Source organism: uncultured Catenibacterium sp. (assembly GCF_900540665.1).
Classification (GTDB): domain Bacteria; phylum Bacillota_I; class Bacilli_A; order Erysipelotrichales; family Coprobacillaceae; genus Catenibacterium.
The window spans coordinates 1-57,671 of record NZ_UQGV01000002.1; the positions used below are offsets into that span (position 1 = coordinate 1).

Annotated in this window: 52 protein-coding genes, 1 pseudogene and 1 other annotated feature (1 of these 54 running past the window's edge); of the genes and pseudogenes, 3 read left to right on the forward strand and 50 right to left on the reverse strand. The window is 34.9% G+C overall.

All coding sequences use genetic code 11. The features are described from left to right. Positions 1 to 38 precede the first annotated feature (38 nt). The 41 genes from QZQ55_RS00540 to QZQ55_RS00740 all read right to left on the reverse strand — a co-directional run bounded on the left by QZQ55_RS00540 (position 39) and on the right by QZQ55_RS00740 (position 43,492). On the reverse strand, positions 39 to 743 hold the full coding sequence (locus QZQ55_RS00540) for an SDR family oxidoreductase (RefSeq protein ID WP_295088571.1): 705 nt from the start codon (positions 741 to 743) through the stop codon (positions 39 to 41). A 57-nt stretch (positions 744 to 800) separates the two neighbouring features. After that, positions 801 to 4,514, reverse strand: coding sequence for a DNA-directed RNA polymerase subunit beta' (rpoC, locus tag QZQ55_RS00545; RefSeq protein WP_295088574.1), 3,714 nt, complete (start codon positions 4,512 to 4,514; stop codon positions 801 to 803). Continuing rightward, positions 4,514 to 8,305 carry a DNA-directed RNA polymerase subunit beta gene (gene rpoB / locus QZQ55_RS00550; RefSeq protein WP_363128264.1) on the reverse strand — a complete coding sequence of 1,264 codons (3,792 nt, stop codon included), beginning with the start codon at positions 8,303 to 8,305 and terminating at the stop codon, positions 4,514 to 4,516. The genes rpoC and rpoB overlap by 1 nt, the downstream gene beginning before the upstream one ends. Before the next feature lie 142 nt (positions 8,306 to 8,447). Beyond that, entirely contained in the window at positions 8,448 to 9,035 is a 588-nt protein-coding gene (locus QZQ55_RS00555; protein WP_040389880.1) for a class I SAM-dependent methyltransferase, read from the reverse strand. Between the two features lie 61 nt (positions 9,036 to 9,096). After that, positions 9,097 to 9,462: a 50S ribosomal protein L7/L12 gene (gene rplL, locus QZQ55_RS00560; RefSeq protein ID WP_129981862.1), complete on the reverse strand. Its 366-nt coding sequence runs from the start codon at positions 9,460 to 9,462 to the stop codon at positions 9,097 to 9,099. Positions 9,463 to 9,487: 25 nt separating this feature from the next. After that, complete coding sequence (rplJ, locus tag QZQ55_RS00565; protein ID WP_006505727.1) at positions 9,488 to 10,030, reverse strand: 50S ribosomal protein L10; 543 nt, start codon at positions 10,028 to 10,030, stop codon at positions 9,488 to 9,490. Between the two features lie 37 nt (positions 10,031 to 10,067). Continuing rightward, positions 10,068 to 10,187 (reverse strand) — a sequence feature (ribosomal protein L10 leader region). 5 nt (positions 10,188 to 10,192) lie between these two features. Continuing rightward, positions 10,193 to 10,873, reverse strand: a complete 681-nt coding sequence (gene rplA, locus QZQ55_RS00570; protein WP_295088580.1) for a 50S ribosomal protein L1 — start codon at positions 10,871 to 10,873, stop codon at positions 10,193 to 10,195. A gap of 81 nt (positions 10,874 to 10,954) precedes the next feature. Then, entirely contained in the window at positions 10,955 to 11,398 is a 444-nt protein-coding gene (gene rplK / locus QZQ55_RS00575) for a 50S ribosomal protein L11 (RefSeq protein WP_055234449.1), read from the reverse strand. A gap of 127 nt (positions 11,399 to 11,525) precedes the next feature. After that, positions 11,526 to 14,492: an FtsX-like permease family protein gene (locus QZQ55_RS00580; RefSeq protein ID WP_295088583.1), complete on the reverse strand. Its 2,967-nt coding sequence runs from the start codon at positions 14,490 to 14,492 to the stop codon at positions 11,526 to 11,528. Positions 14,493 to 14,563: 71 nt separating this feature from the next. After that, positions 14,564 to 15,268 (reverse strand): ABC transporter ATP-binding protein, encoded by a 705-nt coding sequence (locus tag QZQ55_RS00585; protein WP_215657495.1) that lies wholly within the window; start codon positions 15,266 to 15,268, stop codon positions 14,564 to 14,566. Positions 15,269 to 15,333: 65 nt separating this feature from the next. After that, positions 15,334 to 15,945, reverse strand: a complete 612-nt coding sequence (nusG, locus tag QZQ55_RS00590) for a transcription termination/antitermination protein NusG (RefSeq protein WP_295088586.1) — start codon at positions 15,943 to 15,945, stop codon at positions 15,334 to 15,336. Position 15,946: 1 nt separating this feature from the next. Then, positions 15,947 to 16,246, reverse strand: a complete 300-nt coding sequence (secE, locus tag QZQ55_RS00595; RefSeq protein WP_295088589.1) for a preprotein translocase subunit SecE — start codon at positions 16,244 to 16,246, stop codon at positions 15,947 to 15,949. Positions 16,247 to 16,259: 13 nt separating this feature from the next. Then, the gene (rpmG, locus tag QZQ55_RS00600; RefSeq protein ID WP_006505734.1) at positions 16,260 to 16,409 is read right to left on the reverse strand and encodes a 50S ribosomal protein L33; all 150 of its coding nucleotides are present in this window, start codon (positions 16,407 to 16,409) and stop codon (positions 16,260 to 16,262) included. Between the two features lie 48 nt (positions 16,410 to 16,457). Continuing rightward, the gene (locus QZQ55_RS00605) at positions 16,458 to 17,084 is read right to left on the reverse strand and encodes a sigma-70 family RNA polymerase sigma factor (RefSeq protein ID WP_295088592.1); all 627 of its coding nucleotides are present in this window, start codon (positions 17,082 to 17,084) and stop codon (positions 16,458 to 16,460) included. A 14-nt stretch (positions 17,085 to 17,098) separates the two neighbouring features. Then, entirely contained in the window at positions 17,099 to 17,824 is a 726-nt protein-coding gene (gene rlmB, locus QZQ55_RS00610) for a 23S rRNA (guanosine(2251)-2'-O)-methyltransferase RlmB (protein ID WP_129981649.1), read from the reverse strand. Further along, positions 17,821 to 18,219: a Mini-ribonuclease 3 gene (locus tag QZQ55_RS00615; RefSeq protein ID WP_295088595.1), complete on the reverse strand. Its 399-nt coding sequence runs from the start codon at positions 18,217 to 18,219 to the stop codon at positions 17,821 to 17,823. Before QZQ55_RS00615 ends, rlmB begins: the two co-directional genes overlap by 4 nt. After that, a complete protein-coding gene (gene cysS, locus QZQ55_RS00620) occupies positions 18,219 to 19,562 on the reverse strand; it encodes a cysteine--tRNA ligase (RefSeq protein WP_295088598.1) in 1,344 nt (447 codons plus the stop codon). Before cysS ends, QZQ55_RS00615 begins: the two co-directional genes overlap by 1 nt. A gap of 243 nt (positions 19,563 to 19,805) precedes the next feature. Next, positions 19,806 to 20,126 (reverse strand): hypothetical protein, encoded by a 321-nt coding sequence (locus tag QZQ55_RS00625; protein WP_295088601.1) that lies wholly within the window; start codon positions 20,124 to 20,126, stop codon positions 19,806 to 19,808. 49 nt (positions 20,127 to 20,175) lie between these two features. Continuing rightward, positions 20,176 to 21,606, reverse strand: a complete 1,431-nt coding sequence (glgA, locus tag QZQ55_RS00630; protein WP_295088604.1) for a glycogen synthase GlgA — start codon at positions 21,604 to 21,606, stop codon at positions 20,176 to 20,178. Beyond that, positions 21,606 to 22,715, reverse strand: a complete 1,110-nt coding sequence (gene glgD / locus QZQ55_RS00635; RefSeq protein WP_295088607.1) for a glucose-1-phosphate adenylyltransferase subunit GlgD — start codon at positions 22,713 to 22,715, stop codon at positions 21,606 to 21,608. The genes glgA and glgD overlap by 1 nt, the downstream gene beginning before the upstream one ends. A gap of 14 nt (positions 22,716 to 22,729) precedes the next feature. Next, the gene (locus QZQ55_RS00640) at positions 22,730 to 23,857 is read right to left on the reverse strand and encodes a glucose-1-phosphate adenylyltransferase (RefSeq protein ID WP_295088609.1); all 1,128 of its coding nucleotides are present in this window, start codon (positions 23,855 to 23,857) and stop codon (positions 22,730 to 22,732) included. Between the two features lie 175 nt (positions 23,858 to 24,032). Then, complete coding sequence (locus QZQ55_RS00645; RefSeq protein WP_295088612.1) at positions 24,033 to 25,238, reverse strand: folylpolyglutamate synthase/dihydrofolate synthase family protein; 1,206 nt, start codon at positions 25,236 to 25,238, stop codon at positions 24,033 to 24,035. Further along, positions 25,238 to 25,894 carry a uracil-DNA glycosylase gene (locus QZQ55_RS00650; protein WP_295088614.1) on the reverse strand — a complete coding sequence of 219 codons (657 nt, stop codon included), beginning with the start codon at positions 25,892 to 25,894 and terminating at the stop codon, positions 25,238 to 25,240. Before QZQ55_RS00650 ends, QZQ55_RS00645 begins: the two co-directional genes overlap by 1 nt. Beyond that, on the reverse strand, positions 25,881 to 26,711 hold the full coding sequence (locus QZQ55_RS00655) for a Cof-type HAD-IIB family hydrolase (protein ID WP_295088616.1): 831 nt from the start codon (positions 26,709 to 26,711) through the stop codon (positions 25,881 to 25,883). Before QZQ55_RS00655 ends, QZQ55_RS00650 begins: the two co-directional genes overlap by 14 nt. Positions 26,712 to 26,714: 3 nt before the next feature. Then, positions 26,715 to 27,536 (reverse strand): HAD family hydrolase, encoded by an 822-nt coding sequence (locus tag QZQ55_RS00660; RefSeq protein WP_295088620.1) that lies wholly within the window; start codon positions 27,534 to 27,536, stop codon positions 26,715 to 26,717. 2 nt (positions 27,537 to 27,538) lie between these two features. Continuing rightward, positions 27,539 to 28,303, reverse strand: coding sequence for an alpha/beta hydrolase (locus QZQ55_RS00665; RefSeq protein WP_295088622.1), 765 nt, complete (start codon positions 28,301 to 28,303; stop codon positions 27,539 to 27,541). Positions 28,304 to 28,337: 34 nt separating this feature from the next. Next, positions 28,338 to 28,625, reverse strand: coding sequence for a septum formation initiator family protein (locus tag QZQ55_RS00670; RefSeq protein WP_295088625.1), 288 nt, complete (start codon positions 28,623 to 28,625; stop codon positions 28,338 to 28,340). Between the two features lie 71 nt (positions 28,626 to 28,696). Beyond that, complete coding sequence (locus QZQ55_RS00675) at positions 28,697 to 28,969, reverse strand: RNA-binding S4 domain-containing protein (protein WP_295088627.1); 273 nt, start codon at positions 28,967 to 28,969, stop codon at positions 28,697 to 28,699. After that, positions 28,969 to 29,661 carry a glycerophosphodiester phosphodiesterase family protein gene (locus tag QZQ55_RS00680; RefSeq protein WP_295088629.1) on the reverse strand — a complete coding sequence of 231 codons (693 nt, stop codon included), beginning with the start codon at positions 29,659 to 29,661 and terminating at the stop codon, positions 28,969 to 28,971. Before QZQ55_RS00680 ends, QZQ55_RS00675 begins: the two co-directional genes overlap by 1 nt. A gap of 174 nt (positions 29,662 to 29,835) precedes the next feature. Then, positions 29,836 to 30,198: a hypothetical protein gene (locus tag QZQ55_RS00685; protein ID WP_288687147.1), complete on the reverse strand. Its 363-nt coding sequence runs from the start codon at positions 30,196 to 30,198 to the stop codon at positions 29,836 to 29,838. Further along, positions 30,198 to 31,517 carry a M18 family aminopeptidase gene (locus QZQ55_RS00690; RefSeq protein WP_295088631.1) on the reverse strand — a complete coding sequence of 440 codons (1,320 nt, stop codon included), beginning with the start codon at positions 31,515 to 31,517 and terminating at the stop codon, positions 30,198 to 30,200. Before QZQ55_RS00690 ends, QZQ55_RS00685 begins: the two co-directional genes overlap by 1 nt. 68 nt (positions 31,518 to 31,585) lie before the next feature. Continuing rightward, positions 31,586 to 33,016, reverse strand: a complete 1,431-nt coding sequence (locus QZQ55_RS00695; RefSeq protein ID WP_295088633.1) for an amino acid permease — start codon at positions 33,014 to 33,016, stop codon at positions 31,586 to 31,588. A 300-nt stretch (positions 33,017 to 33,316) separates the two neighbouring features. Further along, positions 33,317 to 34,957: a putative manganese-dependent inorganic diphosphatase gene (locus tag QZQ55_RS00700; RefSeq protein WP_006504484.1), complete on the reverse strand. Its 1,641-nt coding sequence runs from the start codon at positions 34,955 to 34,957 to the stop codon at positions 33,317 to 33,319. A gap of 10 nt (positions 34,958 to 34,967) precedes the next feature. Further along, positions 34,968 to 35,627 (reverse strand): transcriptional regulator, encoded by a 660-nt coding sequence (locus tag QZQ55_RS00705; RefSeq protein WP_295088636.1) that lies wholly within the window; start codon positions 35,625 to 35,627, stop codon positions 34,968 to 34,970. Between the two features lie 352 nt (positions 35,628 to 35,979). After that, a complete protein-coding gene (locus QZQ55_RS00710) occupies positions 35,980 to 37,248 on the reverse strand; it encodes a glycoside hydrolase family 1 protein (RefSeq protein WP_295088639.1) in 1,269 nt (422 codons plus the stop codon). Further along, a complete protein-coding gene (locus tag QZQ55_RS00715) occupies positions 37,241 to 38,542 on the reverse strand; it encodes a PTS sugar transporter subunit IIC (protein WP_295088642.1) in 1,302 nt (433 codons plus the stop codon). Before QZQ55_RS00715 ends, QZQ55_RS00710 begins: the two co-directional genes overlap by 8 nt. Positions 38,543 to 38,544: 2 nt before the next feature. Further along, positions 38,545 to 39,933, reverse strand: a complete 1,389-nt coding sequence (locus QZQ55_RS00720) for a glycoside hydrolase family 1 protein (protein WP_295088645.1) — start codon at positions 39,931 to 39,933, stop codon at positions 38,545 to 38,547. Positions 39,934 to 40,042: 109 nt separating this feature from the next. Beyond that, on the reverse strand, positions 40,043 to 40,840 hold the full coding sequence (locus tag QZQ55_RS00725; protein WP_295088648.1) for a MurR/RpiR family transcriptional regulator: 798 nt from the start codon (positions 40,838 to 40,840) through the stop codon (positions 40,043 to 40,045). Between the two features lie 68 nt (positions 40,841 to 40,908). After that, entirely contained in the window at positions 40,909 to 41,253 is a 345-nt protein-coding gene (locus QZQ55_RS00730; protein ID WP_295088651.1) for a zinc-ribbon domain-containing protein, read from the reverse strand. Continuing rightward, positions 41,254 to 42,642 carry an NADPH-dependent glutamate synthase gene (gltA, locus tag QZQ55_RS00735; protein ID WP_295088653.1) on the reverse strand — a complete coding sequence of 463 codons (1,389 nt, stop codon included), beginning with the start codon at positions 42,640 to 42,642 and terminating at the stop codon, positions 41,254 to 41,256. 1 nt (position 42,643) lies between these two features. Then, positions 42,644 to 43,492, reverse strand: coding sequence for a sulfide/dihydroorotate dehydrogenase-like FAD/NAD-binding protein (locus QZQ55_RS00740; RefSeq protein ID WP_295088656.1), 849 nt, complete (start codon positions 43,490 to 43,492; stop codon positions 42,644 to 42,646). Positions 43,493 to 43,659: 167 nt separating this feature from the next. On the opposite strand from QZQ55_RS00740, the gene QZQ55_RS00745 reads away from it, so the two are divergent. Next, complete coding sequence (locus QZQ55_RS00745; protein ID WP_295088658.1) at positions 43,660 to 44,448, forward strand: Cof-type HAD-IIB family hydrolase; 789 nt, start codon at positions 43,660 to 43,662, stop codon at positions 44,446 to 44,448. 21 nt (positions 44,449 to 44,469) lie between these two features. Here QZQ55_RS00745 and QZQ55_RS00750 read toward each other — a convergent pair whose 3' ends face one another. From QZQ55_RS00750 to QZQ55_RS00755, 3 genes are all read right to left on the reverse strand, one after another. Beyond that, the gene (locus QZQ55_RS00750; RefSeq protein WP_295088661.1) at positions 44,470 to 44,700 is read right to left on the reverse strand and encodes a hypothetical protein; all 231 of its coding nucleotides are present in this window, start codon (positions 44,698 to 44,700) and stop codon (positions 44,470 to 44,472) included. A gap of 370 nt (positions 44,701 to 45,070) precedes the next feature. Then, positions 45,071 to 45,529: a VanZ family protein gene (locus tag QZQ55_RS10835; protein WP_363128265.1), complete on the reverse strand. Its 459-nt coding sequence runs from the start codon at positions 45,527 to 45,529 to the stop codon at positions 45,071 to 45,073. Between the two features lie 121 nt (positions 45,530 to 45,650). Continuing rightward, entirely contained in the window at positions 45,651 to 46,790 is a 1,140-nt protein-coding gene (locus QZQ55_RS00755; protein WP_295088664.1) for a transposase, read from the reverse strand. A gap of 131 nt (positions 46,791 to 46,921) precedes the next feature. On the opposite strand from QZQ55_RS00755, the pseudogene tnpA reads away from it, so the two are divergent. Then, positions 46,922 to 47,272: pseudogene (gene tnpA, locus QZQ55_RS00760) on the forward strand (IS200/IS605 family transposase). A 106-nt stretch (positions 47,273 to 47,378) separates the two neighbouring features. On the opposite strand, the gene adhE reads toward tnpA, so the two are convergent. Together adhE and QZQ55_RS00770 are read right to left on the reverse strand one after the other, a co-directional pair. Further along, the gene (gene adhE / locus QZQ55_RS00765; protein ID WP_295088667.1) at positions 47,379 to 50,030 is read right to left on the reverse strand and encodes a bifunctional acetaldehyde-CoA/alcohol dehydrogenase; all 2,652 of its coding nucleotides are present in this window, start codon (positions 50,028 to 50,030) and stop codon (positions 47,379 to 47,381) included. Between the two features lie 246 nt (positions 50,031 to 50,276). Then, positions 50,277 to 53,627 (reverse strand): DEAD/DEAH box helicase family protein, encoded by a 3,351-nt coding sequence (locus QZQ55_RS00770; protein ID WP_295088670.1) that lies wholly within the window; start codon positions 53,625 to 53,627, stop codon positions 50,277 to 50,279. Between the two features lie 117 nt (positions 53,628 to 53,744). Here QZQ55_RS00770 and QZQ55_RS00775 point away from each other — a divergent pair, with 117 nt between their 5' ends. Then, a complete protein-coding gene (locus tag QZQ55_RS00775; RefSeq protein WP_288687406.1) occupies positions 53,745 to 53,876 on the forward strand; it encodes a hypothetical protein in 132 nt (43 codons plus the stop codon). 40 nt (positions 53,877 to 53,916) lie between these two features. On the opposite strand, the gene QZQ55_RS00780 is transcribed toward QZQ55_RS00775, so the two are convergent. The 4 genes from QZQ55_RS00780 to QZQ55_RS00795 all read right to left on the reverse strand — a co-directional run. Then, positions 53,917 to 54,477: a hypothetical protein gene (locus tag QZQ55_RS00780; protein ID WP_295088673.1), complete on the reverse strand. Its 561-nt coding sequence runs from the start codon at positions 54,475 to 54,477 to the stop codon at positions 53,917 to 53,919. Positions 54,478 to 54,649: 172 nt separating this feature from the next. Next, on the reverse strand, positions 54,650 to 55,714 hold the full coding sequence (locus QZQ55_RS00785) for a restriction endonuclease subunit S (RefSeq protein WP_295088676.1): 1,065 nt from the start codon (positions 55,712 to 55,714) through the stop codon (positions 54,650 to 54,652). Positions 55,715 to 55,793: 79 nt separating this feature from the next. Continuing rightward, positions 55,794 to 56,789: a site-specific tyrosine recombinase/integron integrase gene (gene xerA / locus QZQ55_RS00790; RefSeq protein ID WP_040390233.1), complete on the reverse strand. Its 996-nt coding sequence runs from the start codon at positions 56,787 to 56,789 to the stop codon at positions 55,794 to 55,796. Positions 56,790 to 56,849: 60 nt separating this feature from the next. After that, positions 56,850 to 57,671, reverse strand: the 3' portion of a protein-coding gene (locus QZQ55_RS00795) for a restriction endonuclease subunit S (protein WP_295088679.1). It continues 366 nt past the right edge of the window; the window shows 822 of its 1,188 coding nt (coding positions 367–1,188); its start codon lies off the right edge, out of view — the gene reads right to left on this strand; the stop codon is at positions 56,850 to 56,852.

Genomic DNA, 57,671 nt, shown 5'->3' on the forward strand with positions numbered 1-57,671 from the left:
CTCGTCAACAACTTTTTTTGATTTTTTCTTTAAATTATCTACTTATCGTCTAAATACCAGCCATAATCCTGATGATAGATCATCTGTTTAGTCATTCCACCATCAATACAGATATTCTCACCGTTGACAAATGAAGCTTTGGATGAACATAAAAATAAGACCATAGACGATATATCTTGGGGATTTCTTACTCTTCCAGATGGCTGTTGATATGCATCAGGACCAGTATATGTATGACCATGAGTGTCAATCCATCCTGGTGAAATAGAATTGACTCTTACACGACCTCTTAGACTCATCATGAGAGCGTGTGTAAGGGCCGCTATGCCTCCTTTTGCTGCAGTATAGCTTTCTGTATTGGCTTGACTCATACGGTCTCTAGAAGACGAAATATTGATAATTACAGCATCCTTATTAAATGAATCCTTGAATAACTTTGTGAGATAGAACGGTGCAGTAACTCCTACAGATAAAGCATATTGAAATTCTTCATTACTGCATTCATCAATACCCTTCATCATCGGTAAAGTAATGAGATAATCAATATGTCCATGTTTTTCTAATACATAAGATACAAATGATTCTAGAATTTCTTTACTCGCAATATCTCCTACATAGTGATTTCCTTGTGCTTTATCGATTACTTCTACTAAAGCACCTTGTTTTCTAAAATCTTCTACTATTGCTTTTCCTATTCCATGTGCCCCACCAGTGACAACAACAACTTTATCCTTAAACTCCATATTTCCTCCTTATATACGAAAACACTATGGACTTATGTCCATAGTGTTTCTTATAAATTAAGCATCATGATGAGAAGTTACAAATTCTTCTTCTTCATCAAACATTGCAGAGTCAGGAGTGAAGTTTTCAGCTTCTTCTCTTGATTTTTCAAGTTCAGCCTGCTGAAGAGCTTCTTCTTCCTCTCTCTTGATTGTTTCTTCAGACTTTAAAGGTCCTCTTAAGCCAGTACCTGCTGGTAATAGCTTACCGATAATAACGTTTTCCTTTAGACCCTTAAGATTATCTACTTTACCTCTGATGGCAGCATCAGTAAGAATTCTAGTAGTTTCCTGGAATGATGCAGCTGATAACCATGAATCTGTTTCTAATGAAGCCTTAGTGATACCAAGTAAGATTGGTCTACCAACAGCTGGATGCTTACCTTCCTTAAGAACCTGTCTATTTAATTCAGTGAAGTTCTTAACTGAAACATGTGATCCAGGTAATGCAGTTGTATCGCCACCTTCTACGATCTTCATTCTTCTCATCATCTGCTGAATGATGATTTCGATATGCTTATCAGAAATTTCGATACCCTGTAATCTATATACCTGCTGTACTTCTTTTAAGATATACTTTTCTACTGCTTCTGCAGATGCAACAGATAATAATTCTTTTGGAGAGATAGAACCTTCTGTGATCTTATCACCTGGTTCAACAATATCTCCTTCTGAAACTGCTACTTTTGCACCAATTGGTGTTAAGTAAGTCTTAGTTTCAAGATCATTTGCGACAGTAACTTCTGAACGCTGGTTGTTGTGGTCACCCTGAGTTGTAATTGATGAAACATGTCCATTGATTTCAGAAATAATTGATTTAGCCTTTGGAACACGTGCTTCAAACAATTCCTGGATACGAGGAAGACCCTGAGTGATATCGGCGTCACCGGCAACACCACCCATGTGGAATGTACGCATTGTAAGCTGAGTACCTGGTTCACCGATTGACTGTGCAGCCATGATACCGATTGTTTCACCAAGTAATACTTCCTGACCAGTTGCTAGGTTTAGACCATAACACTTACGGCAGATACCTGTCTTAGATTTACATCCGAAGATGTTTCTAATTTCAACTGTCTTAATACCAGCATCCGCAACAGCTTTTGCTGATTTTTCAGTCATTAATTCATTTGCATGGACAATGATTTCACCAGTTGCTGGATCACAGATGTCCTTTAATGAAGTACGACCAACAAGTCTATCTACTAACGGTACGATTACGTTACCATCAGCTGTATTAATTAATTCAGATACTTCGAATCCCTTATCAGTATGACAATCGTCTTCTGTGATAATAACTTCCTGTGCTACATCGACAAGACGTCTTGTTAAGTAACCTGAATCGGCAGTCTTTAAGGCTGTATCTGTAGAACCTTTACGAGCACCATGTGTAGAAATGAAGAATTCTGATGCAGTTAAACCTTCACGAAGGGCAGACTTGATAGGAAGTTCGATAGTTTCACCCTTAGGGTTACTCATCAATCCACGCATACCTACAAGCTGAGTGAAGTTAGAGATGTTACCACGGGCACCTGAATCTGACATGATGAAGATTGGGTTATCACGATCAGCTTCGAACTCTTCTTTAACGATACCAGTAACTTCTTCTTTAACGTCATTCCATAATTTGATTACGGCAGTATAACGTTCATGTTCTGTTAATTTACCTTTGTTGTATAACTTCTTAATGACTTCAAGATGTTCATCAGCATCATCGAATAAATGATATTTATCCTGAGGAATCTGAATATCATAAGCAGATACTGTAATACCAGCGATAGTTGAGTAATAGAATCCCTGGTTCTTTAATCTATCAAGCATGACATGGATTTCATCAATTGGACAAATCTTGAAGTATTCATCAATGATTGCTCCAAGAGTCTTCTTAGTGAACTGCTTGATTAAAGGCTGAGCTTTGATGTGAGCCTTGATATCTGTACCATAAGGTAAGAAGTACTTCATTGGAGTAGCCTTTAAACTTGCCTTATCTGGATCATTTAAGTATGGGAATTCACCTTCAAAGATCTGGTTGAAGATGATCTTACCAACTGTAGTGACTAAGTACATGTTGTTCTGTTCTTCAGTGAATGTCTTATTCTTTAAAGCAGCAGCACGAATCGCAATTCTTGTATGTAAGTTAACAGTCTTATTGTAATAAGCCATTAATACTTCGTTTACATCAGCGAATACTGTACCTTCACCAATCTGATCTGCTTTTTCTGTTGTTAAGTAATAGTTACCAAGCACCATGTCCTGTGATGGAGTAACGATAGGTTTACCATCTTTTGGACCAAGGATATTTCTAGAACCAAGCATTAACTGTCTTGCTTCCTGGATTGCTTCTTCACCTAATGGTGCATGGATGGCCATCTGGTCACCATCGAAGTCGGCATTGAATGCTGGACAAGCTAATGGGTGAAGACGGATTGCACGACCTTCTACTAGTTTAGGTTCGAAAGCCTGGATACCTAATCTATGTAATGTAGGGGCACGGTTAAGTAATACTGGATGATGTTTGATAACATCTTCAACGATTGGCCAGATCTTATCATCCATCTTATCAATCATACGTTCAGCAGCTTTGATATTAGTTGCTAATTCGTTTCTTACTAATCCAGAGATAACAAATGGCTTAAATAAGTTAACAGCCATTTCTCTTGGAATACCACACTGGTACATCTTTAATGTAGGTCCTACAGCGATAACTGAACGTCCAGAGTAGTCTACACGCTTACCAAGTAAGTTCTGTCTGAAACGTCCCTGCTTACCTTTAAGTGTATGTGAAAGAGATTTTAATGCTCTTCCTCCAGCACCTGTAATAGGTTTAGAACGTCTACCATTATCGATTAAAGCATCTACAGATTCCTGAAGCATACGCTTTTCGTTCTGTACGATGATGCTAGGTGTACCTAATTCTAATAATTTCTTTAAACGGTTGTTACGAGTGATAACACGTCTATATAAGTCGTTTAAGTCACTTGTCGCAAAACGACCACCGTCAAGCTGAAGCATTGGTCTTAAATCAGGTGGAATAACTGGAAGAACATCCATGATCATCCATTCTGGCTGGTTATTAGAGCTTCTGAATGCATCGATTGCTTCAAGTCTCTTTAATAACTTCTGTCTCTTCTGACCCTGAGCTTCTTTTAACTGATTTTCTACATCTTCAAGTTCAGCATCTAAGTCAACCTTCTGTAATAATACTTTGATGGCTTCTGCACCGATCTTAGCCTGGAACTGACCACCGAACTTTTCAACACAGTTACGATAATCTCTTTCAGATAATACCTGCTTGTATTCAAGTGGTGTAGAACCTTTATCAGTAACAACATAAGATACGAAGTAGATGATTTCTTCTAACTGTTTAGGAGACATATCAAGGATGAGTCCCATACGAGATGGAACTCCCTTTAAATACCAGATATGTGCAACTGGAGTTGCTAATTCGATATGACCCATTCTTTCTCTTCTTACTGAAGAACGAGTTACTTCAACACCACAACGGTCGCAGACAACACCTTTATATCTTACTTTCTTATATTTACCACAAGCACATTCCCAGTCCTTTGTTGGACCAAAGATTCTTTCACAAAATAAACCATCTTTTTCAGGCTTCTGTGAACGATAGTTGATTGTTTCAGGTTTTTTGACTTCGCCATATGACCATTCACGAATCTTCTCAGGAGAGGCTAAACCGATCTGAATTGCTGAAAAATTATTATTCTCTGCCATTATTCTTCCTCCTCACCGCTTTTTCCAAATAATCCTTCGATAATATCATCGACTGATTCTGGAGCTTCATCATCATCGAAGCTGTCTTCTACGATATCATCTTCACCTTCGGCAACGAATTCTTCGTGAGTGTCAACTTCTTCATCTTCTTTTTCTTCTTTATCATCATTTTCTTCATCTTCTTTTGGCTTCTTAGGCGCATCGAATGAACGAGGGAAACGACGATCTTCATCTTCGATATTACCTACATTGATTTCATTACCGTCATCATCTAATAGACGAATATCTAATGCCAATGCCTGTAATTCTTTCTTTAATACTCTGAATGATTCAGGTAATCCTGGTTCAGGTAACTTCTGTCCCTTAACAATTGCTTCATAAGTCTTAACACGTCCTACAACGTCATCTGACTTAACTGTTAAGATTTCACGTAATGTATATGCTGCACCATAAGCTTCAAGTGCCCATACTTCCATTTCCCCGAATCTCTGACCACCGTTCTGAGCTTTACCACCAAGTGGCTGCTGAGTAACAAGTGAGTAAGGACCAACTGATCTTGCATGTAACTTATCATCAACCATGTGACATAACTTGATCATGTACATGATACCAACTGATACTTCGTTATCGAAATATTCACCAGTTTTACCAGAAATAACTTTCTGTTTACCATTTTCTGGCATACCAGCTTCCTTCATGATATTTTCTAAGTCCTTAGAATTGATACCATCAAAGGCTGGAGTTGCGAAATACTGACCACCTAACTGTCTAGCGGCATAACCTAAGTGTAATTCTAATACCTGACCGATGTTCATACGAGATGGTACACCTAATGGGTTAAGCATGATATCAAGTGGAGTACCGTCCTGTAAGTGAGGCATATCTTCTGTTGGTAAGATCTTAGAGATGACACCCTTGTTACCGTGTCTACCTGACATCTTATCCCCTTCAGAAATCTTACGCTTCTGAACGATATATACTTTGATAACTTTATTTACACCTGGCTGTAAATCGTCTCTTTCAACTTCCTTATAAGCAAGTGAGTTTGCTTCACCATACTGATTTTCAGTTTTTCTATCTTTACCTCTACGAGTAAATACTCTGATACGATGAACGATACCAGAACCACCATGTGGTACTCTTAATGAGTTATCTTTAACTTCTCTAGATTTTTCACCAAAGATAGCTAATAATAGTTTTTCTTCTGCAGATAATTCTGCCTGTCCCTTAGGAGTGACTTTACCAACTAAGATATCGCCTTCCTTAACTTCAGCACCAACGCGGATAATACCGTTTTCGTCTAAGTTAGAACGTGCATCTTCACCTACGTTAGGAATATCTCTAGTAATTTCTTCAGGGCCTAACTTTGTATCACGACATTCAATTGTATATTCCTGAATGTGGATAGAAGTATAGTAGTCTTCTTTTACAAGCTTTTCATTCATGATGACAGCATCTTCGTAGTTATAACCATTCCATGTCATGAAACCTACAAGAACGTTCTGTCCTAATGCTAATTCACCCTGTTCCATAGCTGGTCCATCAGCAAGAACCTGACCCTTAAGAACATGATCACCAGCCATAACAATTGGACGATGGTTGATACATGTACCAGCGTTAGATACAGTGAACTTTAATAACTTATATGTCTTTTCGCCGCTTTCACCTTCAACAATGATCTTCTTAGCGTCAACATATTTAACAGTTCCTTCTTCTTTCGCAACAATTGCAGCACCAGAGTCTCTTGCAGCCTGGAACTCCATACCTGTTCCTACATAAGGAGCATGTGGATTTAATAGAGGTACAGCCTGTCTCTGCATGTTACATCCCATAAGGGCACGAGTCGCATCATCGTTTTCCAAGAATGGGATACATGAAGATGCTACTGATACGATCTGTTTAGGTGAGATATCGATATAGTCGATTTCTTCTGGCTTAGCCATAATGTTTTCACCTAAATGACGTGAGATAACCTGTTCATCAATGATACGGTCATTTTCATCAGTCTTAACTTTTGCCTGGGCAATAATATAGTTCTTTTCTTCATCTGCTGTTAAATAACGAATATCATCTTCGTCAATAACACAGTTATTTACTTTACGATATGGAGTTTCAATAAATCCATATTCATTTACTTTTGCATAAGATGCAAGTGTAGAAATCAACCCGATGTTAGGACCTTCTGGTGTTTCGATTGGACAGATTCTACCATAGTGTGATGGATGGACGTCTCGTACTTCATAACCTGCACGGTCTCTTGATAAACCACCAGGACCTAAGGCAGAAAGACGTCTCTTGTTTGTTAATTCGGCAAGTGGGTTGATCTGGTCCATGAACTGAGATAACTGTGAACTTGCAAAGAATTCTTTGATTGCAGCAGTTAATGGACGAATGTTTGTTAATGACTGTGGAGTCATAGAATCATCTTCAGCTAAAGACATTCTTTCCTTAACTACTCTTTCCATACGTGATAAACCGATACGGAACTGGTTCTGAACTAATTCCCCAACAGTTCTAACACGTCTGTTACCTAAATGATCGATATCATCTAATAAACCAATACGGCTCATTAAAGACACTCTGTCTTCAGCTGCTAAGTCCTGAGAATCATAGATATCAACAAGGTTAAGCATATATGAATATGCAGCAATAAAGTCTGAAATAGTGACAAACTTACTATCTAATGAAAGATCAGTACCGATTACTCTCATCTTGATAGATTTTGATTCATCTGTATATACATCTAAAACCTGAATAGTATGGTTAGAATGCATATTTTCATTTGTTTTAATTTCTCTTGTATGTGCACCTGCTTCAAATACTGGCTTTAAGATTTCTAGTTTATCTTTAGTAATCTTAGTACCTTCTGTCATTACAACATTACCATCAACGTCAACAACATCTTCGGCAAGAACACGATCAGCAATACGATCTAATAAGCTTAACTTCTTACGTAGCTTAAAACGACCTGCTTTTGCTAAATCATAACGTTTTGGATCGAAGAAACGCGCAAATAGTAAAGAGTTAGCACCATCTAAAGTAGCTGGTTCACCTGGTCTCAATTTACTATAAATTTCCATCAACGCATCATCAGTGTTATGTGTTGGATCCTTTTCAAATGTATTGTAGAGGAACTGGTGTTCTCCGAAAACTTCAATAATATCTTCATTTGAAGAAAGTCCTAGAGCACGTAAAAGAATAGTACCTGGAATCTTCTTCTGACGGTCAATACGAACATTTAGAACATCCTTGGCATCATTTTCAAATTCAAGCCAAGTACCACGAGATGGGATAACCTGTCCATTGAAGACAGTCTTACCAATCTTGTCTGTTCCATTACCAAAATAAGCTCCTGGAGAACGAACTAACTGTGAAACGATAACACGTTCTGCACCATTAACAACAAATGTACCTGAATCTGTCATTAATGGGAAATCACCCATAAATACTTCACTTGTCTTGATTTCTCCAGTTTTCTTGTTTACAAGACGTAAAGTAGCACGCAAAGGAGCTGCATAGACTGCATCTCTTTCTTTACTTTCATCTGCATCATACTTAGGCTCATCAAAACGACAATCAACAAACTCCAATGATAATGTGTCGTTAAAATTTGTGATAGGATAAATATCCTCAAATACTTCTCTTATACCTTTTTCCTGAAACCACTTAAATGAATCTGTCTGAATTTCGACAAGGTTAGGTAGTTTCAAAGAACCACTAATACGAGAATAATTGCGTCGCTTAATGCGGCTTTCTGCAGTTCTTACATTCTTTTCCAAAATCCGTTCCACTCCTTTTTTAATCTCTATCTGCAAGCTAAAAAGGGTCAAAATGACCTGCTTTTATACATGAGTAGGCATTTTAGTATACTAGCATAAGGGTACATTTGTGTCAACCCAAAAAGGGAAATTTATACAATTTCCCTAATTATCATTATTTAATTGATTGAATTATATAATAGCCTTTGTTTCGCTTCAATATTTCCGCATTTCCAAAAACTTCTTCCATGCATTTCTTAGCGCTTGGTGCACCCTGCTTCTTTTGAATTACAATCACAAGGCGGCCATTCTTATTTAAATGTGAATAACTTTCTTTAAGAATAGTCGTCACAACATTCTTGCCTGCACGAATTGGCGGATTAGAGATGATCATATCAAATGTCTTCTCTACTTGATCATATGCATTACTTTCATAAACATGCATATCTTCAAGATGATAATCTTCAATTGTGCGTTTAGCAAGATCCATTGCACGTCTGTTGACATCTACCATATCAAATGTAACATCTGGATAAACCATCTTCAGGCTGATGCTTAATGCACCATATCCACACCCAACATCCAATACTGATTTTACACCTTCTAGATTAACGGTGTCAAGTAGAGTTCTTGAGCCGAAATCTACACTATCCTTAGAGAAAACACCACGGTCACTATGAAAGTCAATAGAATGTCCTTGAAAATCAAAATGAATCATTGAAGGTCTGCTTTCTATTTCATCATTTGTATAATAGTGTGACATTCTCATTCCTCATAAGAAAAAAGCCCTAAGATAGGGCTTTTAAAATTGTGTTTGTATTAAATTACTTTAATTCAACAACAGCACCAGCAGCTTCTAAAGTTTCCTTTAACTTAGCACCTTCTTCAGCTGGTACGTCTTTCTTGATTTCAGATGGAACCTTGTCAACTAAGCCCTTAGCTTCAACTAGTCCTAAACCAGTGATTTCTCTAACAGCCTTGATAACTTTAACCTTTGTAGGTCCAACTTCCTTAAGGATTACTGTTACGTTAGCAGCAGGTCCTTCTTCTTCAGCAGCAGCAGCAACTGCAACTGGAGCAGCAGCTGTAACGTCGAATTTTTCTTCGATTGCTTTTACTAATTCATTTAATTCTAAGATTGTAGCTTCTTCTAAGTAAGCTAAGATTTCATCAGTTGTTAACTTTGCCATTTTAATATTCTCCTTTATTTCGATATTAAGCAGCTGCTTCTGCTTCTGCAGGAGCTGCTTCTTCTGCAGATCCTTCTGCTTCTTTGTCAGCTACAGCCTTAACAGCTCTAGCAACTTTTGATACTGGTGCCTTTAAGCAAGCCAATAACATTGATAACATACCTTCTTTGTTTGGTAACTTTGAAAGTTCCATAACTTCTTCTTTGCTCAATAATTTGCCTTCAACGATTGCAGTCTTGATTACAAGAGCTTCGTGATCCTTAGCAAATTTTGCTAGTACTCTAGCTGGAGCAACAGCGTCATCATGACCAAATGCAATAGCGTTTGGACCAGTTAAGAATTCATCTAATTCCTGTTTACCACAAGCTTCTGTAGCACGAAGAGCTAATTTGTTCTTATAAACTTTAAGTTCAACGTTTTCAGCTCTTAAAGCACGACGAAGTTCAGTAACTTCATCAACAGTTAAGCCACGGTATTCAGCAACTACTACTGACTGAGCGTTTGTTAACTTATCAGCGATTTCGTCGATGACTGCCTGTTTAGCGACTAATACTTTTTCGTTAGCCATTGTTACACCTCCATAAAAATTTTATTGCAACAATATACTCGTTATATAAAAACTCCTAGATTACCTAGGAGTTTGTCATTTGATACATGACAATATCCCTCGGTAACAAATTGAGACTTGCGTCAGTTACTGTCTACGGTATATTGATTGCGGCATTAATAATTAAGCAGCAATTTTTACTGCTGGACCCATTGTAGATGAAACTACGCAGTTCTTAACGTAAGTTCCCTTAACTACTGAAGGTCTGATTCTTAATAATAAAGCATGGATAGCTTCATAGTTTTCAACTAGCTTAGCGCTGTCGAATGATACACGACCGATTGGAAGATGTACGTTACCATCTTTATCAGTTCTATAATTAACTTTACCGCCCTTAGATTCATTAACTGCTTTAGCAACATCCATAGTTACTGTACCAGTCTTAGGGTTTGGCATTAATCCCTTAGGACCTAAAACACGTCCTAATTTACCAAGCTTAGGCATCTGATCAGGAGTAGCGATCATAACATCGAACTCTAACCATCCCTTAGCGATTTCATCTAAGATTTCCTGGCCGCCAACTACGTCAGCACCAGCATTTTTAGCTTCTTCAGCCTTTGGACCTTCAGCGATAACACAAACTCTCTTTGTTTTACCAGTTCCGTTAGGAAGCACGATAGCTCCACGTAACTGCTGATCTGCATGTCTAGTATCAAGGTTTAACTTGAATACAACATCAACACTTGCATCGAATTTAGCAGTATTAGTCTTCTTAACTAATTCGATTGCTTCTTCGATTGAGTATAGCTTGCCAGCTTCAATCTGCTTAGCAGCTTCTACATATTTCTTTCCTTTTTTTGACATTTTCTTTCCTCCTTAAGTGGTCTTAACGGATAGACCTCCCACTGTAATGACGGAATTCAACTCCATCAGATTGCTAATTAATTAAGCGTCTAAGCCTTCTACTTTGACACCCATGTTACGTGCTGTTCCAGCAACGATCTTCATTGCTGCTTCTAAATCATTAGCGTTAAGGTCTGGCATTTTGTATTCTGCGATTTCCTTTAACTTGTCAGCACTTAGAGTAGCAACAGTCTGCTTTGAATCACTTGCAGCTTTCTTGATACCACAAGCCTTCTTGATCATTTCAGCAGCTGGAGCTGTCTTTAATACGAAATCAAAGCTCTTGTCTTCATAAACAGTCAAAACTACTGGTACAGTTTCACCATGACGATCTTTAGTCTGATCGTTGAATGCTGTACAGAATTTTGGCATCTGAATTCCTGCACCTGCTAGAGCTGGTCCTGGTTTAGCACCACCTGCTGGGAACTGGATCTTCATAATTCTTACTACTTTTTTACCATTTTTTGCCACGGTACACACCTCCATTAAAATATTGTCCGTGCTGTGGTTCGTTTGGGCAAAAGCCCTCCCACGCATTTGACGCCATGCGTCGATTACCAATTATACATAATACAAAGCAAAAATCAATGCTTTTTTAATTTTTTTGACTTTTTTATTCAATGGATTTTAAAGACTCAACCATATCAACCTGATCGAGGATATGACGCATAGCTAAATTGATGATAATCGTAAAGCCGACTGTCATACCAAATGCAATTAAATAGATATAAAGCGGCATTGTACGGATAAATAACATATTATCCATTTCTACCGTTAATACTACAAAACGATGAAGGAAATAGCCAAAGAACATACCAAACGATGCTCCAATAAGAGAAAGAATGATATTTTCTCTAAAGATATAGTCACAATATTCTTTTCGACGGAAACCTAATACCTTGATTGTCGCAATTTCACCTTTACGTTCACCAATGTTGATATTAGTTAAGTTATAAAGAACGATGAAACATAACAATGCAGCACATCCTGATAATATTGCAACAATAATATTAAGCGAAGACATTCTCTGCTGGAATTCATCAAGTGTGGCTGTAAGTCGCTCCATACTGCCTATATCATGATGATCCAGGTAATTCTTTAATGTCTTGATATTGGACTTCTTCGTATTCATATCAACATAAAGAATAGAAGCAGATGATTTCATACCAGTTAGATTTTCATAGAATGTCTTACTCATGTATACCTGATGATTGACATAATGTTCAACAATATTGGACACCTTCACTGTATATTTTGTATTGTCATAAGAGAAAGTCATATTCTCCCCTTTTTTCACGCCAAGCTTTTCCGCAAGCTTTTGTGAAATAACAACACCATCATCACTCAAGATGATTTTCTTTTTTGTCTTATAATCCTTGAAGTTAATAAAGCTTTTAATCTCATCCGCATTATCATAGACAATCATCGTACTATAGTAATCTTCACTATTACCAAGTACTGTAACGTTCTGACGATAAGCACCTGTCAAATTATGCACACCTTCAATACGCTTGATCTTGTTTTCTACTTTCTTTATGTCTTCTATATTACTGTTCAATTTAATCAATGCATCATACTTATATACTTCGACATATTGTGAAGGAATGATCTTTGAACAGCTGTTTTTAACACCAAACCCTAGCATAATAAGTGCTGTACATCCTGCAATACCAATCACAGACATCCAGAAACGCTTCTTATAACGGAATAAGTTTCTCATTGTCACCTTCTGATTGAAGTTCAGACGTTTCCAGATAAAAGGTATACGTTCCATTAAAATTCTCTTACCTGCTTTAGGTGCTTTAGGACGCATCAAGACAGATGGTGTAGAGACAAGTTCCTGAAGACAGACACTTAATGTTGCAAGTAGTGTGACACCTACAGAAATAAGAACAGTCACAAGCGAGATAGACCATTTCTGGACAAGAACAGTTGATTGATTCATTCCATACATTAAGTACTTGAACAAGAAATAGATAATACGAGGGAATACCTGATTTCCTGCAAGAATACCTAAAATGCAGGCAAAAAATGTTGCTAAGAATGCATAAACAATATATTGCATAATGACATCCTGCTTGCTATAGCCAAGTGCTCTTAATGTACCACAATAGCTTCTCTGTTCTTCTATCATACGTGTCATAGTAGTCAATGATACTAAAGCGGCAACTAGGAAGAAGATCAATGGGAATACTTCAGCAATTGAGGCAATCGCCTGCTTATAAGATTCATAAGAGGCAATACCCACATTTTCATTTTTAGTGAGTGAATAAAGAACACCTTTTGGAATCTGATTTAATTGCTGCTGTGCCTGGTCAATCTGTGCTTTTGCCCCATCTAATTGCTCCTTAGCAGCATCAAGCTGTACTTTCGCATTATTTTCTGTCACTTCAAGCTTGCTTTGCTGGATATTAAGTTCTGCTTCCGCTTCATCTAACTTCGATTGTGCTTTTTCTAACTGAATTCGTCCTTCTAATAACTGACCTACACCTTGAAGCTTATTATTGAAGTTATTCAAGTTTTCATTCAAGTCATTCAAGATCTTTGTGAAAGCATCCTGAGCAGAATCCTTATCCTTTATATTTCCTAAAGTATCTTTAATAGAATCATGAAGTGCCTTGATTTCCTGATCTATTTTTTTAGTTTCATTATAAGCCTGCTGTGTCGCATTGCTGACCTGAGCTGCTTTCTTTAAATAAATCTTCTTTTGTTCATAAAACTGAATACGTGCTTCGGCTAACTTGATCTTGCCTTGAGAAATCTGACTATTAAAAGAATCAAGATTGCGTTTATATTCTTGATATCCTTCTTCATACTGTCTCTTTGCATCATCTAGCTGCGACTGCATATTACCTGTTAATTGATCATATTGATCACTCATTTCTTCAGATAACGTACTCTTAACACGTGTATTCACTGTTTCAATGAGATTATCATAATCAGATGTAAACATATTGTACTTCTCTGTACCTTCTACATCTACAAGTAATGAAGTATAAAGATGATCATTATTTCTTAACTCAGCCACTTTCTTATTTAAACCAAGTTCTCTTGCACCTTCATTTAATACTTCTACAAACCCACTGTTGGTACCATCACCTAGTGTATTAGTTCCACGGTCAACATTACTAATATAACGAGGATCGTTCACAATACCTACAATCTTATATGTCTTTGTACCATTATCATTAGAAAGTTCAATTGTATGTCCCATCTTGTAATTATATTTACCAAGATTGACATCAATGATACATTCATTCTCTTTTTTAGGATAACGTCCCTTTAATAGTTCAGGACGATCCAGCATCGACTTTTCATATTTTTCCTGTGAGTACACAGTAACGCCTGATTTACCATCTTTATGCGCAAATAAAGCATCAAACTGGTAACATGGCACTACTTTCTTTACACCCTTAAGTTTTCTTACCTTTGTGACATCTTCATCAGAAAAGCCAAGTGTCGCAATATAAGTGAGATCGGCATAGTTGTGACTATTTAAATAAGCGTCAGCACTTGCAGCCATTGTATAAGGGGTATTTCTAAGTCCTGAAAAGACAGTTGCCCCTAAGAATATAATCATAAAGATGGAGAAAAAACGTCCTTTTGACTGACTGATGTTCTTAAAGACGGTTTTCCAATAGAATCTCTTTTTTACCATTCAATATTATCGATGGATTCAGGATGTTCATTATATTCCTGTTTTTCCACTTTTCCATTCTTAAGATGAATGACCTGATCAGCCATTGGGGCAAGAGCCGAGTTATGTGTAATAACGATTACAGTCATTCCATAGTTATCACACATGCTTCTTAACAAGCCAAGAATTGATTTACCTGTCTGATAATCAAGTGCACCTGTTGGTTCATCACAGAGTAATAATTTAGGATTCTTAGCGATAGCACGAGCAATGGCCACACGCTGCTGTTCACCACCTGATAACTGTGCTGGGAAGTTATCTTTACGTCCTCCAAGTCCTACACGTTCTAGAATATCTAATGAATTGAGTGGATCCTTAGAAATCTGAGAAGCAAGTTCTACATTTTCTAATGCTGTTAAGTTCTGGACAAGATTATAGAACTGGAATACAAATCCAATATCATCTCTTCTATAATCCGTTAATTGTTTATCATCATACGTCGCAATATTATGTCCATCTACAAGAATAGTCCCACTTGTAGGTGTATCCATACCACCTAGCATATTTAATATTGTAGTTTTACCGGCACCAGAGGCACCTACTATGACTGTGAATTCACCTTTATTCACCTTAAAGTTCACACCATTATTTGCATAAATAGTGACATCACCCATAGTATAGCTTTTCACAACATTCTTTAGTTCAATAAATGCATCCATACATTTCCCTCCTAATAATATTGTAAGTGATACCATTTTTATCTTCAAGCACAAAAAAGACATGCTTATGCATGCTTCTGTTCTTCAATCTTCTTAAGCTGAATTAATTCCAAATCAATAGGAGTAAGGTTACCTAAGAAATCAACAAGTACTGTTGCAGTTTCTTTTTCTTTATCAATAGATTCTACCTTACCACTCTTAGATGCGAATGGACCAGCAAGAACTTCTACATAATCACCTTCAACAAAATCAACTTCTACAGCTGTAGTTTGGATACCCATTGACTTTAAGATTGGATCTAATTCTCTCTTATTGACTGGGAAAGGTTTAGCCCCTCCACCTGATGAACCGATAAATCCTGTAACACCTGGTGTATTACGGACAATATACCAAGCTTCATCAGTCATAACCATTTCTACAAGAACGTAACCAGGGAACATATTAACTGTCTTGTTCACTTTCTTACCATTCTTGATTTCAGTTTCAACATGTTCTGGAATAACAATATTGAAAAGGATATTCTGAAGTCCCATTGATTCAACACGTTTTTCAAGGTTTTCTTTTACTTTATTTTCATGACCTGAATATGTATTAACTACATACCACTGTCTACCCTCGTTATTGGAATCATGTGTTTCTTCAGTATTTTCTACTTTAGTTTCTAATTCTTCTGCCATATTAACTTAACCCCAATGTCTTTAAAATTAATGCAATTAATGCATCTGCGCCATAGAAATAAACTCCAAGAACTACTGTAAATGCAAGTACTACAAATGCATCACGAGCTAATTCTTTCTTTGTGAGCCAATGAACATTCTTAATTTCCTGACGAATACCTTTTAGAGAAAACCATTCTTTGAATTTTAATGGATTCTTATCTTCTTGTTCTTCTAAACGTCTTTGACGTTCTAACTTCTTTGCTTTTCTAAGCTCTTTGCGTTCCTGCTTAAGCTTTTCTTTTCTAGCCTTATCGTCCATGGATGCAGCCTCCTTATTTTGATTCTCTATGTATCGTATGCTTACCGCATTTCTTGCAGTACTTACGTAATTCTAAACGTTTTACATTTGTTCTGTTATTCTTATAAACTGAATAATTACGTGATAAGCATTCCGTGCATACTAAGATTACTTTTTCTCTCATCTTATCACTCCTTAACCTAAATTAATTTATCATAAATACACAATATCGTCAATTGATAATTAAGAACTCCCCTAAGGGATGTGCTCTTAATTTAGTCATCACACGATAAACACTGTTATAAACACATTTTATTGAAATATTGAGCATCAATGCGACCTCTTTTTCAGAATAACCTAACAAAACAAGATGAAAGATTTTCTGATCTCTGTCTGAGGTCTCATTCTGGATAATCGCATACACAAGTTCCCAGACTTTTTCTAAATCCTGTGCTTTTTGTGGAGAATACTCCACTCTTTGATCTGCAATCAATTCACCATAAGTACGTGAATCTTCATAATTCACAATCCTATCAAGAGAGATGGCTTTCTTTTCATAACGTGTGAAGAAAGTATATTGCTTCTTAAGTAATGACTGCATCTTCTTAATAATACAGCTTCTCGCATATACTTCAAACGTTGTATCCTGGTCTTCACGATAACTCCAGAAAACTTTTTCAAAAGTAATCATCCCTACCTGCAATAAATCCTGTGCTTCTAAAGACATAGATGAGATATACTTCATCTTTCTCATCACTGTATTGACTAAAGCATCATAAAATGAATACAAGCAACGCAATGCGACAGGATCATTGGATCTTGCTAAATAAATTAATTCCCTTAATATACGATCATCCATAGATCATCCTCCTCTTAGAGAGGATGACGTGAGTTATATACCTGATAAAGTAATACGGCTGTTGCAACAGATGCATTGAGTGAATTGACATGACCTACCATTGGTAGAATGACATTCATATCACAATGTTCTTTTACTAAGCGAGAAATACCAAATCCTTCTGATCCAATCACAAGAACAAGTGGCATATTATAATCTACAGCACGATAATCTGTAGAATTATCTAATTCACATCCTACAACCCAGAATCCTTCTTTCTTTAAAGAATCAAGGGTACGAGATAAATTAGTTACCTGTGCAACAGGAACATGGTCAATAGCACCTGTAGATACTTTTGCAACTGTCGCATTTAAGCCAACAGAGCGCTTCTTACCAATGATAACACCATCTACACCAATTGCATCACATGTACGAATAATAGCCCCTAGGTTGTGAGGATCTTCCATACCATCAAGCATTAATAATAATGGCTGCTTTCCTTCTGGAATGTTACGTACGATATCTTCTAAAGGTGTATAGTCATACCCGTCAATCAAAGCCATAACACCTTGATGGTTTACATTCCCTACAAGTTTAATAAAGCCATTTTTATCCGTCATCCTCATTTTTATATTATTCTTGCGACACAACTTCACAATATCATCATTCTTTGACTGGTTCTGAATCATTACTTCATAAACCTGTCTTGGTCCTGTTAATAGTTCTCTGACGGTGTTTTTACCATAAATCCATTCTTTCACTTTGTCACTTCCTCTTCTTCCACATATTTCTTAAATAATTCAAATATTTCATCTAATCTTTCTGTCTGCTTAGTGAGATAAAGATGTCCAACCATCGATTCAAAACCAGAAGACTGGTTATGAACAACAACTGTTTTATTCTTTACTGAATGTCCTTTGCAGTTACGTCCACGCTTGAATAAGCGCACTTCTTCTTCAGTGAAGAAATTTTGAGAAAGGGCATATTTCATAAAACCTGCATGGGCATAAGCACTGACATACTTGATAGAAGCTTTCTGTAATTCATGAGGCTTCATAATTCCCTTCTCAGTGAGTAAATATTCACGGACATATACTTCAAAGACTGCATCACCTAAATAAGCGACAGCAAGTGCATTCATTAGCTCTGGACGCATTAGAGAATGCCTCTTTCAGTTAATTCTTTTCTAACACGGTCTGCTTCATCAAAGTTCTTTTCTTTCTTATAAGCATTCCATTCTTCATATAAAGCGATATCTTCTTCACTTAACTTTGTACCTTCAAATAAGAAACCTAAAACATCACCCATCTTTACAAGTGTTGCATATTCAGTCGCAATGACATCATTGTCTTTTTCTCTAACACGCATCACCTGATTGAGTACTTTTACCTGATCGAGAATCTGTGTTAAAGCAAGTGAAGTATTTAAGTCATCTTCTAATGCATTCACCATAGCATCCACAGTTGCCTTCTTATAATCATGAGCAGGAACATGGTTCACCTGTAAATATAAAGACGCATTCTTAGTCGCATTTTCTACTTTAGATACTTCTTTACGTACTCCTGCAATGACATCATCAGTCATATTCAAAGGGTTACGATAGTGAGTAGATAACATCAACCATTTAAATACATTGCATCCAAATTCTACAATTAAATCTTTAGCCCATAAAACATTACCTAAAGACTTAGACATCTTTTCACCATCGATATTGATCATCTGGTTATGCATCCAATAGTTTGCGATTGGATGACCATTATAAGCCATAGACTGAGCAATTTCATTTTCATGATGAGGGAACTTTAAATCCTGTCCTCCACCATGGATATCAATCTTACCATCCTTGAATAACTTATTGATCATAACAACACATTCAGTATGCCATCCTGGTCTACCTTTTGACCAAGGTGTATTAAACTGAATACCTTCATCTGTCTTCTTCCATAATGCGAAGTCAGTTGTACTTTCTTTCTTCTTGTCATCAGCAGAAAGAGTACGATCACTTGCACCCGCAATAAGGTCTTCTACTTTAATGCCTGATAACATGCCATATTCTTTAACCTTAGTGACACGGAAATAAACATCTCCATCTACTTCATAAGCATAACCCTTGTCAATAAGAGCCTGGATGAAATCAATGATTTCAGGCATAGTTTCAGTTACTCTTGGTTTATATGTAGGATCTTCAATATTTAATCCTGCTCTTACATCTTCATATGCCTTGATATATTTATCAGTGAGTTCCTTTTCTGTAATACCTTCTGCTTTAGCGGCTTTGATGATCTTATCATCTACATCTGTATAGTTAGATACAAAAGTCACGTCATTCCCTAAATATTCAAAAGTACGTCTTAATACATCAAATACGATCATTGGGCGTGTATTCCCAATATGAGCATGATTATAAACTGTAGGACCACAAATATAGATAGAAACTTTACCTTCTTCAATAGGCTTAAATTCTTCTTTTTTGTTTGTTAATGTGTTAAATAATCTCATAACATCCTCCTCAAATAAAAAAAGCTCATGATAAAGACAATCCACCTTACCATAGCTTTTCACTCTTAACGCAAGTCAAACGTTCTTTCTTTCAAAAAGACTCAGATGGGTGCATCCTAGAACCTTCCACTAGATGCTTGCACCATCTCATCCTCGCTGTAAGCTTCTTGTTCTATTCATTCTCATCTATAATTTATTTCACTATATCAAATTATCGTCTATTCTTCAAGACAAACGCCTTTCTTATTTCTTTGTATCAGTTAATTTTTTTGAAAGCTTATCAAGTCCCTTGGATGTAAGAGAAAGACTTTTGGCCCCAAAGTCCTTTAAATCATTCATACCATCCTTGAATTCTTCTGTCTCTGTGACCTTTTTTATACCATCTTTTGCTTTCTTATAGGCGTCTGATTCAGAAATAGTAGTTGCTGCCTCTTTCGCACGATTGGCACACTTATTAATGTTCTCTTCGCTTAGTATTTCTTCTGTATTCTCTTTTACCTTCTGAATACCCTTTTGTACTTCTTCACTTTCAGCAAATTCTTTCACTTTATCTAATATACTCATAGTTCTCATCTCCTAAGGAAAAAGATGGAGGAACCCCTCCATCTTTGTATTAACCAAGTAATGAACCGAATACTCTTAAGTATTCATCTGCTGAACGATCCCAGTCTAATTTTTCAGTCATAGCACGATAAATCAAACCATTCCATTGATCTTTTTCATCATAGTAGATATGTAATGCATAATCAATAATGTCCATCATTTCATGCGCATTATAGTTAGCAAAACTAAATCCAGTACCAGTACCATCAAATTCATTGAATGGCTTTACACTGTCTTTTAATCCACCAGTTTCTCTTACGATAGGAATTGTACCATAACGTAATGACATCATCTGAGACAATCCACATGGTTCAAATAATGAAGGCATTAAGAACATATCACATCCAGCATAAATACGACATGATAAACCAAAGTCATATTTTAACTGTAATGAAATTTTTGGATTACCAAATCCAGCAATTTCTTCTAATGGTTCTTCATATTTCTTATCACCTGCACCAAGAATAACAAGCTGAACCTTTCTCTGTAAGAGTTCTTCCATACGGTTAAGGATCAAGTCTAACCCCTTCTGCCATGTTAATCTTGTAACAATACCAATAAGTGCTACATCAGGATCCTGTGGTAATCCTACTTCAGCCTGTAATGCTAGTTTATCTTTTACCTTTTCAGTATAAACGCTCTCTGCGTTGAAATGGCAAGGGATATTTGGATCTGTTTCTGGATTGTTTGTATCATAGTCGATACCATTTAAAATACCATAAAGATCATCATGACGCATAGCAAGGATATTCTGTAATCCTTCACCATAAGCATCTGTTAAAATCTCCTTTGCATATGTTGGAGAAACAGTTGTAATTGCATCTGAATAAAGAATTGCTGCTTTCATCATATTCATGCAATCATCATTACGTACATTACCATTGTAATATAAGTAATTATCTAAACCGAACAAGTCATTCAATAAGAATGGATCACATTTACCCTGATAAGCGATATTGTGGATTGTGAAAGTTACTTTCACATTTCCATAATAGTCATAATAGCAATATCTTTCTTTATAAAGAGGCGCAATCATTGCGGCCTGCCAATCATGTAATGATAAGATATCTGGCATGATATCTAAACGAGATAAACATTCAAGAACTGCAAAGTCATAGAATGCGAATCTTTCATAATCATCATCATAACCATATAAACCAGGTCTTCTGAAATACTGTTCATTATCTACAAAGAAATAAGTCACACCTTCATACACTGCTTTAAAGACACCACAATAGCATCTTCTCCATCCTACCCATAAATAGAAGTTAGTCACATATTCAAGTGATTCAGGGTATTTAATATCCTGATACTTTGGAAGAATGACATAACATTCATGTCCTTTTTTTACAAGTTCTTTAGGTAAAGAACCGATAACGTCAGCGAGTCCTCCAGATTTAATATAAGGAAGTGCTTCACCAGCAGCAAAGACGATTCTCATTAGACAATGTCACCTTCTTTAACGTATAATGGATCAGCTGGATCACCAAGAAGTTCTTTTACATGTTTAACCTTAGCATCCTTATCCATAATGACATTTTCAAGATGAGCACCTGCTTCTACTGAAGAACCACTGAATAAGATTGAGTTCTTTACAACAGCACCTTTACCAATCTTAACATTACGTCCTAAAACACTGTTTTCTACAGTACCATCAACAAATACACCGTTTGCGATATATGAACTCTTCACTTCAGCATCTTTTAGATACTTTGAAGGTGGTGTATCGTTAGTATTTGTGAAAATTGGCCAATTAGACTTGAATGCTTGAGTTGATACATCAATATCAAGGAATTCAAGAGATGTCTTGAAATAAGCTGCATATGAATCAATGCACTTCACAAATCCTTTATATTCATAAGCGTTGATTTTCATTTCATCTTTTAGATAATTTAAAGTATCTCTTAAATCATAGAATACAGATACTGTCTGTGCCTTATGAAGCATCTTGATTAATGCTTTTCTATTAATAACATAAGTTTCAAGTGAGATTGAACGATCCTTGCGATTACCTTTATTTAATTCAAAATCAACAACCTGCTTGTCCTTGATCTTTAAGAAATCAGAACCAATAAATGTTTCATTCGCATTCTTAATCTTCTTATAAACAACAGTTACATCACAACCAGATTTTTCATGTGCTTCTACAACATCAGAGAAATCCATTGTAGTAATAATATGTGCTGGAGAAATCACTACATAATCAGCAGTAGATTTTTCTAAGAATGCAATGTTTTCTAACATATTGTTGATGTCATGGTTGTACATAGTGCTGTTTGCATACTTTTCATCATATAATAATGAAATACCACCCTTTTTAGAGTTGAAGTTCCATGCATTACCAGAACCAATATGTTTTAATAATGATCTTGGTTTTTCCTTTACTAAAATACCTACTTTATCAATATTAGAATTTGAAAAGTTAGATAATACGAAGTCAATAATACCATAACGACCCAAGAAGCTTACTGAAGCAACTGGACGTCTTTCTGTCAATCCTTTCAAAGATATATCAGTATGTAAATTGATTAATCCTACTACATTTGCCATTTGCTCTTCACTCCTTATCTGCTATTGCCACTTACTAAAGCGACTTCTTCTGCTTCTTCATTCACAACTGTTCCAGCTTTGATTACAACGCCTTCATCAATAATTGCTTTCTTGACAACAGCGCCTTCTTCAATAAGAACACCAGGCATTAATACTGAATCAATAACCTTAGCTCCTTCACCAACGTTAACATTGCTGAATAGAACTGATCCTTCAACTTCACCATTTACAACACATCCCTGTGTTACAAGTGAATTCTTAACACTTGCCTGTGCACCAATTAACTGAGGTTTACCAAGTGTATCTTCTGAATAGATCTTCCAGTCTTTCTTGATGTTATAAAGGTCAAGTTCCTTATCATCAAGAAGGTCCATATTTGCCTGCCATAAGCTTTCAACAGTTCCTACATCTTTCCAATAGCCATCAAAAGTCCAAGCATATAATTTCTTCTTATCTGCAAGCATGCTAGGGATAATATTCATACCAAAGTCGTGCTTACTATTTTCATCTGCGGCATCTGCAATAAGGTATTTACGTAATTCTTTATAATTAAAGATATAAATACCCATTGAAGCCAATGTTGATTTTGGCTTTTCTGGTTTTTCTTCGAATTCATAAATATAGCCTTTATCATCTGTATTCATGATACCGAAACGGCTTGCTTCTTTTAATGAAACATTTAATACCGCAACTGTTAAATCTGCACCTTTTTCCTTATGCACATTTAACATTTCTTCATAATCCATCTTATAGATGTGGTCACCAGATAAGATTAGTACATATTCTGGATCATACTGATCCAAGAAGCTAATATTCTGATAAATAGCATCAGCTGTACCTGCATACCAAGTAGCACCAACTTCGCCTCTTTCACGTGCTGGTAAAATTGCAGCAAGTGAGTTATTACCATCAAGCCCCCACTTAGAACCTGCACCAACATAAGTTCCTAATAGGACTGATTCATACTGTGTTAAAACACCTACAACATCAATACCTGAATTGGCACAGTTACTTAGTGGGAAATCGATAATACGATATTTACCACCAAAGTAGACAGCAGGTTTAGCAACTTTCGCAGTTAACTCTTTTAATCTTGTTCCACGGCCACCGGCTAGGATCATACCAACGATTTCTTTACCCATTTCTCTATCTCCTCCTAAAAAATGTAATCGCTTTCTTTTGTATAAATCCATTCTATCACAATTAGGATAATTATGATAGTTATTAGATTCATTTTCCTTAAATTCCTTCTTATATTATACTACACATGTATTACATTTTAAATAGGAAAAAGTCAGACTTACGTGTAAGTCTGACTTAATAGTTCTGTTTGAGATATTTTCTTACTGATGAAATAAAGTGTAGTGATCCTGTTATAACAAGCTGATCATGTTTAAGTAAGGCTACTTTGATTGCCTCCGCAAAGTGAGGCACTACTGTTACTGTACTGAAACTGCGATAACCAACTAGATCAGATGCACGCTCATCATTAAATGAAGTGAGATATATTGGATAACCTGCCTCATCAATAAGTTCAATCATTTCATCCACATCTTTATCCTTTAAACCAGAGAAAATAAAGACAGTATCCTCAGTACGCACATACTGCACTGTTGTTAAAAGAGCTTTAATACCATCTGTATTATGTGCACCATCAAGAATCACCTGATGTCCTGATACATTCATCATTTCAAAACGACCATACCATACTGCTTTTTCAACAGCTTTTTCAGTTGTTTCTTGATCAAGATTAATCAACTTATTTGCAATTGTAAGTGCTAGACGTGCATTTGCGACCTGATAGATTCCTTGTTTTTCTAAAGTAAAGGCCATATCACGATAACGGAAATGGAATGGATAACGTGATACCTGATATTCTGGTACAACAACCATTGTCGCACCCATAGCATCACATTGCTCCTGTAATCTTGCAAGAACTGTTCCTTCCACTTCACTTGTAATAAAATACTGTCCTTCTTTGATGATTCCCATCTTTTCATTAATAACATCATAAAGACTTGGACCAATCTGATCCAAATGATCATTCCCAATATTAGTAATTGCACTAATAATTGGCTCAATCACATTTGTCTTATCATTAGCGCCGCCAATACCGCACTCGATAATACGATAATCTAAATCATGTGAAGAGAAGTAGTCAAGCATGATTAAAACATCAATTTCAAACATGGATAAGTTCTTTTCTTCAATTACTGCTTCATATTTATTAATAAGAGCAAAAAGATCTTCATCACTAATAGGCTGATCATCAATACGAATACGATCGTTATGCTTGATCATATAAGGAGAAGTAAATGTTCCTACATGATATCCATGTGCATTCAAAATACTTCTTAGATAGTTGACTGTAGATCCTTTGCCGTTTGTACCGGCAATATGAATCATATTCTTCTGTTTTGTATTAATATCTAACTCTTCTAAAATTCTCCTAAAAGACTCAATTGTATTCTTGTGTCTTTTAGATTCAATATATGCGATTGCTTTATCTACATTTCTAAACATCAGTCAATCCTCCAATCTATAGGTTCAATTCCTTGACTTACAAGAAATTCATTTGTACGTGAAAATGGCTTTGAGCCAAAGAACCCACGATGGGCACTTAAAGGAGATGGATGTGCACTTGTAATAACGCAATGCTTTGTTGTATCAATCATACTTGCTTTATTGGCAGCCTGACGTCCCCATAAAATGAAAACAAGAGGCTTTTCACGTTTATTCATTTCTTCAATAATATGATCAGTAAAGATTTCCCATCCTTTGCCTTTATGAGAATTCGCACATCCTTCTTGTACTGTTAATACAGTATTCAATAAAAGAACCCCCTGCTTAGCCCATGATGTTAAATCTCCATGACTAGGAATATCAATACCTACATCATTGTGAGCTTCTTTATAAATATTGATAAGTGAAGGTGGTGTGCGTACACCCTTATTTACACTAAAAGCTAAACCATTGGCTTGATGAAGTTCATGATAAGGGTCCTGTCCAATAATAACCACTTTAATATCTTCATAATCACAAAAATTAAATGCATGCAGTATATGGTTATGAGGTGGAAATATTGTTTTTGAAGCATATTCTTCTTCTACAAATTCATGTAACGCTTTGTAGTAAGGCTGTTCGGCTTCATTTTCTATAACTGATTTAAATGTCTTCATGGAAAATAAACTTCTTAATCAATTCTGCAACTACACCTTCATTATTATCTGCATGCGTTGTGTAGTCACATGCCTTCTTGACATCTTCAACTGCATTACCTGCTGCAACAGATAGACCTGCTTTTTCAAGCATAGCCATATCATTATAGTTATCTCCTACCGCAATTGTTTCTTCAATCTTAATACCTAGCTTATCAGCAAGATCCTGTAATCCCTGTCCTTTATCTACGCCTTCTCGATTGAATTCCATATAACGGTTAGAAGAATAGCTTACTGCACATCCTTTGGTGATTTCTGTCATCTGAGGCTCTAAACTCATTAAATAAGGTACATCCACATTCTGATATAGAATCTTCGCAATAGTTGCATCCTTTAAGAAATCAACAGTATTTTCTTCAGGATAAATAACTTCAAGTTTTTGATGCTTCAATCTTTCTGCTTCAGATTCACTTAAGTTATAAATATAAAGTGAATCGTTTGTATAGACATGAATACAGACATCCTGCTTCAGACCAAATTCAAAGATTTCCTTCATCTTATCAAATCCTAAACCATTGAATTCAATAATACGATTTCCTTTATTTTCAGTTAATGCACCACCATTGAAGCTTAAAACATATTCTCCTTCCATATCTTTTAAGCCTAACTGTGTTAATTCTGGCTGAATCTGCATATAACCTCTTCCTGTTGCAGGTACAAACTTCACACCACGTTCCTTCACTGCCTTTTGAATCCAGTAAATATTACTTTCTGGTACAACATGGTCATCATTTAATAAAGTTTCATCCAAATCACTCGCAATTAATTTATATTCCATCTCTTATTCCCCCTTTAATACAAATGTTTCTATTACTTCCTTCACTGCGCCTTCATCAAAATTCTTTTCACAGACATAGTCACTGATTTCTTTAATATCATCATGAGCACAGCTCACACAAGCTCCTAGTCCCGCTTCCTTAATCATTGACACATCATTATAATTATCGCCAATCGCAATTGTATCATTAATATCAATATTCAAATAATCTGCAAGCCATTTTAAACCCATACCCTTATTAATACCAATCGCATTGCATTCTAGATAACGTTCTGAAGAGAAAGTGAGTTCTACTTGATCTCCGATATCCTGATACATCTCATCACGTAGTTCCTTAAGATAATTAATATTTCTCTTTACCAGAAGAATCTTTGCGATAGATTCATTTTTTAAGAATTCTGTCTCATGATCATATATCACCTTCATTGGTGTTTTCTGTTCAATCTTTCTATTTACTTCATATTCATCTGGATTATAAATATAACAGCAATCTAAAGTAAATACGAGCATACAGAGATTTTCTCTACATCCATAGTCAAAGCATTTCTTTAATAATTCATATTCTAATCCTTGGAAATGGAGAATCTTAAAATCCTTATTCTCTACTACAAGACCACCATTAAAACAGATAGAATATTCACCAGGCATATCATACGTACCAATTTCTTTAAGAATATCCCCAATCATTCTATGAGAGCGTCCAGTGGCTACTACAAAACGTAAGCCATGCTTTTTAGCCTCATGTATTGCCTCCTGATTAAATACAGGAACATGCTGGCCTATAAGAAGTGTTTCATCTAAATCTGATAACATCATTTGATACATCGTTATTTTCCTCCATATAAATAAGACATAAAGACTGGTACTCTATTTCTCCAGCAGGTTTCACTATGTACATCCTCTTCAAAAACACGATACATATAATGAATGCCCTTCTGTCTTATTAAATATTCAATTTCATTATTAGACCATAAATAGTCCTGACTCAATGACCCATCATCATAGCCTTCTTTACCGCCTACATCAAAATAAAAGCGTTCAAGACCATTTAAGTCACTTGTCTTCACTAATTCAATAAATTCCTTCTGATAAAGCCAATATGCTGTTGATATGGCAGCACCTTTATGAAATACATCAGGATGCTTCATACAAGCATATGCTGTAATAATACCACCTGAAGAACTTCCCACCATAGCAGTATTATCTTTTATAGTACGAAAGCGTCGATCTATATAGGGCTTTAAATCATGAATCAGCCACTGGCAATATTCTTCTCCAGTCCCTTTAATTATTTCATGAGAATCATCACGCATTAATGTCCCACTTTCAACATCCCATGGCCCATACTCACTTGCACGGCCATATTCACTAAAGATACAGGGAATAGCCACAACTATAACCTTCATCCCACTTCTCTTTAAATAATCCTCCATACCCCAGCTTATTCCAATATAAGCCTGATCATCAAAAAAAGCATTCTGACCATCATTCATATAAAGAACAGGATATCTCTCTTCACTTGAATAATAATCATCTGGAAGATATACAATTATATTTTTATCTCTACTTTTAATATAAATCTTTTCGAACATATAATCTCCTTACAAAAACAAATAAGCCTCATGCTTATTTATTTTCTGGAAGAATAATGACTTCTTCACCATTTTTAGAAAAAATATAATGACTACGTGCATAACGTACAACATAATCACTATCATTCAAACTATCTACTTCTTTCGCAAGTTTCTCTTTTTCTTTCTTTAATTCATTCTCTTGTACAACAAGTTTCTGATAAGTTGCCTTTTCAGCCTGGATATGCTGTACCTTTGCGACCAATGTATAAATTAAGAACACTGAAATCACAATAAAGACAACCCCATATATATTACCCATTCTTCTTTTCTTTTTAGCCATTTAAGTCAGCTCCTTAACTACTCGCATTATAACATTATTCTCCCATTAAAAAAAGAACCTTACAAAGGCTCTTAATAAATAGTTTCTTCTTCTACTTTTTCTTCTTTAATGATTTCATAAGGAGAAGACGCTTCATCTTTTAATACATGATCTTTCAACATTAATACCTTCACTGTCAAAATAGTGCGTCCAAAGCTGACTTCAATTTCATCACCAATCTTTAGTTTAGTGGCCGGCTTAGCTACTTTACCATTCACTTTAACACGTGATGCTTCACTTATTTCTTTAGATAGTGTTCTTCTCTTAATAATACGTGATAGCTTTAAAAATTTATCTAATCTCATTATTTATCCTCTTCAAATAACTCATTCGCAAATATAAAATCAATATCTTCTTTTTTAAAGAAGTCATACTGTTCTTTTTCCTTAATAGTCCAGGCTCCAATCTTAATATGTCTATTCTTTAGATCTACTATCTCTTCATGTGTCAAATAAGAATAACGACTATGAATACCATCTAAATGATGATCAATAACAGCCTGTTTACATTTCTTATAACCTCTAAGTACGATTAAAGCGTAATAAGAATCAGGCATTAAAGCACGCATATTTAATAATCTATCTAGGCTTGTAGAAGAAAAGTAAATACGATCGGTCATATGATGTTTCATAATGATATCTCTTAGTTTCTCTTCAAGACCGATAGACACAGTATCCTTGATTTCTATATTCAATAATTTATCGGTAGAATCTAGTAATGTCAAGAGAGAATCCAATGTTGGAATCTGTTCCTTAATGTCCATCTTATTATTATAGTTATATTGACGTGCTTCTTTAAAAGTCATATGTCTTAAAACACCCTTGCCATCACTAGTACGATTGATCTTATCATCATGTAATAATACAAGGGCACCATCTAGAGTCATCTGTACATCTGTTTCAATACCTTCAAAAGAAGAATGCGCTGCTTTTTCAAAAGCGGACATTGTGTTTTCTGGAAATAAATCACTATAACCTCTATGTGCTAATCTTTTCATCATAATCACCCTTTCAATAGATAAAAAAAGCCAGCGTTCAGGTCACTGGCATGAGGCAGTTGAAGAGAATCGGCAGGTGTTTGTTTCTCTTCCTATTTCATTATAACATCTTTCTGTAATAAAGATAGACATAAAAGTTTAAATATAGATTAAAAGGATTTCCGAGGAAATCCTTTATTTTGGCCATTCTTTACTACATAAACGGTTTGATACGATCATTCCAATAACAAGTACTAGGAATGAGAAATCAATTCCCTTAGGGAATAAAACGTTTAATATCAATGCGAAAAGAATGCTTAATAATGTAATATTAAGTGATTTAGAAGAAATCTTTCTCTCTTTATATATCTTATATTGCATCTTGATCTGCAGGAATGCCAGAACAAGTGCAACAACAGCAACTAAGCTATCGATATAGAAATTGATTAAATATTTCTGATTGATGAGCTCTTTGACAAACATAAGAGCAATATAAGAAGTCATGGTTCCTACCATCATAGAAACCATGAGCTTTTCTCTATCTTGTTGAAACTTCATTAACGTTTAATTTCTAAGCTATGAGTAGATTTTTCCTGAATATGTGAATCAAATAATGCCTTCATTAATGTGATTGCATAGTAAGTATCCTTGATACCAGCAGTTTCATATGATGAATGCATTGCAAGCTGTGGTAAACCGATATCTACAGCATTCATAGAAGCCTGAGCCATAGCGATATTACCCAATGTACTTCCTCCAGCCTTATCTGAACGATTCGCAAAATACTGTAAAGGTACATCTGCGCCAGATGCAAGAGACTTAACAACTGCCATTGATACGCCATCACTTGTATATTTCTGACCAGCATGTGACTTAACAACAACGCCTTCGTTCATATAAGTGCAGTTAGTTACATCAGTATGTTCTGGATGATTTGGATGCACAGCATGTGCGTTATCTGCAGAAAGCATGAAGCTTGATGCAAGTGCACGGTGGTAATCTTCTTCAGTCTTACCTAAAGCACTATTGATACGAGTTAATGTATCTCTTAATAATGTAGAATCAGCACCCTGCTTAGTTCCTGAACCTACTTCTTCGTTGTCGAAGCAAGCCATGATATCGATTGATTCATCGTTATAACCAGCAAGTAATGCCTTTAATGAAGCGAAACCGCACTGTAAGTCATCTAAGTGACCTGAAGAAATGAATTCTTCATTAGCACCCCAGATAGATGGAGCCTGACGGTTGTAAAGATATAAGTCATGTCCTAAGATATCTTCTTTCTTCACACCTAATTCATCAGCTACAATCTGTTTGAAATCCTTCTGACGATCTTCACCAGCACTTAATAATGGAAGCATATCTACCTGTAAGTTATACTTGAAACCATCATTGGCAGCACGATTCATATGAATAGCTACGTTAGGGATCATTAATAAATCACGATCAATGTTTAATAACTTAGTAACAATGCTGTTACCTTCAGATACTAATACACGACCAGCAATTGATAGAGGACGATCTAACCAAGTAGCACATAACATTCCTCCGTATCCTTCAGTATTTAACTGAGTATACTTGTTCTTCACTTCAATTTCAGCATTTTCTTTAACTTTGAAAGTTGGTGAATCTGTATGTGAAGTAACGATGTTGAAACTGTAGTTATCTAATTTTGTACCTACTTTGAATGCTAAGATACTAGTATTATTTCTTGTTACATAGTACTTACCACCTGGTACGATATTCCAGTGTTCACTTTCTAATAATTCTTCGAATCCATCAGCATTTAAAACCTGACGATAGTTTTCTACTGCATGGAAAGCAGTAGGACATTTTGATAAGAAATCTAATAATTCTTTTGAAGTTTCCTTAAACATTTTTTATTATCTCCTTAATTTATATAAAAATATCCTTCTGGCCCTGCCAAAAGGATATTTTATATCATTTATCTTTTTCCTTCACGGCGTTCTTTTTCAGCAAGTTTAGGCATGATTAATCCTAATGCACAAAGAACAATAGGGGCAATTACGTTTAATGCGAATGTGAATGGATCTTTGTCATACATACCAAGTACACAGCAAGCACCAGTTACGATGAAGCACCAGATACCGAAGAACTTAGCAACAGCCTGATTCTTAACGAAACGATAATCTGCTGGGAACTTGTCCATAGCCTGACGTAAAGCAATATAAGCAGCAAATACCCATAAGTAACGCATTGGCATACATACTGAGTTAAGCTTATTTAACTGTTTTAATACTGCAGCTGCGCCAGGAACGAATGACTGAATTAAGATGATTGAACCAGAAAGTACAACAACTAACTTAATACCGTTAATATATGCACCATACTTATTCTTCTTGAATAAAGCAGAAGGGATATATTCTCTAGTTTCTTCGTTGTCTAATAACATTCTAAGTGGAGCATCAATACTTAATACTAAAGTAGAGAACTGACCAACCATGTTACATAATGCGTAGATAACTAGTAATGCATCACCCATATGATAGTATTCACCTAATTTCTGGAATGACCAATAAGCACCGTTAGCAACATAGCTGCTGAATGCTTCTTCAGATGCATTGATCATCTTAGGATCGAACATCATACCCATTGCGAATGTACCTAAGATAGCACATACACAAACCATGATAGCAAGTGCAATCATAGCTTTAGGGAATCCCTTTTCAGGGTTTTCTACCTTGTTTACATATGGTGAAATCTTTTCACATCCACCAACTGCGAATACTAAGATAGATAATGATGTGAAGTACTGTACATTGAACTGTGGCACGACGTTTTTAAAACTAAAGTCCATATGTACATAGCCACCATTAGGGTTGATAGCTGGTGCTGCAAACATCATTAGGATATAAAGGATTGACATAACAAACATTGAAGTTCCTGCTAATGTAGTAAGTTTCTTTAGTGGGTTTAATCCACGGCTTGCGATATAGCAGAATAATAAGAATACAACAAGTGTAGCTAACTGAACATAGATAGTTGGTAAGCTATCATAAACTGTAGCGTTTCTGAAGATTACCCAGCTAAGAGCCTTTAATCCACCAGTACCTTTACTTGCGATATAAGTGATGTGACAAGCCCAATAAGTGAACCCTGCATAATATGCAAGTTTAGGACCCATTGTTTCCATGATCCATGAGCTGACACCCCCACCGGCATTTTTAAATGCTGAACCAAGTTCACCAACCATAAGGGCATATGGTACGAAGTATAAAGCGAACATTAAAATCCAACTGAATATAACCTGGATACCGTTGAAGTAAACGAAACCATTTAGTACGTTACCAAATCCCCAAACAGTAGAAAATGCCATAAAAGCCAGGGTATACCATTTCATTTTTGAGTTTTCCATACTCTCCTCCTTAAATATTTTGTGTAAAAATTAAAACAATCTTTTTATGCCTCAGTTAGTATACCAAATTTTTCACATAAATACCATACTTTTATATGTACAAAATACAAAAAACGATAAAAAAATAGCGTATTTTTCGACAAAATACAGAAATTTTGTTACAGTCCACTATTTTATACGAAATAACATTAATAATTTATTAGCATTGTTCTAATTTTTCAACAATTACCATAATATATATTATATTTGATACGCAAAAAAAGCTATTCATTGAATTCTCAACAAATAGCTTGATGTTTATTAAGCGTTGATTGCACGTGTAATAGCTGGAACAACCTGCTTCTTACGAGAGATAACGCCTGGTAAGTTTGCTTCATGTTCAACTAACTGTACATTGAAGGCATTTTCTACATATTCTGGATGAGTACCAGCAACAAATACTTCACTTGTTGCATTGATGACATCAGTTAATAATAGAACTGCTGTATCAAATCCATTTTCAACACATAGATTTTCCATATATTCAAGCATTTCACCTTTAAGTGGTGCAAAGCCATCGATATCCATAGTGTTAACCTGAGCAATACCTACTTTTGCGTCACCAATATTGAATGCTTTGTAATCCTGGTTATAGATTTCTTCAATAGTCTTACCAACTAATGAAGTACCAGCCTTAAACATTGCAAGACCGAATTCTTCGGCATCTACACCTGCGATAGAAGCTAATTCTAAGGCAATTTCCTTATCAGTCTTTGTACAAGTTGGAGATCTGAATAATAATGTATCAGAGATGATAGCTGCTAACATTAAACCAGCTACATTCTTAGGAATTTCTACACCCTGTTCCTTATACATCTTCGCAATGATTGTACAAGTACAGCCAAGTGGTTCAGCTCTAAACTGTAATGGACCTACAGTCTGGAAATCAGCCACTCTATGGTGGTCAACTACTTCTAGGATTTCAGCTTCTTCAATACCTTCTACAGCCTGTCCTCTTTCGTTATGGTCAACAAGAATCATCTTCTTATGATCACCAGTAATAACCTGGAAACGAGAGATAGTACCTACTACCTGATCATTTAAGTCAATAACAGGATATGAATGATATCTTGTTTCACTCATAACTTCCTTTAAATAATCAACAGTATCATCTGTAGAAAAGCATGTTAAATCACCTTTCTGCATAACATATTCAACAGGTACTGCCTGAATGATCTGCTGTGAAGTCTTGAATGTAGTGAAAGCAGTAGTCACTACGCTGACACCTGCGTTCTTACATTCTTCTAGAACTGATTCTTCTAAGTGTAATGAGTTAGTAAGGATGATTAAATCAACCTTCTTCTTCAACATTTCACGAATACCTTCAGTTCTGTCACCACCAGTGATGATAACATCATGTTCATTGACATGATCAATAACTTCCTGAGAATTCATACCAGTAATATGAAGACTACCCTTGATAGTACGTAATTCAGGGTTTAAATAAACAATCTTAGCGTCTAATGTATCTACAACGTTTTCGATTGGTGTATGTGCATTCTTTAAGATATCTTTATCCCAGTCTTCCATGTAACCTTCAATAATGTTTGTAGAAGATAATAAACCAAGAAGATGAGAATGATCATCTAATACTGGTGCACTCTTTAAGTTCATCTGGCACATTAATGACCAGGCAGTTCTTAAAGTAAGTTCTTTAGAGAATAGAGTCACCTGATCATAATCAAGATCTTCTACTTTCTGCTTAACAGACTTTAATAGCTGTGGTGTATGTGCATTAAATCTTTTTAATACATACTCAGTTTCACGGCTGACTTCACCAAGTCTTACTGGGACTGCCTGTCCGTATTTATGAGTCGCATTTAATAAATATGAATAACTGATGGCCGCACAAATCGAATCTGTATCAGGATTCTTATGACCACTTACGTAAACAATATCCATGTTTTTCCTCCTACGCTTTCTTTAAATAACGATAAATTGTTGGTTCAGAAACATCTAGCTTATCAGCAACAAGGGCAATTGCACCTTTCACCTTGAATGTTCCTTTATCCTGCAAGTATTTAACAACTCTAATCTTTTCTTCTACTTTTAATCTTTCTGCATGAACATAAGATGGTACTCCCATACTCTGCATACATTCATTGATGTATTTTTCTACCATCTCATCAAGTGGAGAAGATAAGATTTCGATTGGACTATCATATTTGAATTCTACATTTGTATTATCTTTAATACCTAGAATTCTTCTCATCGCAGTTTCAATATATTCATAATCTGTGACGTTAACGTTAATACAAAGCATACCAACAGGATATACATTTCCTGGTTCCTTAATCCAGTATGTTGCAGATTTCAACAGTTTACCATCAGGTCCTGCTGTTTTGTAGTTCATGACAAAATCATTTTTTTCATACTGTTTTGTTTCTAAATAATGAATAGATAAATTTGAAAGCTTAGCACCAATTTCTCTGCCAGAAATCTCACCGTTTGCGATAGCAACAACTTCCTGTTCAGGAGATGTGAGATCGTGTAAAGCTACTTCAACATTATCCCCTAACGCAACACCTAAGAATGGGACAAGTGCTGCATAGGGTTCTAATAATTTATGCATTATACTTCCTCCTCTACAACAGAGTATTTTATCATAATAAAAAATATCAGTAAATTATTATTATCATAAAACAGAAATTTTTTATCAACCCTCAATTGTAAAATGAAACTGGAATTAAGGAATCGGGATAAAGGGGCATGCCCCTTTATCCCAATTCGCGCGGCCGCAGGCCCCTATTCTCAATTTTTGTATAAAAAAAGTCCATAGAAATCGTATTATATAGTTACCACACTTTATAAGGAGATTTCTATGAACAGCATTAATATATCACAAAAAGCAAAAAATAAACACCTTAATTTTTCTCATTATGAATTTTTTATCAAACAGAAAAAAGACACCTTTTTGAAGGCGCCTATATATTATTTGAATAGTATTTTTTTATAATATCCTGCGTAAGAGAATTGTTTCCTACAATTTCACCATAGAAATGACCACTTGGTTTAAGTGTTCTCTCATAGGTTTCATGATCAACTGAAGCCAAACCAAATGTAGGTGTATAAGTCCCCCATTCCCAGTTATCAAGTAAAGACCAATGGAGATAACCTAATACGTTCACACCACTATCCATCGCCTGCTTGACTGCTTGTAATACAGCTGCAATATAAATGACACGATATTTATCATTCTTGCAGGCAATACCATTTTCAGTAATAAGCACTGGTTTATCTTTTAATCTATTTAAACAGTGATAAATTACCTCAGGACAAATATCATCACTAAAGAACGGAACATCTAAGCTATGAATACTGCTTGCTTCATAACGATCAAATCTAAACATTTCTTTTCTACTATTGATTAACTGTCTTGTATAAACATTTACTGCCCAGAAATCACATGTATCCTTTAATTCTGGCATATAAATAGCATCATGGAACGGAACAACAATCTCCCCTGTTCTTATTGCATGTAGGAAGAATTCATTTTCCATATAGTCTATATAATCTGCCATTATCTGATCTGGCTTATCTGTGACACCTCTCATAGGTTTCTTCTCAGCATAATTCATAGGAGATGAGACAGGCTTATTAGAATATTTCTTAATTACATGATATGCCTTAGCATGATATTGAAGCAAATTGATGCTTTCTTCAATTGTATATTCGAAGACAATGTTCATCTCATTGATGATCAACCAACATTCAACATATTCATCAAACTCTGGTACAACCTTCTCAACATATCTTAAGAAATAAGCTAGATTATCCATAGTTTTAAAAGCACCTAATTTATGAAACCAGACTGGATGTGAATTATGATGAAGTGTTAGACATACTTTGATATTGTTCTTCTTCAACTCCTCCAGAACTTCTCTATAATGTTTTATTTCTTTTTCATCAAACTGTCCCTCTACTGGTTCAATACGTGACCATTCCAAAGACATGCGATATGAGTTTAAATGCATCTTTTTTAGTAATGCAATATCTTCTTTATACATTTCATAGCTATTACATGCACGTCCTGCCATTTGATAAGGTACACCACCGTAAGCAAACTTAGGTGCAATCTCCTCATCATCATAAAATGAGTTATTGTTGCCTTCAATCTGTTGTCCTGCAGTAGTAGCACCCCATAAAAAATCTTCCGGGAATGTAATATCTGAATATTCTAGTATATTAATCATTTACTTTTTCTTCCTTTATTTTATTTTCTTCTTCTAATGCCTGTTTATCTAACATCTTGAAGAAAGGATACCAGATAATACATGATAAAACAACTGCAACAAGTTCATAGATACCTGCACTAATGCTTCCATTTACCATACCATGAACAAATGGTGGAAGAGATCCTGTTCCAAGAATACCAATATAAGGAGTAATGATATGAAGTTTCATAAGCAAGTAACCTACAGATGATACAACGATTGGACATACAATAAATGGAATGATTGTCATGACATTCAACATAAGAGGTAAACCAAAGATAACTGGTTCATTAATACTGAAAATTCCACAAGGGAGAGTAACTTTACCAAACGCTTTATATCTTTCACTCTGAGCCGTAAAGAACATCATAATAACCAAACCAATAGTTGCACCACAACCACCAATACAAGCTAGATCCCATAAACCAAAGTTAATAGTATGGGCAATCCCATGTCCTGCTGCAATAGAAGCAGTATTTTCTGACATATAGCCTAACCACACAGGAATAAGAATTGGTAAAACTGTCTGTGAGCCATGAATACCGAAGAACCATAATAATTGAGCAATAACTAATAATAAGATAAATGCAGGGAAACTTCCTACTAGAGACTGTAATGGTGTCTGAATGACTGTATAGATAAAATCATTAAATGTTTTAAAATGAGTGACTGAGAAACCATATTTTACAAGTCCAAACACTAATACAATGACAACAGCTGGAATTAATGAAATAAATGAATTACTAACCATTGGCGGAACACCTTCTGGCATCTTGATTGTAATATTCTTATTCATAAAGAACTTCATAATCTGAATAACAATCAATGAAACAATAATCGCTGAAATAACAGCTTTTGGCCCAAAATAGGCTGCATCAAACATATTAGTTGATAACACACCTTGTTGTTGTACAGTAATAGGCGCTAATAGAATGAATGCTACTAAAGAGATCACTCCTGTATTAAATGCATTCTTCTCAATGCCATAAACCTTAGCACCATTATATGCAATAGAGAATGCCATAAATAAACCAATAAGATTAGTTGTGACTTCAGGTACATAATTGATGATAGTCAATAGCTGAGTTGCTTTTAAGAAATTCTGATAAGGTGCCCATGTGATAGAAGTCACCACCGAAAAGATTGCTCCTACCATAATAACACCAAGAAGTGACATAGAACCTCCTGATACTGCCTGTAATGCTTTAATTCTAGATATTTTATTTGCAACTGGAATAAATTTTTCTTCCATGAAATGTATAAACTTGTCCATTATTATTCTCCTTTAAACCCATTGTTCTTAATAACATTCTTATACCAGTAAAAACTGTTCTTTTTAATACGCGCACATGATTTTACATCTTTATTTGTACGATCTACATAGACAAGACCATAACGTTTATTAAATCCTTCATGCGAACTAACAACATCCAAAAATGACCAAGGACAATATCCAAAAAGCGGATAACCTTCTTCAATCAGCTTATAGCACTGATCTATATGTTTTGTCAGATAATCGATGCGATAAATATCATTAATTGAACCATCTTCTTCTATTTTATCTGTATAAGCCATACCATTTTCAGTAATAATCATTGGTAATTCATATCTATCATATAAACTTCTAATTCCAACATAAAGACCTTCTGGATCAATTCCAAAATGCATCCATTCTGTTGGTTTGAGTTTTTTATTGTTGACTACATAGAACTGATCACTGATATAAAACGGTGGCATTCTTGTGCAATCATCCTCTGGGTGTTTTTCTCTTACTGTACAGCTTGCATAGTAATTCACGCCAATGAAATCTGGGCGACACTCTTCAAGATAATGTATATCCTCTTCATTCATTTCTGGATATACTTCTCTATCTTTTAAATACTTAGTAAAGTGATGAGAGTAGTGTCCCTTAATGGATAAATCCAGGAAGCTCCATTGTACTTCATCCTCTGCATTCTTTGCAGCAAGTACATCTTCAGGTGCTGATGTTTCTGGATAAATAACCTGCATTGCAACAACATGACCAATTTTCCCATCAGGAACCATTTCTTTAAAATGACTTATCGCAATCTTTTCAGCTAAAGTCATATGATATGACATCTGGTATAGATTCTTTTGTCTTAAATGTGGATCTTCCTCTAAATTCATATTCATATCATCAGGTGCTGTAGCACACATCTGTTCATTGATAGTTGCCCACATCTTAACTTTTGAACCAAATTCTTCAAAACAAATTCTGGCATATTTTACATATGCATCGACACATTTACGACTCTTCCATCCTCCATACTTTTCAATTAATGCATAAGGCATTTCAAAATGATAAAGTGTTGGAAATGGCTGAATACCATTTTCAAGAAGTGCATCAATCAGTTCATGATAGAAGTCCAATCCTTTCTGACTGACATTTTCACCATCTGGCATGATTCTTGACCAAAAGAATGAAAAGCGATAGACTTTCATCCCAAGTTCTTTCATCAATTGCACATCTTCTTTTACATGATGATAATGATCTGAGGCTGTTTTATAGTCTGCTAAATCATCTGGTATATGGCGCATATCACTATTTGCTATACCTCTGTCTTCATTAAAACCACCTTCTACCTGAAAGGCACTTGTTGAAGCACCCCATAAGAAATCTTTAGGAAATTCTTTGTTTTTCATATTCTTTTTCCTCCCACTGATATCTTAATACAAAGTGAGTTCATTTTTTTCGTCAAAAAAAAGCTGGAAATGTCATATTCCCCAGCATAATTTCAGTTTATGAAATTTTTTATATATGTGAATAGTTAATATAGTAATAAATAATAATCAACTCAATTGTGTACATAAGAGTAATACGCCCTTCTGTATTACTGTTTGTCTTATTGCAAAGAATAACTTCATCACATGAACCAATGAACTTGCCACTTGTCAGCATAGATATAGCCACAATCTTGCATTCCTTTTCTGTCAATATATCAATAATCTCTGTATTGCGATAGAAAAAGCTTCCTTCTAAAGAGATGATGAATACTAGAGAATGTGGTGCTATCTTTTTTGCAAGCTCTAATTGTTTTTCATCAGAAACACCTAATTGAATCAAACGATTTAAACTTGCCATTTTATTTTGGAAATGAATACCTACATAATTGGCATATTCTAACCCAAATAAAGCAATTTCCTTCGCCTGATAGATCATTTCACATACTCTATTTAATTGACGATAATCAATATGTTCAAAAGTGAATCGTATATTCTCTATAACATTTTCAGTATATCTTTGATAAATGGGCTTTAAGTCTTCAGCAGTTGCCATATTGATGCGCTTAGAGTAATCTACATCAATTGTCAAAGTATGATCTATATCACTCTTGAATTCTTTATAGCTATCATATCCCAGTGTTCTCACAAATCTTGTAATAGACGAAGAAGAGACGTAGCACAAATCAGCTAAATCAAAAATAGTGAGTTCTGGAATCTTATTATAATTCTGTAATATTGTCTTAGCGATATCCGCATTCACTTCTTTACCATCACCATAATTCACAACACTTAATAATTGTGACATGATTGAAATACCTTTTGGCATAAAGAACACCTCCATTCACTTATTTTACTAAACATGTCTTAACAATTACAAGCATAAAAAAACAGGAATCAGAAGATTCTGATTCCTGTTTTTAATAATAATGCATAAGTTGCAATAAAATTTAATACAAAACTAACAATTCCTGTAATCAAGCATGCCTTTGCCTTATTAGGCGTCATTCTTCTTTTCATAAAGAAGAAGATAACACCCATAAAAGGGAATAGGAATGAAATGATACATAATCCAATTGAAGCACGGTCTTCTTCATAATAAGGATTTGTATATCCATTATTAGAAGAATAGTCTTCCATAGTTGTGTAGTCTGTTCTGTTTTCTAATCTCACAGGTTCTCCACAATTAGGACAGAACTTTGCATCTTTCTCTAATTCTTTACCACATCGTGTACAATACATTTATTCACCACTTAATTTTTCATCAATAGCCTTAGCTGCTTTTTTACCAGCACCCATAGCAAGAATTACAGTAGCAGCACCAGTAACAACGTCACCACCAGCCCATACGCCTTCTTTAGATGTATGGTTAGTTTCTTCTTCTACAATGATACCGCCCCACTTCTGGCAGTCAAGTCCAGGAGTAGTCTGTCTGATTAATGGGTTTGGAGACTGACCGATTGCGATAACAACTGTACCACAATCAATTGTGAAGTTAGTACCTTCTTTTACAACTGGTCTTCTTCTACCAGATGCATCTGGTTCTCCTAATTCCATTTCTACACATTCAAGTGCTTTAACTGCACCATTATCACCATGAACAGCAACTGGGTTAGTTAATAACTTAAAGATAATACCTTCTTCCTTAGCATGATGTACTTCTTCAGCACGTGCAGGAATTTCAGCATCACTACGACGATATACGATATATACGTTCTTAGCACCAAGTCTCTTAGCAGTTCTTGCAGCATCCATAGCTACGTTACCAGCACCTACAACACATACTGTATCAGCTACTTTTACTGGAGTAGGATGGTTAGGAAATTCATAGCCCTTCATTAAGTTAACACGAGTTAAGAATTCGTTGGCAGCATAAACACCATCAAGGTTTTCACCTGGGATACCCTGGAAACGAGGTAAACCAGCACCAGCACCTACGAATACAGCATCATAGCCACTTTCCTGTAATTCATCAATTGTAATAGAACGACCTACTACAACGTTTGTTTCAAACTTAACACCTAAGTCTGCAACACCATCAATTTCAGCCTGTACTAAATCTTTTGGTAAACGGAATTCTGGGATACCATAAGATAATACACCACCAGTTTTATGTAATGCTTCAAATACAGTTACATCATAACCACGTTTAGCAAGTTCACCTGCACAAGAAATACCTGAAGGTCCTGAACCTACAATAGCAACTTTCTTGCCGTTCTTTTCAATCTTAGTTTCAGTTGGTTTACCATGTTCTCTATGATAATCAGCAACAAATCTTTCAAGTCTACCAATAGCAACTGATTCACCCTTGAAGCCTCTTACACACTTACCTTCACACTGGTTTTCCTGTGGACATACACGACCACAGATAGCAGGTAAAGCATTTTCTGTAGTAATGATTTCATAAGCTTTTTCAAAATCTCCATTTACTACTTCTTGAATAAACTGAGGAATAGGAACGTTTACTGGACATCCATCTACACAACGAGGCTTTTTACAGTTTAAGCAACGTGTTGCTTCTTCCTGAGCCATTTCTTTAGTATATCCTAAAGCAACTTCTTTAAAGTTAGTTGCACGAATTTCAGGTTCCTGAGAAGGCATTTCTACCTTTTTATTTGACATATTAGGCATATTATTTAACCCCCTTCATTAAGTTACACATACGGTCTGCATTGCTGTCAACAAGATGTTCTTCTTCCTTGAACATTCTCTGTCTTGCCATTAATTCATCAAAGTCAACATTTAAACCATCAAAGTCTGGTCCATCAACACAGGCAAACTTGATCTTACCATCAACAGTCACACGGCAGCATCCACACATACCAGTACCATCAATCATGATTGGGTTAAGTGAAACCATTGTCTTAATATCTCTAGGCTTAGTTACTCCAACAACTGCCTTCATCATTACGACTGGTCCGATTGCGATAACTTCATCATACTTTTCACCCTTATCAAGTAAATCAGTTAAAACATCAGTTACAAAACCTTTTGTACCTACAGAACCATCATTAGTTGCGATATAAACATTATCACAGAATTCTTTAAAACGATCTGCCCATAATACATACTGTTCTTCACGTCCACCGATAATTACATCAACCTTAGTACCAAGTTCAGCTAACTTTCTTAACTGTGGGAATAATGGTGCACTACCAACACCACCAGCTACACCGATGACATGATCTTTCTTTTCTAGATGAGTTGGTACTCCAAGAGGACCTACGAAGTCAGTGATATAATCGCCTTCTTCTAACTTTGCAAGCTGTTTAGTAGAGTAACCTACAATCTGATAAATTATTGTGATTGTTTCCTTTTCTCTATCATAATCAGCAATTGTAAGAGGGATTCTTTCTCCATCTTCTCCTACACGTAAAATAATAAACTGCCCTGGTTCACATTTTCTTGCAACCATTGGCGCATGTACTTCCATTAACTCTACAACGTCATTAAGTACTTCTTTCTTTACAATCTTATACATATTCTCAATCCTTTCTGAATCTTATTTAATCTTATCACATATTAGGTTTGTATTCAATGTCGCTTGATAGTAAATCAATGCGCTACCATATGGCATTTTCAAGAATTGAGAGGTTGTTGACAGATGTAATTATTTGTGTTTTAGTTATTGAAACAAGGAGAAAAGTTATGAATAGGAAAGTTATATTTTTTGATATTGATGGTACTTTATCTACAGAAACAGATTTTACTGTTCCTGAAAGTACAAAAAAAGCAATCAAACTAGCTCAGGATAATGGACATATCCTGATGGTGAATACTGGACGTACTATTTGTATTATAGAAGATATAATTAAGGAATTAGGATTAGATGGTTATATCTGTGGATGTGGGACTAATATCTACTATCATGATAAGGAAATCTATCATGCTACACTTCCTTTAGAATTAAAGAAAGGAATCGTGAACAAAGCTGTTGAATTAGATATTGATGCTGTCTTAGAAGGTCCTGAAGCTATTTATTTTCCTGAAGCAATCAAAACAAAGACAGTTCAGGAAATCAAAAAACGTTATAAAGATATCAAGGTCAATGTACCTGTCTATCATAAAGATGATGAACCTGATTTTGATAAGTTTACTGCGTGGTATACACCAGAAGATGATATTGAAGCATTTAAGAATGAATTCAAAGATGATTTAGAATATATCCAGCGTGCTGAAGATTTCATCGAAGTTGTTCCTAAAGCTTGTTCTAAAGCAACAGGTATTCAGACATTTATTGATCTCATTGGGGCTTCTATTGATGATTGTATTTCTATTGGTGATTCTACCAACGATTTACCAATGTTGACTTATACAAAAGAATCAGTAGCAATGGGTAATTCTAATCCCATTCTATTTGATTATGTAACCTATATTACAACTGATATTGAAGATGATGGCATCTATAATGCCTTAAAACATTTTAACGTCATCTAGCCAAAAAGCAGCCCATTTTATTTAGGCTGCTTTTTGAAATGATACGATTCTTTCTCCATGGAATGAGACTTGTCCCTTTTGTCCTTCTAGATATTTATGAGGCTTAGTGATTTTAAGTATAATTTCTTTTCCGAGCTCTGATTCAAATATGATCTTATCTTCAAGGACTTCTTTTACAGTCACATCTTCAGTGATGTAGTATCTTGTTAGGAACAAATATAAGAATAACAATAGTAGAAAAATAAAAAGCACAAGATTCACCTCTTTCATATACAATTATTGTAACAGAAAAGATGTGTAATACTTGTGATTTTTTTAGTTTAATATATTTTTTTGGAATACCCATAATCGACAGATTACGATTTAAGAGAAATGCGGAGTAGAAAAATTCAGGAAATAAACTATCTTTCTATGACTGATAGAAAATGATTGCTGTAAGTATTTCTAATTTTATCCATCACAGTTTTTCGTTATCTATAACTCACTACAATTTTGTAGTAAGTTATAGATATAAAATCTATTTGAGATATACCACAGAGTGAACTATGATCTGAATGATGTGGCAGGTTCACCTTCATGAACGCTGGATAATCAGTGCTTATGAAATTTAATTTTCATTAGCCTATGGTTTATGAGTATTCAAAATAATTTTTTTTACGAAAGGTATCTTCATTATGATATATAGAATCAGTACGCCGCTCATATTCAGAATAATATCATCTATATCTGCTGATCCAACCTTCCAAATATATTGAATGACTTCTACTCCTATAATCATAAATAAGAAAAAGAGGAAGTAAGATAGAAATGAACGCATTGGTTTAAATAAGACATATACAAAATACCCAAAAGGCATAAACAAAATGACATTCCCAATCATTTTCAGAATAATATTCTTAATAGGTAATGTATGTCTTTCATAAGCCGTGTAATAAAGAAATATTGTCTTTAATGGACTGATATTCACACTACTTATAACTTTAACACGTCTTAATGCTGGGTTAAGGAACAATTGATAAATAAGATTTACAAGGTAGATGATGAATGCGATACTGTCAACTACCCACGACCTAAAGGTCATGGGCTTGTAACTGCCCAGTCGTACTAACGGTTTACACCTCCGACCTTTAACCCCAATAGATATTGCTATCTAAAGTGGCGTTACATCATAGGGTGGTTGACAGCACCCTTTGCAGCAGAGTTTACTCTGCTACAACTGTATTAGGTACTTGGCTATCTGCAAGATAGTTTATTCCCATACGATACAGATTCATAGCTCCAATGCGGTCATCATTAGATTTATAACCACATTTTTTGCAGGTGAACAGATGTATCTTCTTATTGCGGTTAGACTTTTCAGCATGTCCACAGCAAGGGCAGCACTGGCTTGTATAGCGAGGGTCTACCTTAATAACAGAAGACTGATTCTGTTTTGCTTTGTAGATTAGTTTCTGCTCAAGGTCATAGAAAGACCATGAAACAGAAACATAACGATCTTTAGTTTTAACACGTTCTGTAGCATTACGAATACCTGACAAATCCTCCAATACAAAGAGAGTGTGCTTTGGGTTGTTTTCAACGAGTGCCTTCGATACCTGATGGTTAATATCCTGCATCCAACGGTTTTCTCGCTGACCGATAGCTTTTAGTCTTCGTCTTGAGGATGGCGTATGTCGCATTTGGAGTTCCTTACGAAGTTTGGAATAGTTAGCACGTTTCTGTTTAATAGCTTTACCACTCACAAACCCAGACTTATGTTTGCTGTCATAAGTTGCAACAACAAAGTTAATACCTCTGTCAATACCTACAACATTACAGATGTCAGAAATATTACTTTCTTCAATCTCATAGGTAACTGGTATATGCAGATAGTATTTACCATGCTTACTTACAAGTTTGGCAGTACCAAACTTATAAATCGTATGATCGAAATACTTAGACATTCCATCTGAAAAATAAGATAACTTTACACGACCATTAAGTGTATTGATTGAAAAACGGTTTTGTGTTAAGGAATAATCTCTGTTCCAAACCAAATCATACTGAGGTTTTTTGAACGATGGTTTAATCCACTCATTCTGATTCTCAAGAATGGTCTTATATCTGGCAATAACAGTCTTCAAAACAGACTGAGCCATCTGCGATTTAAGGTTAAACTTTTCTCGTAAAGTAGAATACAAAGCCTTATTAAGTGAAAACTGCTTTAAGTCATGAGTGCGGAATACATAGTCTGAAACATAATTACAGGCATTACGATAAACAGACATTGTTTCATCAAGCAAAACCTTATCTGTTTCAGCTACGATTATTTGAATTTTAGCTGTAATAGTCATCTGTTCCATAGATGTACTCCTTTCATAGATATTTCACTATATGTTATATCTAAATTATATCTAATTTATAGCGAAATATCTATATTTTGAGGTGAACTGTGGATAGTAGATACAATCGTCATAACAGCTGAAAATACAGCCTGAAAGTACATATAGTTCTAGTAACCAAATACCGCAAACAACTACTAAAAGACTCTATCGCCGATGATGTTAAACAAAAGATTCTCGATATAGCTAATACTCGTGGCTACGAAATTATTGCGATAGATACTGACAAAGCCCATATACATTTCTTATTAAGTTACGATACAACAGATAGAGTTTGAATTGTAAAGCAGGAAACAACATACCACTTATAGCATAAGTATAGTTCGGTCTTATCAAAACAGTATTGGAAGGAAAAAACATTTTGGTCAGATGGTTATTTTGCTTGCAGCATTGGAGAAGTGTCATCAGCAACTATACAAAAATATATTGAAAGTCAGGGATAATAGATAACGATTTACGAGGCTCCTCCCACCACCTATTGGCAGTGGGTTTCCGCCTATGACAAAAAAGAGGAAAGCCGTAAGGCTTTCCTCTAAGTGGTTTTAAGAATTATTTCTTAGCGAATGGAGATTCGTAATCGTAAATTGTATTTAAGATACCTTCCATATCTTTAACCATAGGCATTCTTGGGTTAGCAGGAGTACACTGGTCTTCATATGCGTTCATAGCGATTCTATGTACTGATTCTTCCCAATCATCTTTGCTGATGTTCTGTGACTTAACGTTTACAGCACCACCAACTTTTACCCATAACTTTTCAACAGCCTGTGCGAACATTTCAACACCTTCTGCATCAGTCTTTGGATGTAAGCCGATTAATTCTGCTAATTCTCTATATTTCTTATCTGCCTTATAGTCTTCGATCTTTGGCCAGATGTTTAACTTAGTTGGAACTGTACCATTGTATCTGATTACATGTGGTAATAACATACCGTTAGTACGTCCGTGAGGAATATGCCATTCTCCACCGATCTTATGAGCTAATGAGTGGTTCATACCTAAGAATGCGTTAGCGAATGCCATACCTGCGATTGATGCAGCGTTATGCATCTTGATTCTAGCTTCTGCATCACCTTCAAGTACTGACTTTTCAAGGTTTTCGAATACTAACTTAACAGCCTGTTTAGCCCAACCATCAGTGAAGTCAGATGCTAAGATTGAAACATATGCTTCAATAGCATGAGTTAATACGTCGATACCAGTATCAGCAGCGATTCTTGGTGGCATAGACATAGCGAATTCAGGGTCAACAATTGCGATTGTTGGAGTTAAAGCGTAGTCAGTTAATGGATATTTCTTGTTTTCCTTAGTATCAGTGATAACTGCGAATGGAGTTACTTCTGAACCTGTACCTGAAGTAGTTGGGATACATACTAACTTAGCTTTCTTACCAAGTTCTGGGAACTTGAATGCTCTCTTTCTGATATCCATGAATTTCTGCTTGATGTCATCGAAGTTAACTTCTGGATGTTCATACATTAACCACATAACCTTAGCAGCATCCATTGAAGATCCACCACCGATAGCAATAATTGTATCAGGCTGGAAGCTCTTCATGATTTCAAGACCCTTAAGAGTCATATCTAAAGATGGATCTGGTTCAACGTCGATGAATAAGTCAACATCTACTTTGTTACGTCTTCTTCTGATAGCATCTTCGATCTTTGCTACATAACCAAGGTCATACATACCTCTGTCAGTAACGATCATTGCTTTCTTCATATCCTTCATATCTCTAAGATATCTGATTGAATTTCTTTCGAAATAAATCTTAGGAGGAAGTTTAACCCATTGCATATTGTTGTTACGTCTCCCTATTCTCTTAATATTTAGTAAGTTAATAGCACTTACGTTGTTTGATACTGAGTTATGACCATAAGAACCACAACCAAGTGTTAATGAAGGTAAGAATGCATTGTATACTGAACCGATACCACCGAATGTAGATGGAGCGTTTTCAATAATACGGATAGCTTTGATTCTCTTACCAAATGCTTTAGAAATTTCATGATTAGTAGTATGGATTGCAGCTGAATGTCCTAAACCGTTGAATTCAACAGTCTGAGCAGCTTTTTCAATACCATCTTCAGTAGAGTTTGCTTTGATCATACCTAATACTGGAGAAAGTTTTTCTCTAGTCATTGGTTCGTTAGGACCGATTTCCTTAACTTCACAAACTAAGATCTGAATATCATCAGATACTTTGAAACCAGCCTGTTCAGCAATCCAAGTAGCGTTCTTACCTGGAACGATGCTGTTTAATCTAGCTTCATTTACGTTTTCACTGTATGCTGTTACACCGAACATGAACTGTTCAAGTTTCTTCTTTTCTTCAGCATTACAGAAATGTACATGATAACGACCGAATTCTTTCTTGAATTCATCATAGATTTCGTGGTCTACAACAGCAACCTGTTCAGATGCACAAATCATACCATTATCGAATGATTTTGATAAATAAATATCGTTTGCTGCCATTTTGATTTTAGCAGACTTTTCTACGTATGCAGGAACGTTACCAGCACCTACACCTAAAGCAGGTTTACCACAAGAGTAAGCAGCCTTAACCATTGCGTTACCACCAGTAGCTAAGATAGTAGCAACACCTGGATGATTCATTAATGCACCAGTTGCATACATAGTTTTCATTGGTAACCACTGGATTACGTTCTTAGGAGCACCAGCTTTTACAGCAGCATCTAACATTACCTTAGCAGCCATAACTGAACAGTCATGAGCACCTGGGTGGAATGAGAAGATGATTGGGTTTCTAGTCTTAATAGCGATTAAAGACTTGAAGATAACTGTAGAAGTTGGGTTTGTTACTGGAACGATACCACAAACAACACCAACTGGTTCAGCGATTTCAGTGATACCAGTAAGTGGATCTTCATTAATAATACCTACAGTCTTTGTATGACGCATGTTGTTAGTAACATATTCACAAGCGAATAAGTTCTTAACAGCCTTGTCTTCAAATACACCACGGCCAGTTTCTTTTACAGCAGCTTCTGCAAGAACACCGTGCTGATCTAGACCAGCAACTGACATCTTTGCTACGATGTAGTCAACAGTTTCCTGATCAAAACCTTCGAATTCGTCTAATGCTGTTAATGCGTTATTAACTAACTCATCAATGCAAGCATCAGTCTTTTCTTCTGTCCATTCTTCAACTTTCTTTTCGACTTTCTTATCAGCCATTTTTATATCCTCCATTGACCAAAATATTTCTTCTTCATATTTTGTAAATTCACTATACATGACTTCTTGTGAAAAAACAAGCATACTTTTGTGAAAATTTGCACAATTTGTACATAGCATTTACTGAAAACGTTTGCAGTTTAGGGATATCCGATTGTGTTATTTTGTGCTTAGTTTAATCAAAAAATTAAATTATAAATATTTTTTATAGTGATAGAATACTCTCAAAAATGTGAACGTTTTCTTCTAGCATCTTTCGCTGAACGTATCTACTGTCTTTAAAATCTCTCTCGCAACATTCATCTTATCCTTAAATAAGGCACTCATACTACCGATTGACTTGAAAGGATCCTGTAATAAGACCTTCTTGTCTTCAATGAAACCATTCTTCACAATATAATCTACTAATAATTCTACAAAGTGAATCTGTCTAGAATTCAAGCTCTGATCATCTAGGAAACGTGAGAACTCAGCCATAGCTGCTTGTCTATCTAATCCCACTATCTTTCTAATTAATCTGGTGATAGGTGTATCACCAAAATGTAATCGATAATCGTCTTTGCTTCCTAAGTCTATCCATAGTAAGTTTTCTAGATGTTTCATTTCATCTGGAGTAATGACTTGATTATGTCTGAGCTTATAGATAGCTTCATCATCTTCATGTGCTTTTAAATAATGCTGTACTTTCTCTTTATAGTTCTCTAAGCCTTCATCATTATAGAAAGCATCATTCATCTTTGTTTCAATGATTTCATCTTCAAAATGTGTATCTACTGGATCTACTATTGGACCAGGGTCTAAATACTTAACCAACCCTCTAATCTTCTCACGTAGTACTTCTAGATCAAAATAATTAGCTGTCTTCCAGTAATCAGGATCTTTGGCACATTTCAAATATTCCGCATTATCTGCAATATCAGGTGTTGTTTGTTTTTTATACAATTCATCAGCCATCATAATGACCTTATTAATGACCTGACTTGCATCATAATGATTGAGATAAGCCATTTCAATCATATACATCTGTCTATCAAAGAACTTTGCACGTTTATCTTCATCATGAATCACAACAAGAGAAGACAATTCATCTTTAATATAATGTGTATCCATTTCATTCAGGTTAATCCAGTTATCTGGATTTTTATATTGATGCACATATTTCAAGTGCATCTTTACATTAAAACTGTCTTCATTGAGTGATTGAATATAACCTGACATTTCTTTGATCTGTTTATTGATTTCATCTACATAATCCTGATCGGATGCATTTTGTTCAAGTGCATAAAGAATATCAACACGTAACTTATAGATACGTTGAGAGAGTGATTCTATAATACCTGATTTTTCAGGACGCTGGTCTACTCTGAAGTAATCCATATTTCCTAGGTAATCAAATATCAAGAATCCTTTCTTGTCATCTCCTGGACCAAACAAGTCTGTTCTTAGTCTTGTTCCTCTTCCAATCATCTGCCAGAATTTTGCTTTACTTCTTACTTTCTTAAAGAATACAAGATTAACGATATCTGGTACATCTATACCTGTATCTAGCATATCTACACTAATAGCTATTTGAGGGTAACTGTCTGTTTTACTGAATCGATCTATCGCATTTTGTACAAATTTTGTATTAAATGTAATCACTTCAGCAATCTTCCCCTTGTATTCAGGATAGAGTATATCGAATCTCTCTTTAATCTTATTGGCATGATTTTGATTGGCAGCGAAGATAATGCTTTTTCCTATCTTATCTCCTCCTTCAATTTTAATACCATGTTCCATCAAATCTCTGATCACAGTATCAATAGTATTAATGTTAAAAACAAATTTATTCATTTCACTTGAAGTGATTGTATCAGTATTAGAGAAGTGTTCTTCAAATTCTTTCTTCTCTTCTTCTGATAACTCATCATAGTGAATACCTTCCTCTAGAAACTTCATTTTAGTTTCATAAGAATGGTAGCTGACTAAATATTTATCTTTGACGGCTGTTTCATATTCATAAGCATATGTAGGGACACCCGTTTCTAAATCAAATATAGAATATGTATTAGCCCCAATACTATCTTTAGGTGTTGCTGTTAAACCTACGAGTAAAGCATCAAAGTAATCAAATATATCTTTATATTTGTTGTAAATACTACGATGGCTTTCATCAAGAATAATGAGATCAAAGTGTCCTGGTGTGAATAAACGATTACCATCTTTACTTCTTGTTTCATCGATTGCATTCATCATTGTAGGATAAGTACTAAAGATCATTCTTGATACTTCTGGGTCTTCTTTGTTTTCACATAGATTACAAGTAGTCAGGGAAGGAAGAAGGTTTACAAAGTTCTTCTTTGCCTGATTCACTAATGCAGTACGATCGGCAAGGAATAGTATATTCTTTGCCCAATCTGCTTTAGTCAATACATCTACTAAACTAATCGCTACACGTGTTTTACCACTTCCTGTTGCCATGACAAGTAATGCTTTACGACTTCCCTTTTCAAAGTCTTCACATGTTCTTACAATGGCTTCTTTCTGATAATAACGGTTTGTGATGGCGTCCTGTATAACAGGTTTAGAAATACTTCTACGCGTATCTCTTCTATCTATAAGTAACTGTATTTCATCCTGTGAGAAGATAGAAGAAACCCTTCTATCTGGATACATCATGTCATCCCAGATAAATGTTTCAAAACCATTTGTATAGAATATAACCGGTCTTAATCCATATTCTTGTTCAATACAGTCTGCATAAAGTTTTGCCTGGTTACGTCCTACACGAGGATCTACACTTGTTTTCTTTGCTTCTATAACAGCAATAATCTTTCCTGTTCTTCCACGTAAGATATAATCAACAAAACCTTCTTTTGAATCTGTTGGCATATGATGAACAGGATATTCTTCCTCTACATTTGTATCAAAATCCCATCCTGCTTCCTTCAGCATTAAATTAATATAAAGCTGTCTTGTCCTCCATTCAGGAATCTTATTCACATCAACATATTTAACAGCTTTATCTTCTTTTCTCTTAGCTGCCCCTTGTCTTCTTAATTCCTCATTTTCAGCAACTAATCGAGCCAGTTCTTCTTTTTGTTTTTCTTCTTTTTCTTTCTGTTTATTAAGAATATCTCTTACCTGTTCTTTTAGATCCTTATTCACAAACATATGTGTTTGATCAGGTAACTTAGTAGGATCAAATTCAGGTAATTGTTGTTGATAATCTACTCCATAAGAATAGTTCATCCAGTTAACAAGTCTATAGAGATTATTTAAAGCAAGAACTGCTTCTTCTCTTTTTACTTTTCTACTTGTATGTACTGCAAAGTTTCCTAAAGTAATAACGTATCTAATTCCTTCATAGATTTCTGTTGGAATAATTTGTTTAAATGTATATTCATTGACTAAAGCACTTAGATTATCTCTATAAGGCATCTGTAAGTCTATGTCATTCTTATACATGTAATGTACTGCTTGTTCTAATGCACGTCTTGTAAGTATTGCACAGTTAGCAGGTGATACCATTAATCCTTTTTCTGCTTCTATACATGTAGAAGCAAAGTCCTGGAATTCTGTTTTGTTTTTTAAAAAAGTAAAGTTCAACAGTATCATCTCCTTTATGTTTCTATTATATCCTAAAAAAGAACTTTATTGGGAATAATTGTGGTTACATTATCTATTTAACTTAGAGAATGGTGTACTTTAGTTATATTCTATGGAGGTGATTTTATGGATTCAAAGCAACATGATGAATTATTGGAATTACTTGAGAAGTCTGAAGAGGATGTTAGAAATGGTAGAGTAGCACCTATAGAGGATACTTTTAAAGAATTGAGAGATATGTTAGGTAGTGGTGATTAGCAGCTAAGGCTACTTTTTTAATATGCAATAACCGCAATTATTATTTAATCAAAAAAAATTCAGTTTCAATAGTGGGAATAACTTCATTTACCCATTGATTCAAGAAAAAATCATTTTTCTTTGGAAATTCATCTACTAAATTCTGACCTCTTTTGATTTCTATTTCTTCAGAAAAAGCAGTATTATCTTTTTCAAAACAGATATCTGCAGTTTCTAAATGGAATAAGATGGCTCTTGTAATCCACATTTCATAGATATCATCAGAAATTTTAACTTTTTGATGCTCATTCACTAAAGTGATTGTCTTTATTATTTCGTTAACTGTAGTATCAATTTGATCAGTATCTTCAAAATAAGAGTGAATATCATTTTCGTTTACTTCTTTAATTGACCATACAGCAATATCATCAACTGAATCAAAATATTGTATTGCCTTTTGTTCATTACGGAGTTCAAGTGTTTTATTATCGATATAAAGACCTACAACTCCTGTCACACTGTTTGTATACTCAAATGAATCACAACGATATTTTTTGAAACATTTATCAATCAATGGCTTGAAATATGATTCGTTTAATCTAAAATCTTGTATTTTAGTCATTTTTAACTTCTCCTTTCTTTAGTCTATTTGATATTGATATCTATAGTGGGAGCTCTATCTATTATTAATACCATCACTGAATAGTATTCATAAAGTAATTTTAACATGTTATGTTTATGAATTGAGTTATTATTGATACATTAAAATATAATCACAATAAATTAAATAAAAGTCATAAATCTTTTGCCAGTAATTTAACATATTCTACAGCTAATTGTTCATGTAACCTTGATTTATCGATTTCTTGTACGAATGATGCGAACTGGTTCTGGAGTTCTAGAGGGGGAATATTTATCCTTATTTTTAATAAATCAGCCTTCGTTGTGCTTGGCAACGTTGTTGCCTTATTCAGTTTCATAAAATTATAAAACTTACAGAAATAATAAAAGTATTGATAATGCAAATAATCGCTATTTGGAATGACTCCAAAAGCAGTATCAACATTCCAAAATTTCTCTTTCATTAACATCGGATTATTGATAGAACCTTTTCTGCCTACAACTATTGTGTTTTCGGGACATAAGTACTTACTCGCTCTTGCAATCTCTCCGCCTGTCCCGACAACCGGGTAACCACCATCACTAACCAATACTTTTTTATAATCTCTTCCATTTTTTATAGTTACTACTTCATTCCATATTTTGCTTTCCCACTTATCACAATCCTCTATTTCCCCAAACATCTCCACAAATCGGGCTCTAACTAATTCATCCAGCAATAGTAATTCTTGTTTATACTTTAAGATTATATTAGAAACAGTATTTAATTCATGAACTATTCTTGTTTGAGTATTTATGTCCATATCAAACTCTAATTCAAATTCACTGAATTGACTTTTATTTAACAATGGTACAATTGGCGCATTTGCAATATCTTGAAGTCTAGTTTTATTTGCAAAAATAGCATAGCATAAGTAATCTAAATTTACATTTTCATTTGGTATGATTGCATTTATCTGTTGATTGAAGGCCAAATTCTCAGTGGCAACTCCTATTTTTCCAATATTACCTATACATGTTACAAATATGCTATTCTTTGGAACAATTCTAGCTTTACTAATAGCCGCATTCGAAATAAACTCATTACAATCTTCACTTTTAATCTTTACAATATGTTCATCTGAAATAATATCAGGCTTCACAAACCCTACATCATCTTTATCCCAAAACTCTTTTATTTTTTTACTTGGGGTATTCCCAGTAATAACTTTCCCAAGCTCACTAATTTTTAGTTTCATACCCCTTACAAATGCAGATTTGCATTTAATCATAAAATCAGGATTTATAGAGACCTTCCCCTCTCAATTATTCCCCCTATCAAGCCACAAACTTTCTATGTGACTCCTTTACATTATTCTGATTAACCATTGCATAATGCATAGTCGTATCTATCTGTGAATGACCTAACAAACTCTGTACCTGTTCAATAGGCATTCCCTTATCTATAGCTCTAGTAGCTACTGTTCTTCTAAACTTATGTGGATGTACTCTATGTATACCTAAACGTCTACCTAAATTCCTTAATCTTATCTCTACACCACTAATTTGTAACCTATTAAAAGGTTTATCTAAAGAGACGAATAGTGCTGGATTATCATCTGTTCGGCTCTTTAGATAATTCTTCAAGTGTATTTTTGTTCTTGCATCAAAGTATACAGGTCTTTCTTTATTACCCTTACCAAATACAACACATTCTCTATTCTCAAAATCTATATCTTCTATATTAATATTCACTAGTTCCCCTACTCTCATACCTGTAGAAGCTAACAAATCAATAATAGCTAAGTCTCTTAAATTATCACAACTATCTCTTAAACACTCTAAAGACTCATCAGACAAAGTTTCTTTAATCACCTTATCTGTCTTTATCTTATGAATCCTCTTCATAGGACTCTTAAGAATATAGTTTTCTTCTTCTAGCCAAGAGAAGAAACTACTTAGATTTCTTCTAATATTATCAATACTTACCTTAGAACAATTATTGATCTTCTGATAATCAGTAAGATATGTTCTTAGATGATCTGTAGTCATGTGTGTAAAGTGTATATCTGTTCTATTCTCCAGCATTACTAAAGTAGACTTATAATATTGAGTTGTTCTTTTTGAACATCCTTCTATCTCTTTAGATGCAATAAACTTATCTATGAGTTCCATATTAGAATATTCAAAAATATCCTGAATACTATCTTCTTGCATAATAAAAGTTACGTTATCCAGACAAGACTTTAATGTTCTATGTAACATTTCCATCTGTGCATTGTCTAGATAACGTAACAATTTCTGTTCAATTTCTTTAATAATAGTTTCTTTCATGTTGATAACCTCCGTTACCAACATCATCTACACCCTATTAAACAAATTTATTCAATTATATTAACCAAAATACTCTTGCATTAAGCAATCGAATAGTTCTTGTGATGCTTCTAATGACTTCTGTATTCGAGACCTTGATTTATCGATTTCTTCTACAAATGACGCGAACTGGTTCTGGAGTTCTAGAGGAGGAATAATTATTGGAAAATCATATATATGATTTTGATTTAACTGTCTTTTATCTATTCCGCCAACACAGACTCTGCGAATCAAATCTCTATATTGAGGACTAATTAATATCTGCAAAACAAAATGTCTGTTTACTAATTCACTATTAATTCTAACAAGATAAACATGTCCATTTATATTTGCAGAATCGTTTTTACCCAAAAATAATGCTGAACGGCCCAAACTACTATTTTCAGTATTTATTCGCCCCGTTTTTGTAATTAATATATCACCATAATTCAAAGATGTTTCTTTCATCTTTTTATGTGTGGCTTCATCAATATAAACAATATCATCCAATTCTAATCTGTTTTTCCATACATTTTGACTTCTAAAAAACATTATTCCTTCTTTTGTATAATTATCACTACCACCTTTTGGCGTATTTCCACTACAAATTTTAGAGCATAATTCTCCTAGTTTTATAACTCGCCATGACTTCTCATTCAAAACAGGATCCCCAAACATCTCCACAAATCGGGCTTTGACCAATTCATCTAATAGTGCTAGTTCTCTTTCATAATTATTTATAGTACTAGAAACGTTATCTAACACTTCGATGATTTTCTTTTGCTGACGCAAAGGAATCACTGGAATTTTAAATTTTCGAAGTAAAGATAAGTTAATATTATTCTGAGCAACTCCTCTACCTAG

Excerpts from the sequence above, each read along its gene's own strand:
- QZQ55_RS00540 (WP_295088571.1), bottom strand. The coding sequence starts at position 743 with ATGGAGTTTAAGGATAAAGTTGTTGTTGTCACTGGTGGGGCACATGGA.
- rpoC (WP_295088574.1), bottom strand. The coding sequence starts at position 4,514 with ATGGCAGAGAATAATAATTTTTCAGCAATTCAGATCGGTTTAGCCTCT.
- QZQ55_RS00555 (WP_040389880.1), bottom strand. The coding sequence starts at position 9,035 with ATGTCACACTATTATACAAATGATGAAATAGAAAGCAGACCTTCAATG.
- rplL (WP_129981862.1), bottom strand. The coding sequence starts at position 9,462 with ATGGCAAAGTTAACAACTGATGAAATCTTAGCTTACTTAGAAGAAGCT.
- rplJ (WP_006505727.1), bottom strand. The coding sequence starts at position 10,030 with ATGGCTAACGAAAAAGTATTAGTCGCTAAACAGGCAGTCATCGACGAA.
- rplA (WP_295088580.1), bottom strand. The coding sequence starts at position 10,873 with ATGTCAAAAAAAGGAAAGAAATATGTAGAAGCTGCTAAGCAGATTGAA.
- rplK (WP_055234449.1), bottom strand. The coding sequence starts at position 11,398 with ATGGAGGTGTGTACCGTGGCAAAAAATGGTAAAAAAGTAGTAAGAATT.
- QZQ55_RS00580 (WP_295088583.1), bottom strand. The coding sequence starts at position 14,492 with ATGATTATATTCTTAGGGGCAACTGTCTTTTCAGGACTTAGAAATACC.
- QZQ55_RS00585 (WP_215657495.1), bottom strand. The coding sequence starts at position 15,268 with ATGGATGCATTTATTGAACTAAAGAATGTTGTGAAAAGCTATACTATG.
- nusG (WP_295088586.1), bottom strand. The coding sequence starts at position 15,945 with ATGGCAGAAGAATTAGAAACTAAAGTAGAAAATACTGAAGAAACACAT.
- secE (WP_295088589.1), bottom strand. The coding sequence starts at position 16,246 with ATGGACGATAAGGCTAGAAAAGAAAAGCTTAAGCAGGAACGCAAAGAG.
- rpmG (WP_006505734.1), bottom strand. The coding sequence starts at position 16,409 with ATGAGAGAAAAAGTAATCTTAGTATGCACGGAATGCTTATCACGTAAT.
- QZQ55_RS00605 (WP_295088592.1), bottom strand. The coding sequence starts at position 17,084 with ATGGATGATCGTATATTAAGGGAATTAATTTATTTAGCAAGATCCAAT.
- QZQ55_RS00615 (WP_295088595.1), bottom strand. The coding sequence starts at position 18,219 with ATGCGTCCAGAGCTAATGAATGCACTTGCTGTCGCTTATTTAGGTGAT.
- cysS (WP_295088598.1), bottom strand. The coding sequence starts at position 19,562 with ATGAGATTATTTAACACATTAACAAACAAAAAAGAAGAATTTAAGCCT.
- QZQ55_RS00625 (WP_295088601.1), bottom strand. The coding sequence starts at position 20,126 with ATGAGTATATTAGATAAAGTGAAAGAATTTGCTGAAAGTGAAGAAGTA.
- glgA (WP_295088604.1), bottom strand. The coding sequence starts at position 21,606 with ATGAGAATCGTCTTTGCTGCTGGTGAAGCACTTCCTTATATTAAATCT.
- glgD (WP_295088607.1), bottom strand. The coding sequence starts at position 22,715 with ATGGCAAATGTAGTAGGATTAATCAATTTACATACTGATATATCTTTG.
- QZQ55_RS00640 (WP_295088609.1), bottom strand. The coding sequence starts at position 23,857 with ATGGGTAAAGAAATCGTTGGTATGATCCTAGCCGGTGGCCGTGGAACA.
- QZQ55_RS00645 (WP_295088612.1), bottom strand. The coding sequence starts at position 25,238 with ATGTTTAGAAATGTAGATAAAGCAATCGCATATATTGAATCTAAAAGA.
- QZQ55_RS00650 (WP_295088614.1), bottom strand. The coding sequence starts at position 25,894 with ATGAAGACATTTAAATCAGTTATAGAAAATGAAGCCGAACAGCCTTAC.
- QZQ55_RS00655 (WP_295088616.1), bottom strand. The coding sequence starts at position 26,711 with ATGGAATATAAATTAATTGCGAGTGATTTGGATGAAACTTTATTAAAT.
- QZQ55_RS00660 (WP_295088620.1), bottom strand. The coding sequence starts at position 27,536 with ATGTATCAAATGATGTTATCAGATTTAGATGAAACACTTCTTATAGGC.
- QZQ55_RS00665 (WP_295088622.1), bottom strand. The coding sequence starts at position 28,303 with ATGTTCGAAAAGATTTATATTAAAAGTAGAGATAAAAATATAATTGTA.
- QZQ55_RS00670 (WP_295088625.1), bottom strand. The coding sequence starts at position 28,625 with ATGGCTAAAAAGAAAAGAAGAATGGGTAATATATATGGGGTTGTCTTT.
- QZQ55_RS00675 (WP_295088627.1), bottom strand. The coding sequence starts at position 28,969 with ATGAGATTAGATAAATTTTTAAAGCTATCACGTATTATTAAGAGAAGA.
- QZQ55_RS00680 (WP_295088629.1), bottom strand. The coding sequence starts at position 29,661 with ATGAAAAGATTAGCACATAGAGGTTATAGTGATTTATTTCCAGAAAAC.
- QZQ55_RS00685 (WP_288687147.1), bottom strand. The coding sequence starts at position 30,198 with ATGAAGTTTCAACAAGATAGAGAAAAGCTCATGGTTTCTATGATGGTA.
- QZQ55_RS00690 (WP_295088631.1), bottom strand. The coding sequence starts at position 31,517 with ATGTTTAAGGAAACTTCAAAAGAATTATTAGATTTCTTATCAAAATGT.
- QZQ55_RS00695 (WP_295088633.1), bottom strand. The coding sequence starts at position 33,016 with ATGGAAAACTCAAAAATGAAATGGTATACCCTGGCTTTTATGGCATTT.
- QZQ55_RS00700 (WP_006504484.1), bottom strand. The coding sequence starts at position 34,957 with ATGGATATTGTTTACGTAAGTGGTCATAAGAATCCTGATACAGATTCG.
- QZQ55_RS00705 (WP_295088636.1), bottom strand. The coding sequence starts at position 35,627 with ATGCATAAATTATTAGAACCCTATGCAGCACTTGTCCCATTCTTAGGT.
- QZQ55_RS00710 (WP_295088639.1), bottom strand. The coding sequence starts at position 37,248 with ATGATTAATATACTAGAATATTCAGATATTACATTCCCGGAAGATTTT.
- QZQ55_RS00715 (WP_295088642.1), bottom strand. The coding sequence starts at position 38,542 with ATGGACAAGTTTATACATTTCATGGAAGAAAAATTTATTCCAGTTGCA.
- QZQ55_RS00720 (WP_295088645.1), bottom strand. The coding sequence starts at position 39,933 with ATGAAAAACAAAGAATTTCCTAAAGATTTCTTATGGGGTGCTTCAACA.
- QZQ55_RS00725 (WP_295088648.1), bottom strand. The coding sequence starts at position 40,840 with ATGCCAAAAGGTATTTCAATCATGTCACAATTATTAAGTGTTGTGAAT.
- QZQ55_RS00730 (WP_295088651.1), bottom strand. The coding sequence starts at position 41,253 with ATGTATTGTACACGATGTGGTAAAGAATTAGAGAAAGATGCAAAGTTC.
- gltA (WP_295088653.1), bottom strand. The coding sequence starts at position 42,642 with ATGCCTAATATGTCAAATAAAAAGGTAGAAATGCCTTCTCAGGAACCT.
- QZQ55_RS00740 (WP_295088656.1), bottom strand. The coding sequence starts at position 43,492 with ATGTATAAGATTGTAAAGAAAGAAGTACTTAATGACGTTGTAGAGTTA.
- QZQ55_RS00745 (WP_295088658.1), top strand. The coding sequence starts at position 43,660 with ATGAATAGGAAAGTTATATTTTTTGATATTGATGGTACTTTATCTACA.
- QZQ55_RS10835 (WP_363128265.1), bottom strand. The coding sequence starts at position 45,529 with ATGACCTTTAGGTCGTGGGTAGTTGACAGTATCGCATTCATCATCTAC.
- QZQ55_RS00755 (WP_295088664.1), bottom strand. The coding sequence starts at position 46,790 with ATGGAACAGATGACTATTACAGCTAAAATTCAAATAATCGTAGCTGAA.
- adhE (WP_295088667.1), bottom strand. The coding sequence starts at position 50,030 with ATGGCTGATAAGAAAGTCGAAAAGAAAGTTGAAGAATGGACAGAAGAA.
- QZQ55_RS00770 (WP_295088670.1), bottom strand. The coding sequence starts at position 53,627 with ATGATACTGTTGAACTTTACTTTTTTAAAAAACAAAACAGAATTCCAG.
- QZQ55_RS00775 (WP_288687406.1), top strand. The coding sequence starts at position 53,745 with ATGGATTCAAAGCAACATGATGAATTATTGGAATTACTTGAGAAGTCT.
- QZQ55_RS00780 (WP_295088673.1), bottom strand. The coding sequence starts at position 54,477 with ATGACTAAAATACAAGATTTTAGATTAAACGAATCATATTTCAAGCCA.
- QZQ55_RS00785 (WP_295088676.1), bottom strand. The coding sequence starts at position 55,714 with ATGAAACTAAAAATTAGTGAGCTTGGGAAAGTTATTACTGGGAATACC.
- xerA (WP_040390233.1), bottom strand. The coding sequence starts at position 56,789 with ATGAAAGAAACTATTATTAAAGAAATTGAACAGAAATTGTTACGTTAT.